We start from the raw sequence: 56,187 nt of genomic DNA on the forward strand, positions 1-56,187 counted from the left end.
TCGAGTAGGCGAGCCCCCAGGGCGAGCCGTATCGAGACCAGGTGACCGCGGATGGCTGGTCTCACGTCGTTCGCCCTACTCGACCGGCGACGGTGTCCTCGGTGGTCAGGTGCTGGGCCGTTTGACGGTCGGCGGCAGCGCGTTGTTAGTCTGCCCTAAGTTAAGCAAGGCTTACCTTCCTTTCACGCGCCCTGGAGACACCGTGCACCGTCGTTCCTACCTCACCCTCCTGTCCGCCGCGGCCGTCACGGCCCTCGCCGCCGGATGCTCGACGGGACCCACCGGCAGTGAGGAGAGCGCCGCGCCGGCGGCGGCCTCCAGCGCCGCGAACGCCGACGCCGGCGCCTATCCGGTGACGATCAAGCACGCACTGGGTACGACGACCGTCAAGGGCACGCCGAAGCGCATCGCCACCGTCGGCTGGTCCGACGCCGACGTCGCGCTCTCCCTGGGCGTCGTCCCGGTGGCCGCGACGGCGATCGACTGGGGTGGCAACAAGAACCGTTCGACCGACTGGTTCGACAAGAAGCTCGCCCAGCTCGGCGGCCAGCAGCCGGTCCGCTACAGCGACGCGGACGGCGCCCCGATCGACGAGGTCAACAAGGCGCGCCCCGACCTGATCCTCGCCACCAACTCCGGCCTGACCAAGGACGAGTACGCCAAGCTGTCCCGCATCGCGCCGGTCGTCGCCTACCCGGGCGCCCCGTACGGCACGTCGTGGCAGCAGTCGGTCGATCTGATCGGCAAGGCGGTCGGCCGGGCAAACGAGGCCAAGGCGGTCACGGCGAGCACCGAGAGCAGCATCAAGAACGCGGTGGCGAAGTACCCGCAGCTGAAGGGCAAGACGGCCGCGTGGATCTGGTTCACGCCGACCGACCTGAGCAAGTTCGGCGCGTACACGCCGCTGGACAACCGGCCGCGGATGCTGGAGAGCTTCGGGCTGAAGACCGCGCCCGCCGTGACCAAGGCCGCCGGCACGACCAACAGCTTCAGCGTCGACATCTCGGCGGAGAAGGCGAGCACCGTCGACGCCGACGTCGCGATCTTCGACGAGGAGAAGCCGGGGCAGGACGCCACCATCCGGAAGAACCCGCTACTGGGCAAGATGCCGGCGCTCGCCTCGGGTGCCTACTTCGCCAACGCCGACCAGCCGGCGACGCTGACGATGTCCAGCCCGACCCCGCTGTCCATCCCGGTCGGCCTGCAGACGTTCCTGCCGAAGCTGGCCGAGGCCGCGAGCAAGGCGAAGTGACAAGCACTGCCACTGAGCCCCGTCCTGCCGCAACCGCGGCGGGGCGGGGCTCGACCCCGCGCCTGCGCTCCCGGACGACGATCGTCGCGGTCGGCGTGCTCGCGATCGCCGTCGCCGTCCTCCTCTCGCTCACCGTCGGCGCGGTGATGCTGTCGCCGGGCCAGGCGTTCTCCCATCTGCTGGACACGCGCAGCTCCAGCCAGGAGGCGGCGATCGTCGGTTCGCGGGTGGACCGCGTCCTGGTCGGGCTGCTGGTCGGCGCGGCCGTCGCGGTCGCCGGGGCCGTGCTGCAGGGCGTGACGCGCAACCCGCTCGCCGACCCGAGCATCCTCGGCATCAACTCGGGAGCCGCGCTCGCCGTCATCCTGGGCATCTACTGGTTCGACGTCACCTCGATGCCGGTCTACCTCTGGCTCGGTCTGATCGGCGCGGGCGTCGCCGCCGCCCTGGTGTACGGCATCGCGAGCCTCGGTCCGCGCGGCCCGCAACCGGTGACGATGGCCCTCGCCGGCGCGGCCTTCACCGCAGGGGCGAGCAGCGTCGTCTCCGGGATCATGGTCAGCAGCAGCGAGACGCTCGAGGTCTTCCGCTTCTGGCAGGTCGGCAGCATCAGTGGCCGGGACATGGATGCGCTCCCGGCCGTCCTCCCCGTGTTCGCCGTCGGTTTCGTGCTCTGCCTCGCGGTCGGGGGAGTGCTGAACGCGCTCGCCCTCGGTGACGACCTGGCGCGCGCGCTCGGCCAGCGGATCCTGCTCGGACGCGGGCTCGCCTGGCTCGGCGCGGTCGTCCTGTGCGCGGCGGCCACCGCAGTCGCCGGGCCGATCGCGTTCGTCGGCCTCGTCGTCCCGCACGTCGTCCGCCTGCTCGTCGGCCCGGACCACCGTCGCATCCTGCTCGGCTCCCTGCTCGGCGGACCCGTCCTCGTGATCCTCGCCGACACCCTCGGCCGGGTCGTCACGCCGCCGTCCGAGGTGTCCGTCGGCATCATGACCGCGGTGATCGGCGCGCCCGTCCTCGTCCTGCTGGTCCGCCGCATGGGAGCCCGCTGATGGCGCTCGACACCCGTCCCGGGACCCCCTCGAACTCCGCAGCGCCGGACGCCACTCGCCTCGTCCGCGACGTGCGCCGGTCCCTACGGCGTCGGTACGTGCTCGTGCTCGCGGCGGTCGTCGTGGTGTGGCTCGGCGTCTTCGCCGCCCGGGTGCTGCTGGGTGACGTCACCGTGACGATCCCCGACTTCGTCCGCATCGTCCTGGGGGCGGACATCCCGGTCGCGTCGTTCGAGGTGATGGAGTCCAAGCTGCCGCGCGCGGTCGCCGGGACCCTCGCCGGGCTGGCGTTCGGCGCGGCGGGCGCGGTGTTCCAGTCGATGCTGCGCAACCCTCTCGCGAGCCCGGACGTCGTCGGCGTCACGATGGGTTCGTCCGCCGCCGCGGTGGTGGGCATGACGGCCTTCGGCCTGGACGGGATCCCCCTGGCCGTCGCCGCGGTCGTCGGCGGGCTCGTGGTGGCGGTGGCCGTGCTGTTCCTGTCCGGAAGCAAGGGTGTCGCCACGTACCGGATGATCCTCGTCGGTATCGGCCTGGCGGCCACGCTGCAGGCGGTCATCCAGTGGGTGTTCACCACCACCGACGTCTACAAGGCGCAGGACGCGATGGTGTGGCTGACCGGCAGCCTCAACTCGGTCACCTGGGGCGAGATCCTGCGCATGACGGTGACCGTCGCGCTGCTGCTGCCGGTCGTCGCGGCTCTGGCGCCGCGGCTGCAGCTGCTGGAGCTCGGTGACGACGCAGCGGCCGGCCTCGGCCTCCGGGCCGCGCCGACCCGCGCCTGGCTGATGGGGACGACGGTGGTGCTGACCGCGGTCACCACGTCCGTGGTCGGTCCGATCGCGTTCGTGTCACTGCTGGCGGGCCCGATCACCAGGCGTATCAACGGCGGCCGCCCGTCCATTCCGATTGCCGCCCTGATCGGTGCGGCGATCGTCGTGGCGGCCGACTACATCGGCGCCTACCTCGTCGGCACCACCAACATGCCGGTCGGCGTCGTGACCGGCATCGCGGGGGCGCCGTTCCTGCTCTGGCTGCTGCTCGCCTCGTCTCGTACGCTCAAGGACGGATGACCCATGACTGCAACGGAATTCGTACCCCCTGCCGTGGATGATGACGCGGCACAGGTGAGCCGCCTCGTCGCGCAGGACGTGTCGCTGGCGTACGGCGACCGTACGGTGCTCGACGGCCTGTCCGTCCAGGTGCCGCCCGGCAAGGTCACGGCGATCGTCGGCGCCAACGGATGTGGAAAGTCCACCCTGCTGCGCGGTCTGGCCCGGTTGCTGAAGCCGACGTCCGGCTCGATCCTGCTGGACGGCAGAGACATTCACGAGCAGTCGACCCGGGACGTGGCGCGGGAGGTCGGGCTGCTGCCGCAGTCGCCGCTGGCCCCCGAGGGCATCACCGTGACCGAGCTCGTGGGCCGCGGGCGCCACCCGTACCACGGCCTTTTCAAGCAGTGGTCGAAGGCGGACGACGACGCGGTGGCGCACGCGCTGGAGCTCACCGACACGCTCGACCTCGCGCACCGGCCGGTCGATGAGCTGTCCGGCGGGCAGCGGCAGCGGGTGTGGATCGCCATGGTGCTCGCGCAGGAGACGGGTCTGCTACTGCTGGACGAGCCGACGTCGTTCCTCGACATCGCCCACGCGGTCGAGGTGCTGGACCTGGTCACCGACCTGAACCAGCGCGGGACGACGGTCGTGATGGTGCTGCACGACCTCAACCTGGCCGCCCGGTACGCCGACCACCTGATCGCCATGTGCGGCGGTGAGGTGCTGTGCGAGGGCGACGCCGCGTCGGTCGTGACGGCGGCCAACGTCGAGCGCGTCTTCGGGGTCCGTTGCCAGATCGTGCCGGACCCGGTCTCGGCCACCCCGCTCGTCGTCCCGCTCGGCCGCCACCACGTCTGAGGGGCGCCCTCTGGCGAGGCGGTATCCGGGCCATCTGGCGCGATGTCGCGGAACGTGGCCCCGGTGAGAGGCGGGAACGGGGCCACACGGCGCGATGTCGCGGGAAGTGGCACCGAGGGATGGGGCGTCGCGACTCGCTGCGTCGTGACGGCGGTCACGTTACGGTTTCTACAGAAGTAGTGACCGCTCGCCGAAGGACTGATCGTGACCGCAGCGCCCACCTCCGTCCCCGCACTCGGCCGCGCCCGGACCGCCGGGTCGTGGTTGATCGACCACGGTCTGACCCGGCTCGCGCTGCGTGTCGGCCACCGGCGCAGTCCCTCCGACCCGTTCCTGCGGCTGCAGCTGGACCCGCAGGTCCGCGCCGACCCGTACGCCACGTACGACCAGCTGCGCGAGATGGGCGCGCTCGTCCACGCGTCCGGGATGAGCGCGGCCACGACCCATGCCGCGGCCACGCAGGTGCTGCGCAGTCCCTCCTTCGGCACCGCCCAGGGTCGCGGTGGGCTGCCCGAGCCGCTGGTCCGGCTGTCCCTGGCGGTGTTCGACCCGGCCGCGCCCGGGCCGGCCGACCCGCCGGCGCTCCTGGCGCTCGACCCGCCGCGGCACACGAGGTTCCGTCGGTTGATCACGCGTGAGTTCGCCGCGCGGTCGGTCAGCCGGATGGAGGACCGCGTCCGCGAGATCGCCGACGAGGTCCTCGCCGAGGTGCCGGACGAGCCACGCTTCGACCTGGTGGAGCACTTCTCCTCGCAGGTGCCGCTGCGGGTGATCGCCGACCTGCTCGGGGTGCCGCCCGAGATGCGTCCGTCGCTGCTGGAGTGGGGCAACCAGGGCGCCAAGCTGCTCGACGCCGGCCTCCCGTACCGCGACTACCGCGACGCGCGCGGTGCGACCCGGGCGCTGCGGACCTGGTTCGACGCGCACATCGCCCGGCTGCGGCGTACGCCGGGTGAGGACCTGCTCAGCCGACTCGCCACCCTCACCGGCGAGGACGCGCTGACCGACACCGAGATCGCGTTCACCGGCCTGCTCGTGCTCGGCGCCGGGTTCGAGACGACGGTGAACCTGATCAGCAACGCCGTCGTGCAGCTGTCCGACCACCCCGACCAGCGCGACGTCCTGCGCGAGCGGCCCGAGCTCTGGACGAACGCGACCGAGGAGACGCTGCGGTACGACTCGCCGGTGCAGCTGACGTTCCGGCGGGCGCTGGAGGACGTCGAGATCGCCGGGCAGCCGGTGTCCGCCGGGACCGGCGTGCTGGTGATGCTGGCCGGCGCCAACCGCGACCCCGACGTGTTCACCGACCCCCACCGGTACGACGTGACGCGGGCCAACGCACCCGAGCACCTGGCCCTGTCGTCCGGGGTGCACTACTGCGTCGGCGCCGGCCTCGCTCGGCTGGAGACCGCGATCGCGCTGGAGATGCTGTACGACCGGTACCCCGACCTGCACGTCGACGGCGCGGGCGTACGGCGGCCGACCCGGGTGCTGCGCGGGTACGAGTCGCTGCCCGTCGCCATCACGGCCTCCGCTGCGCGAGTGGTGCGATAGGAGGCGACTGGCGCCCGGACTGCCCTGGTGCGGATAGCGTTCCGCTCATGGGGGACAGCGACAAGCCGGTTCCGGAGCGGACGTGGCGTGACTGGCGCATCCTGGTGGCGGCGATGGCACCTCTGGGCGTGATCACCACGGGTGTCATGATCGCGGCGCTCCACCGCACGGTGACCTCGGGACCCCTGGCCTCGTCCTGGATCTGGCTCGCCCCAGGCTTCTGGATCCTGCTGGGAGGGGTGGGCTACACCCGGCTGTACCGCGAGGTGCCGCCGGAGGGAAAGCCGTACCGGGACGAGACCGGTATGTGGCGCGAGGCACCTCCCATCCGCTACAAGGCACCGACGTGGTCGGTCGTGGTCGTGGTGGTGTTCTGGTTCGGCGGCGCACGCCTCTTCGGGCTCCTGCCCGCGGCGGTCGGTATCCCGGCCGCGGCCGTTCTGACGAGCGCGCTCGGGTGGTGGCTCGCTACCACTTACCTGCCGCAGCACTTCATGGCCCTGCACCGGCAGCGCCTGGAGTGGGCTGCGATCAACCGCTCGTGACGGAGCGGCCGGGGGCGCATCGCCCGGGCACCCGGTCAGAATGACGCCCATGACCGACCCCGTCGTGCGCTACGTCACCTCGTCCGACCTCGAGCTGTGGAAGGACGTGCGGCTGCGCAGCCTGGCCGAGAGCCCGGACGCGTTCGGGTCCACGCTTGCGCGGGAGGAGGCGTTCGGCGAGGCGGACTGGCTCGACCGGCTCGCGCCGCCGGCCGTACTCGTCCTGGCGGACGATGCGCCGGTCGGGCTGGGCGGCGGGTTCGAGGTCGAGCCCGGGACGATGATCGTCGTCGCGATGTGGCTGGAGCCGGCCTGGCGAGGTCGCGGGCTGTCGCGCCGGATCCTCGACCTCGTCGTCGCCTGGGCGCGCGAGCGCGGCTTGCGCGTCGAGCTGGACGTCACCGAGGGCAACGAACCGGCGCGCGCGGCCTACCTGGCGTACGGGTTCGTACCGACCGGGCACGTCGAGCCGCTGCGCGAGGGGTCACCCCTGCGCGTGGAGCGGATGGAGCTCCCCGCCTGAAGAGCACGAAGGCTCCCGTCCGCGTCGGACGGGAGCCTCGTCTTCAGGCGCTGCAGCCTCAGGCCACGTGGACGTCCTGCTGGCGCTGCATCGCGGCGATCAGGTCGGAGCGCATGCCCGGGCTGGACGCGTTGGCGATGGCCTCGGCGATGGCGCGGCGGTTGCGGGTGGTCTCACGGTGGCTGCGGATGGCCTTCGCGAGGGTGGTCATGACGTTGCTCCTTCGGATCAGAACTCTGCGGATACGAACACTTCGATATCAAAACAAGAGTACGACCGACAGTGTTCCCGCCACGAACCCGATCGACGTGAGATCCACCACGCTGGTCTCAGGGAGCGGAACCGCCCGGCTTCTCGGCCAGGGCGCGCTGCACCGTGACCTGGTCCGGCGACATGTGGACTGTGGTGCACGCCTCGCGCCAGTCGAACCATCCGTGGTGACCGCAGCTCTGTCCCGCGCCGCCGAGCCGCGCCGCGACCTCCGCGGCGGTCATGTGGTCGGGGCCTGAGATGGTCCAGGTGCGCCAGCACCCCGCTCCGGCGCACTCCAGGTCACTGCTGGATGCGACGAGGCCCGCGGGCAGGTCGGGCAGCTCGTCCTCTGCCGGATAGGGGCTGCCGAAGATCGAGCAGATCACGACGGTGACCACCGCCGCCATCGTCAGGCTGAGCAGGACGCACGTCATCGCGATGACCCGCTTGAACCAGATTGCGCTCGTCTCATGGGGCCCCATGGTCGTCAGTATCCGTCCACATCCCGATGCCTGGCGGCGGGTTCTCCACACGCGCGGACACCTCCCACCGGGTGTCGGGGCCTCGGTCTACCGTCGCTGCTGTGAGTGAGGGTTACGACGTCGCGGCCGCCGAGTGGGTGCGCCGCGTCACCGACGCCGGAGTCGCGCGCATCTGCGGCGACTTCGCCCTCGAGCGCGGCCTGGGCTACGTCGACGCCGAGCGGGTCACCTCGATCACGACCGGCGACCGCGGCCGGCTGCTGCTGGCCGTCGTGTCCGGCAGCCGCGCCCAGCCGTACTCCACGATGGTGACCGCGACCGGCGCCGACCTCGACGGCGAGCCGGACTGGTTCGGTCGGTGCAGCTGCCCGGTCCAGGTCAGCTGCAAGCACGTGGTCGCCGCCGTGCTCACCGCGCGGGAGGTGCTGACCGCGACCGACGCCGGTGAGGAGGTCCCGGCACCGTCGGCGTGGCGTACGGCGCTCGCGCGGCTGGTCGATGACGAGCCCGAGCCGTCCGCCGCGCCCCGCACCCCGCTCGGCATCTTCGTGGCCGTACGCCGTCGCGCGAGCTCGGTGCGCGACTCGACCCCACGGATGCACATCGAGGTGAGCCCCACGCGGCGGACCCGGACGGGGCGGTGGTCGCGGTCCGCCGGCTGGGCCGACTTCGTCTACCGGCACACCGATCGCACGACCGAGCCGCGACAGCTGCAGGTGATCCGCGAGCTCTACGCGATGGTCGAGGCGGACAAGGTGTGGCGGGTGGCGACCGGCGGTCCGACCGTCTCGCTGCACGACCTGTCGCCGAAGGTGTGGACCCTGCTGCAGCGTGCCGTGGACGCCGGCGTGGCCCTCGTGCCTGCGCCGGGCAGCGAGCACGAGGAGGTCGTCCTCGCCGAGCAGCCGGCCGAGATGACCCTCGTCGTCGGCCGTGACGACGAGGGCATCAGCGTCACCGCCGAGCTCGACCACGAGCTGCTGCTGGACGCCGACCCGGCGCGACCCGGGCTGCGGCTGGTCGGCGCGGACGAGCCGCGAGCGACCCGACACCTGATCGGGCTCCCCGCCCACGGCGTGGCCGTGCTCGACGGCACCCGCCTGACGTTGGTGCCGCTCGCCGAGCGCCCGGACGAGATCACGTCCGACCTCCTGGACCAGCCGCCGTTGCGGGTGCCCGCGGCGGACGCCGAGGAGTTCACGGCCCTCTACCTGCCGCGGCTGCGCGAGCGCGCGTCGGTCCGAGCGGTGGGTGAGCAGCTGGACGACTCGCTCGACCGGCTCCGGCTGCACGTGCGCGTGGGGTCCGGCGGCGGCAACCAGGTGGCTGTCGAGCAGTCGTTCCTCTACGGCGACAGCCACCGCGTGCCGGTCGGGCTCGGCTCGGCCCGGCGCGGACGTCGCCGCTCCGACGAGCGCCGCCTCGTCGAGCAGCTGACCGAGACGTTGCAGGACCTCGGTCTGACCGAGTCGGTCGGCGGCCTCGGGCTGTGGCCGGTCGCCCGCACGACCGTCACCGGGATGGCGGCGGTCCGGCTCATCGACGCGCTGGACGAGCTCGGCTCCCACGAGGACGTCGTGGTCGACGTCGTGGACGACCTGCCCGCGTACGAGCAGGCGACCGCCGAGCCGCTGATCCAGGTGAGCACGGCCGACGTCGGCGACAGCGACTGGTTCGACCTCAGCGTCACCGTGACCATCGACCAGGAGCGGGTGCCGTTCGAGCCGCTCTTCCAGGCGCTGCACCGCGGCGATGACCACCTGGTGCTGGAGTCCGGGACGTGGTTCCGTCTCGACCATCCCGCGCTGCTGCGGCTGCGGGACCTGATCGCCGAGGCCCGAGGCATGGCGGACCCGACGTCGACGTCGAGCTCGTTGCAGCTCAACCGGTTCCAGGTCGGCCTCTGGGAGGAGCTGGTCTCCCTCGGCGTGATCGGTGAGCAGGCGGGTGCTTGGGAGAGCAGCGTCGACCGGCTCCGCCAGCTCGACAAGCTCGTGGCGCCCGAGGTGCCGGCGGCCTTCCGCGCCCAGCTCCGCCCGTACCAGGAGGACGGGTACGCCTGGCTGGCCACGCTGTGGGACGCCGGGCTGGGCGGGGTGCTCGCCGACGACATGGGCCTCGGCAAGACCGTGCAGACCCTCGCTCTGCTCGCCCGGGCCAAGGAGGCCGACGAGATCGGCGGCGCGCACGGGCCGGTGCTCGTGGTCGCGCCGACGTCGGTGGTCGGCGCCTGGGCGACGGAGGCTGCGGCGTTCTCGCCCGACCTGCGCGTGGTCGCAGTGACCGAGACGTCCAAGAAGCGGGCCGCCTCGCTCGCCGAGGTCGCCGCCGTCGCGGACGTCGTCGTGACCTCGTACGCCGTGCTGCGGCTGGACGCCGACGCGTTCCACGCCCAGCGCTGGCGCGGGCTCGTGCTCGACGAGGCGCAGATGGTGAAGAACCACCAGAGCAAGACGTACCAGGCGACGCGGCGCATCGGGGCGCCCTTCACGCTGGCCATCTCCGGCACGCCGCTGGAGAACTCGCTGATGGACCTGTGGTCGCTGCTGTCCCTGACCGCGCCCGGGCTCTACCCGCAGCCGGACGTGTTCAGCGAGACGTACCGCCGACCCATCGAGTCGGGCGGCCACCCCGAGCTGCTGGACCAGCTGCGCCGGCGGATCCGCCCACTCATGCTGCGCCGGACCAAGGCCGCCGTCGCCGCGGACCTGCCGGAGAAGCAGGTCCAGGTGCTGTCGGTCCCGCCGCACCCGGTGCACGCGCGCATCTACGACCAGCACCTCACCCGCGAGCGGCAGCGCATCCTGGGCCTGCTCGACGACCCGGACGCCAACCGCGTCGCGATCCTCGCCTCGCTCACCCGCCTGCGCCAGCTCGCCCTCGACCCGGCGCTGGTCGACGAGACGTACGCCGGAGCCGCGACCTCCGCCAAGGTCGCCGGTCTCATCGAACAGCTGCGTGAGATCAGCCAGGAGGGTCACCGGGCGCTGGTGTTCAGCCAGTTCACGACGTACCTGCGGATGGTGGAGCAGGCGCTGGCGAAGGCCGGGCTGGGCACCTGCTACCTCGACGGTTCGATGACCGCGAGTGCGCGGACGGCGCAGATCGACCAGTTCCGCACCGGCGACGCCGACGCGTTCCTGATCTCGCTCAAGGCCGGCGGCACCGGGCTGACGCTCACCGAGGCCGACTACGTCTTCGTGCTCGACCCGTGGTGGAACCCGGCGGCCGAGGCGCAGGCGATCGACCGCACCCACCGCATCGGCCAGGACAAGCCGGTGATGGTCTACCGGATGGTGTCGCGCGGCACGATCGAGGAGAAGGTCGTCGCGCTGCAGGACAAGAAGCGTGAGCTGTTCGACCGTGTCGTCGACGAGGGCGGAGCGCTGTCCGGTCGCATCACCGCTGACGACATTCGCGCTCTGCTCGACTGAGGGTCGGCGGCGCCGGCGAGGACGAGTGTCGAGCAGGAGCGTCTGCCTCGACGCCCCGGATCCGCGCTCGAGGTACCGGCTCGGCAACGTTTCGTGTCCGTCCCTGGCGGTGCCGGAGACGGGGATCGGACACTCAGTCATGAGCGCTGACCGCATGGCCGAGCCAATGACGCGACGTCGGGCGCTCGTGCTGCTCGCCGTGACCGCGGTGGGCGTCGCCGGTTGCTCGGCCGGCGGCGGGACCGTCGTCGAACCGATGATCACGGCGGTGCCGCCGAGCACGCAGGCGATCGAGAGCTACTGGGTCGAGCCCGGGGGTCGCATCCTGGTGCTCGCGACGATGGGAGGACTCGGCGACCGGATCACGGTGCACTGCACGGAGGGCGAGGACCAGGTCACGGTGTGGGCCACCGTGACCAGTCCGCCTGGCAGCGGGGCTCGGCCGGCCATCGGTCTGAGGCTGTACGACCGCGTCACGCTCGGCCGAGCGCTCGGCCCTCGCCCCGTCGTGACGCTGAACGGCGCGCGCGTCCGGGGCGGTTCGGGCGCGCCGCCGCCGGGACGGGCTCCGGCCGCGCCGGACGACCTCGGGTCACCCGTTCCGACCTCGCCCACCTAAGGGGACGTCGCCGCCAGGGCGGTGATCAGGCGGGTGCGCATGACCTCGACCAGCGTGGCCGCGTACGTCGCGGTGATGTGGTTGCCGGACCGGTAGACCAGCACGTTGCCGATGACCGGCGGGCAGCTCGCCTGCGGGCACACCCAGTCGTTGACCGAGAACAGTGGCACCCTGGTGCGCCGGGCGGCGGCGGTCAGGGCCGGCGTACCCATGCCGGCGTTGCGAGGGAAAGCGCATCGGTAGTCCGGTGCCGACCGGTACCGCGAGACGCAGTCGACGACGTGCGCCGGCGGAGTTGGGACATCCGCCAGCGCGACCACGCGGATCCCCTTGCTCTGCAACCGCTTCCACTGGGTGACGTAGCCGTCGACCATCTGCGCTGCACCCGGCCGGCCCGCGCCGTCGTACGCGCGCACCTCCTGCCCGGACACCAGGACGGCGCTCGGCCGGTGCAGACCCGTCAGCTCGCCCATGACCTTCGCCGTCCACGTCGTGCACGAGCCGTACGCCGCGGAACCTCGCTGGATCGGAGCAGCGCTGAACGCGCAGCCCGCCTTGGTGTAGGCATCGAGCCGGATCTGGTGCCGCCGCGCGATCTGGTCGAAGAGGTCGATCCACTGGTCGACCTTGGAGTCGCCGACCACGGCCAGCGTGAGCCGCCCCGACCGGTCGCCGAGCTCGCAGCGCCGGACCCGCGTCGAGTCCTGGTCGACGAGGCACGTCTCCTTGGGCCGGTCGTCCACGGCCTTCACCGGATCGGGCGTGATGGACGTGGGAGTGAGGTCGAGCAGACCCGTCCGTGGCGGACCGGCGAGCACCGGGTTGACCGCGGGACCGAACCGCCACGGCGACGAACGCCGAGGTGGCGGGGGGTGAGGTGGCGAGGGCTGAGTCCGCGTCGGTGGCGTGGTCGGCGAGGCGGCGGCGCCCGGCCGGCCGCCGCTCGCGCCCGCTCCGCCTGACGCCGTGGGGATGCTTCCGGGATGCGTGAGGTCCGGTGTCGCGGGCGCGGCGATCGCGGCCGCCGCGCCACGGGCCTCGCCGGCCGGCGCAGCGCGGACCTGCGTCTGCGCGAACCCGCCGAGCCCGAGCCCGACGCCGACACCGACCGCGGTACAGGCGGCGCCGACCATGAGCGCGACGCGCGGCGCTCGGGAGAGCAGCGCGGACCGCCGTACGGGGTCCTCGAGCAGGACATAGGTCAGCCAGGCCGGTCCGGCCGACGCCGCGACCAGTGCCAGCCGCACCGGCCAGGACGGCTCACCCCACCGCGCCGAGGCGATCGCGACGAGCGGCCAGTGCCACAGGTAGAGGCTGTACGACAGGGCGCCGATGCGCTGGAGAACGCGGGTGCCGAGCACGCGCAACGGGCCCGCCTCGCGCGCCCGGAACCCGCCCACGATCACCGCCGCGGTCGCGAGCGCGGGCATGAGCGCGTTCGAGCTCGGCCAGGCGACGTCCTGGGTGATCGTGAGGGCGCTCAGCAGCAGCGTGGCCAGCCCGCCCCACGCGAGCATCGTCGCCGCACCGCGGGTCGAGCGCAGCCAGAACGGCACGAACAGCGCGATCAGCGCGCCGATGCCGAGCTCCCACAGGCGGGTCGGCGTGGCGAAGTACGCGGGCTCGGGGGAGGTCGCCGTGTCGTGGATCGACCACAGCAGCGAGGGCACGATCACCAGGAGGATGCCGGCGACCAACGTCGTCCGCAGCCGTAGGCTCAGCTGCCGCGCGACCTCGGCGCACAGCAGGATGAGCAGCGGCCACAGCAGGTAGAACTGCTCCTCGACCGCCAGCGACCAGTAGTGCTGCACCGGCGAGGACGCGGCGGTGTCCGCCTGCAGGTAGGCGACCGACTGATGGGCGAAGCGCCAGTTCACGACGTACAGGGCCGCCGCGACGATGTCGCCGCCGATGGTCGACCAGCGTGGGCTCGGGACGAGCAGAACGGTGAGGACGGCCGTCGCCAGCAGCACCGTCGCGGACGCGGGAAGCAGCCGTTTCGCGCGCCGTGCCCAGAACCGGCGCAGCGAGATCCGCCGCGTGTCGTCGACCTCGCGCACCAGCAGCCCCGTGATCAGAAACCCCGAGATGACGAAGAACACGTCCACGCCGATGAAGCCGCCGCTGAGACCGGGAACGCCCGCGTGGCAGAGCATGACCAGCAGGACCGCGACCGCGCGCAGCCCCTCGATGTCGGCGCGGAACCCGCCGCTGCCCTGACCCTCCCCGGCAAGAGGTGGGGCTGGGCACATGCATGCGTGTGCGTGCGAGCAGCTTTTGCCGGGGAGGGGCGACTCCTCGGCAAAAGGTGGGGCCGGGCACATGCATGCGTGTGCGTGCGAGCAACTTTTGCCGGAGGGGGTGGAAGGGGGCAGCGGCGGCGGCGGCGCGGTGGCGGGGCCGTCGCCGGTGGGAACCGGCGTCACGGGGACGCCGCTCGGGGGCCGGGCACCGCCTCGACCAGCGGCGCGAGTCGGGCGCCGAGCGGGGCGGTGAGGGTCCGCACGTACGTCCGCGTGACGTGCGAGCCCTGGCGGTAGACCAGGACGTTCCCGATCACTGGCGGGCACGCCGGGACGGGACAGATCCAGTCGTTCATCGTGGCGACGGTCGTTCCGGGCACCTGCCCCGCCGCCCGGACGAGCGCGGGCGTCCCGGACCCGTCGTTGCGGGCGTAGGAGCAGCGGCCGACGTCGTCACGGTGGTCGGCCACGCAGCCGTACACGTTCAGCCCCGGGGAGGGCGTGTCCTTGAGGATGATCACGCGAACTCCTCTGGCAGACAACGCTTTCCAGTACGCCGAGTATCCCGCGATCAGGGTGTCGGAGCCGGTACGCCCCGCCGAGGGAACCGCGTCGTTCTTGACGCCCGAGACGATGACGACGTCCGGCCGGGACGGCCCGGTCAGCGTCGCGAGAAGCGACCGGCTCCAGGTGCGGCAGGCCTGCTGGGCACCGGGCGTACCCGAGGCGATCGCCGCGTCCGCCCACGGGCAGCTCGCCTTGAGATACGTCTGCAGTCGCCAACCGCGTTGACGCGCCACCGGATCCAGGGCGTCGGCCCACTGGGCTGCCTTGGAGTCGCCGACCAGCGCGACGGTGAGCCGCCCGGTCGGCGAGCCGAGGTCACAGCGCCGTACGGCCGTACCGAGCAGCGTCACCTGGCACCCCCGCGCGTAGATCGCGGGGACGTCGAGGGTCGCCCGCAGCGGGTCGGGCGAGATCGACTCGGGGTCCAGGTCGAGCGCAGCGACGTTCGGGCCGGCTGCGGCGGGGTTCGGCGCCGCAGCGCCGGGCGTCGGGGCGGTGCGAGTCGCCGGGCCAGGAGTGGCGGTCGTACGCAGGGTGGCCGTCGGGGACGGCGGCCCTACTGAGCCCGTCGGCGTGCTGGGAACCGGCGTCGGCACGCCCAGCGCCGCCGCTCCCTGGGCCGCGCCCGGCGGGACGTCCCTCACCTGTGCGGCGGCCAGGCTCTGCAGGCCCAGACCGGCGGCCAGGCTCACCGCGGTGCACGCGGCACCCACGGCGAGCGCCGCCCGCGGCACCCGGGAGAGCAGCGACGACCGACGGACCGGGTCCTCCAGCAGCGTGTACGTCAGCCAGGCGGGCACCACCGACGCCGCCACCGCGAGCAGTCCCTGCCACCACCTCAGCGGGCCCCACTGGTCGGCCGCGACGAGGAGGACCGGCCAGTGCCACAGGTAGAGCGAGTACGACAGCGCGCCGACCCGCTGCATCGGCGGCAGGGCGAGCACGACCCCCGCGCCGAAGCCGCCCAAGCCGCCGCGTCCGCCACAGCCGCCGGACCCACCGCAGCCGCCCGCGATCACCGCCGCAGCGCCGAGGGTCGGGACGAGCGCCGCGTACCCCGGCCACGCGGTCGAGGTGTCGATGACCGCGGCACCTCCGATGACGACGGCGAGCCCGGAGCACGCCAGCGCGCGCCCGGCCATCGGGGTCAGGCTGCGCCACCACCCGACGCTCAGCGCGACGAGCCCGCCCACGCCGAGCTCCCACAGCCGCGTCGGAGTCACGAAGTACGCCTGCGCCGCGGACGTCGAGGTGAGCCACATCGACCAGGCCAGGGACGGGACGACGATCAGCGTGAGCGCGACGGCCAGCGCCCGGCGTACCGGCACCCGTAGCCGCCGCGCCGCCCACACCGCCGCGAGGATCAGCAGCGGCCACAGGACGTAGAACTGCTCCTCGACCGACAGCGACCAGTAGTGCTGGACCACCGACGGTGCGGAGTCCTCGGCGAGGTAGTCGACCGAGCGGCTCGCGAGGTGCCAGTTCACGACGTACGCGGCGGCCGCCACGACGTCGCCGCCCGCCTCGTCCCAGCGCAACGTCGGCAGGAACGCCCAGGTCAGCAGCACGGTGACGGCCAGCACGGTCGCCGACGCGGGCAGCAGCCGCTTGGCCCGGCGCGCCCAGAACCGCAGCAGCGACACCCGGCCGGTCGCGCTCACCTCGCGGGCCAGCAGGCCGGTGATGAGGAAGCCGGAGATCACGAAGAACACGTCCACTCCGACGAACCCGCCGGCGAGCCCGGGGATCCCCGCGTGCGCGAGCAGCACGAGACCGACGGCGACCGCGCGCAGACCCTCGATGTCGGGCCGGTACGCGCGGTCGCCGTCACGCTCGGTGTCCTGCCGGCGCCCGTACGACGCCCGAGTGGTTGGCGCGCTCATCCCGCCAGCGACGCTAGCGGGTCCGGGGCCGGGGACCGGGTCACTGCAGCAGCGAGATCTTCTGCCAGATCTTGCGCGACATGCCCGTCGTCAGCTGCTCGATGGTGCTGACGGTGTCCAGGACGACGCCGTCGGTCGTGTCCTCGGCGCACAGGGCGGCCGCCTTGCCGACCAGGCTGAGCATCTCCGAGCAGTAGTCGAGGTAGGCGACGAGGGCGGCCGCGTCCATGTCGACCTCGACCGACTCGTCCGTCGGCCGGAAGTCCGACCGCAGCCGCTCGGGGTCCTTGGTCAGCTGGTGCATGTCGATCACGTGCGCGAGCGAGCGCAGCCGGTGCAGCTGCTCCAGGATCGCCCCGCGCTCGATCCGGGCGGGCGTCGCGCTGAGGAAGAAGACCGCCACACCGGCGAACACCAGGTCGTTGATGGTGCTCTCGATGAGCGGCAGCCACTCCCAGGAGCGCTGCGGGCTCTGGTCGACCGTCCCTCGCAGCGCGAGGAAGAGCGCGACCGCCGTCCCCATCACCACCACGGCCATCGCGACCCGGCACACCCGGCGTACGGCGTCGACGCGTCGGCGGCTCTGCACCGACCCGGCCGCCACACGATCGACCACCTCGACGAGCTCGCCGGCGACGTTGCGCAGGTTGCGGTCGGGGAACCGGGCCACGATGCGGGCCTGCAGCCGCAGGACGGTGGCGCGCACCGCCTCCGCCTGCAACCGGTCGTAGTCGTCCTGGGCGGGCGCCGCGCTCCTGGGCATGGCCCGCAGCGTAGGCGCCGGTCCACGACATCGTCCGGCCGGTCCGCGGGCGGAGGTTACGGACGAGTAGGTAACGTGGGTCACATGCCGAAGAACCCGCTGTCCCGCAAGCAGCCCGAGTCGTACGCCGGCAAGCGCGCCATCGTCACCGGAGGGACCTCCGGCTTCGGGCAGGCCCTGGTCGAGCAGCTCGTCGCCGACGGGGCGACCGTGCTCGCGATCGACGTCCACGAGCAGGCGCCCGAGGGTGCGCTGCCCGCCGGCGTGCTGTACCGGCGGCTCGACGTCCGCGACGAGAAGGGCTGGGACGAGCTGCGCAACTGGGTCGAGGCCACCTGGGGCGGGCTGGACCTGCTGATCAGCAACGCCGGCATCGCGGTCGGCGGCCGCATCGACGTGACGTCGCTGGACGACTGGGACCGCATCGTCGAGATCAACCTGATGGGCGTGGTCAAGGGCATCCGCGCGTTCGTCCCGATGATGAAGGAGCAGGGCTCCGGCCACATCGTGTCGACCGCGTCGCTGGCCGGGCTCGTCCACGCGCCGGGGATGGCCGCGTACAACGTCGTGAAGGCCGGCGTCGTCGCGCTGTCGGAGACGCTGCGGTACGAGCTCGCGCCCTGGAACATCGACGTGTCGGTGATCTGCCCGTCGTTCTTCCGGACCAACCTCGCCGAGTCCCTGGGCGGCAAGGACGTCGAGATGGAGGAGACCGCCGTCCGGCTCATCACCCAGGCGCCCCGGTCGGCGCAGGAGGTCGCCGCGAAGGCGTACGACGCGATGCAGCGCCGGCGCTTCATCATCCTGACCGACCAGGACGGGGTGGCCGCGTACAACGGGAAGCGGTTCAGCCGCCCGGTGTACGACCGGATGATGCTGCAGGCCGGGCGCGACGGCCGCGACGGGACCGGCAACGACCGGTTGGAGAAGCTCGCCGCGTTGCAGAAGAAGCTGAAGCGCCGCCGCGCGACCCGCCCCTGACCGGCCCACCGCCGGTCGAGTAGTGCGAACGACGTGAGGCGCGTATCGAGACCAGGTGGGCGCGGTCACCGGGTCTCGATACGGCTCGCCCCTGGGGGCTCGCCTACTCGACCGGCGAGGGGCGTCAGCCGCAGTGCTCGAAGGGGCTGGCGTACTTCTGGGCGCCGACCGAGCCGCCCCACTTGACGCACTTGCCGGCGGCCGCCTTGCTGATCGGGCCCGCGTAGTAGGAGTAGCTGCCCGAGTCGGTGGTCCGGCGGGCGCCCTTCACCTCCAGGAAGGTCGACACCGCCGACTTCTTCCCGAGCGAGGTCGCCTTGAGCGTCGTGACGCAGTTGCGGCCGTTGCCCTTGTTGTAGAGCAGGTACGCACGCCCGGCCTTGCCGATGGCCTGCGAGTCGATGACCGTGTACCCCTTGCCGCACACCTCGACCGCCGTGTACGGGTTGCCGGACGAGCCGCCGCTGCCCGGCCAGAGCGCGTCCAGGATGACGCCCGCGGCACCCTGCTCCTTGCCGTACTCCGCGGGGTAGGCGGACCGCTGCACGCTCTGGGCGATGGCACCCATGTCGCCGCGCTTCCACGAGCCGTTCGGGTGGAACTGCTGCATCACCGACAGGAACTTCTTGGTCGAGTAGTCCGGGTTCATGACCTGGGCGACGGTGCCCCAGCCCTGGCTCGGACGCTGCTGGAACAGGCCGTAGCTGTCCCGGTCGCCGCCCTTGAGGTTGCGCAGGCTCGTCTCCGCCTGGGCGGTCATCAGCGCGATCTGCGCGGCGCGTCCGTTCAGGCCCTTGCTCTTGGTCGCGCTCACGATGCGGCGGGCGCAGGCGACCTGCTCGGCGTTGATGCCGTTCAGGTTGTCGCTGTGCACGCGCCCGCTGATCCTGCTGGCGACCGTACGGTCCTTCGCCGTCACGCCGCAGCTGCGCGCGGGGAGGCCCGCCATGGTCCGCATCCGCTCGGAGGTGAGGCTGTGTCCGGCAGGCCCCGGGACGGCGCGGTCGGGTACCGGCTTCGGGTCGTCGCTGCCGAGCCCGTTCGCCAGCGAGGCGGTGGCGGGTCCGGCGATGCAGATCGCTGCCGCGACGATCGCGGCGGTCTTCGTACGGGTCGAGATGGACATGGTGGTTCCCCTTCAGCGTGTCGATGGCCCCGAGGCACTCACGCTGACGGGCCCGACCTGGTGTCCGACCCCCCTGACGCGTTGTCAGCCCCTGTCAGCCCCGTCGTCGCGACGATCTGACACCGCCCGACGGCCAACCCGGCACGGCCTGCCAAAAAACGCAGGGAGGTGGTCGACCCCCGGTAGCCTTCGCGCGGGGCCCGTGGGGCCGGGAAGGTGCGGGGAGGCATGACCAAGGGGACGGTCCTGTTCGTCGACACCGGACGCTGGACGTGCTTCGACCAGTTCGGGGCGGCGCTGCGGCGCGCCGGCCACCGCACCGTGCGCATCACCGTCGAGAGCTCGCGGCTGTCGCGCTTCATCAGCCGGATGGCGTACAGCGAGTGCATCGTGGTCCCGCACGAGGAGGCGATCGGTGAGCTCGCGTCGCTGGTCGACCTCGCCGAGGTCGTCGACGTCCAGTGCACCGAGGCCGTGCTCGCCACCGTGTGTGACGCCGTCGCCGGCACCGCGATCCCGGCCGAGGTGCGGGAGCACCTCGAGTGGCGGTTGCAGCACCTGGACAAGCTGCGGGTCGCCCAGCGACTCGCGGCGGCAGGCGTCCCGGTCCCGCGGTCGATGGCCGGTGTGTCGTCGCAGGAGGCGTGCAGCGTGCTCGGTCTCCCGATGGTCCTCAAGACCCGGTCGGGCTTCGGCGGCGCGGGCGTGCGCGTGACCCGTACGGTCGAGGAGGCCGTCGCCGCGTACTCCGAGCTGGCGGCGCAGGACGTGTTCTTCGAGGAGTACTTCCCCGGAGAGATCATGCGGTACGTCGCGTGCCGGACCGAGCAGGTCACTCTGCAGGAGGCGGTGCTCGTCGCCCATCGTGCCGACGCCGGGTCGCTCGGACCGGCGACGGCGGTCGAGCTCGTCGACGACGCCGAGATGATCCGGATCGGCCGTGCCGTGCTCGCCGCTCTCGGTGGGCGCGGACTGGCGAACATCGAGGCCGTGCGTACGGTCGACGGGCGGTACGCCGTGATCGACGTCAACCTGCGCACCTGGGGCTCGGCCCTCGCGCTGCGCTCCGGTGGCCCGGACTTCGTCCATGCGTACCTGAGCACGCTCGCGCCGACGGCGCCGACGACCCTTCCGGCGCTGCCGGCCGCGGGCGGGGCCGTCGCGGTCGGCGGTGTGTTCGAGGTGTTCCCGGACGCAGCAGTGGCGGCCGTGGACGGCGGATCCGTGCTGGCAGCGGCCGCGTTGGTCGTCGGCGCGAGCTGGCGCTACGCGCGGTGGACCGGACCGCGGTACGTCGTGGGCGCGTCCGCCCTGGTCGCCGCCTCGCTGGTCCGGCGCGGGCGGCGCTGACCGAGAACCCGGCGAGGCGGGTGAGGTTCAGGCCCGCGCGCCGAGGTCGGTCGTCGTCCCGGACGCGGGGTCCCAGCAGCGGACCGACACGGGCGTGAGCGACGCCGGCCGGTGCGGGCGCAGCGCGTCCAGCGCGTCCTCCACCCGGCCGGCCGGCAGCCGACGCGCGACCGTCACGTGGCCGACCCAGGGCCGTTCGTCACCCGGCACCACCTCTCGGCGCACGACGTCGACGGCGGCGCGGAGCTCGACGTCCAGCGGCACCAGCCAGGCGAGCACGTACGGGCCGCCGCCGAGCAGCACCGTCCCGACGACCACCTGCGGACGCGGCAGCACCGGCGCCAGCACCTCGCGGACGGCCTCGAACGCGGTGCGCGGGATCCTGTCGGCGGCGGCGATCGTCAGGTGCGGCGCGTTGGTGGCGCCCCGGTGGTCGGCCTGCGACCGGATGCCGCGCTCGCTCACCGCCGCCCAGCCGCGCCGGACCAGGGCGTCGTCCGCACGGTCGAAGGTCAGCTCGAGCGCGGCCTGCGGCACGGCTCAGCCGATCCAGCGGTAGGCGCGGCGGACGTGCGCGGACTTCTTGCCGGGCGCGAGCCCGTCCCACAGCCGGGCCATCATCTGCGAGCGGTTGTTGCCGGCGAGCACGTCGTGGTGGTCGCGCACGAACGTCCAGTAGAGCGCGTCCCAGTCGTCGGTCCAGTCGCCCTTCGGCAGGTCGGACATCCGCCGCAGGTACGCGCTGCCCGAGACGTACGGCTTGGTCGTGATGGCCTCGCCCGCCGCGAACTGGCTCATGGCGTACACGTTCGGCACCATCACCCAGTCGTACGCGTCGACGTACATCGCCATGAACCACTCGTACACGTCGGTCGGGTCGGTCCGCAGGAGGCACATGGCGTTGCCGAGCACCATGAGGCGCTCGATGTGGTGGGACCAGCCGCGTTCGAGCACGCCGTCGAGGACGTGGTCGACGGGGTCCAGGCCCGTCTGCGCCGTCCACCAGCCCTCGTCGAGCGGGCGGGTGTGGCCGAGCCGGTTGGAGGTCCGCATCCGCCGGCCGAACACCCGGTACGTCGCCCGCATGTACTCGCGCCACCCGATGACCTGCCGCACGAACCCCTCGACCGACGCCAGCGGCGCGTTCGCGTCGTCGGCCGCGTCCAGCGCCTGGTGGACGACGTCGAGCGGATCGAGCAGCCCGATGTTGAGGCCGGGCGTCATCGCCGCGTGGAAGACGAACGGGTGCTCGCGGGCGATCGCGTCCTCGTACGGCCCGAACTGCGCGAACCGCTCGTCGAGGAACTGCCGGTACGCCGCCTGCGCCTCCTCGTGCGTCGTCGGCCACGCGAACGCGTCCGCACGGCCGGGTGCGCCCGGGAAGGCCTTGCCCACCCAGGCGATCGCCTCGGTCACCTCCTCGGACCGATCCGGCCACGTCGGCGCCGGGACCGGGTGTCCGCGGGGCAACTTCTTGCGGTTCTCCGTGTCGTACGACCACCGCCCGCCGGCCGGGTGGTCACCGTCCATCAGCACGTCCAGCCGCCGGCGCTGCCACTCGTAGAAGCGGGCCATGCGGGCCGGGTGCTCGCCGAACCACGCGTCGATCTGCGGGCGGGTGGTGACGAAGCCCGGCGTCTCCAGCACGTCGTCGCGGCTCAGGTCGTACCCGGCCGCGCCCACCGCGGCGAGGCAGTCCCGCGCGAGCCAGTCGTCCACGACGTCGTACACGGTCACCCGCTGCGGCCGCAGCCGCCGCAGCAGGGTGGTGAGCCGTTCGCCGGTGGGCTCGTCCGCGTCGGTCTCGACCGCGTGGACCTCCAGGCCGGCGTCCCGCAGCCGGGCGGCGAACCGGCGCATGCTCGCCCGGTGCAGCACGAGCTTCTGGGCGTGGAAGGCATACTGCCGGAAGAAGAGGTCGTCCTGGACCAGCACCACGTGCGCGCCGGCCCCGAGGTCCAGCTGCTCGACGAACAGCTGGTGCGGGTAGACCAGCCGGACCTCGGGGACGCTCACGCTCCTACCTCAGCACCTCCAGCTCGGCCAGGGAAGGCGTCGCCGTGGTGCTGGCCGTGGCGACCAGGCGGAACCGCGTGTACGAGCCGGGCTTCGCGATCTTGAACGGCCGGGTCTGACCGCGCCAGGTGAACGTCTGGCCCGTCCGCTGGTCCAGGGTCGTCCACGTCGTCCCGTCGGTCGACCCCTCCAGCCGCCAGGCGCTGAGGTCACCCGGCTTCGACCCGGAGGTCAGGGTGTACCAGCCGACGGAGTTCGCGGCGCCGGACAGGGTGTACGAGACGGTCGGCGTCGCCGAGTCGAACGTCGCCTCGGTGGCCGAGGTGTCGTCGAACACCGCCGCCGCCGAACCCGTCCCGCGACCCGGGCCCGTGACGTCCGCGAGCGGCGTCGGCTTCTGCCCGGCCGGCGTCGGACCCTGCGGCGCGTCCTGCGGACGCGTGCCGAAGGACGACGGCGACCCGCCCATGGTGAAGTCGATGCGGCTCGCCTTCGTCAGGGCCGACTGGCTGATCGACAGGCTCTGCTGCGGGACGCCGTTGACCGTCAGGCTCTGGACGTAGACGTTGCGGTCCGAGTTGCCCTTGGCCGTGACGACCAGGTTGCCGCCGGGCCGCCGTACGGTCATCTGCGCGAACGTCGGCGAGCCGACCGTCCAGCGGTCCGACCCCACCTGCAGCGGGTAGATGCCCAGCGAGCTGAGGACGTACCAGGCCGACATCTCGCCGTTGTCCTCATCGCCCGGGTAGCCCTGGCCGATGTCCTCACCGACGTACAGCCGGCGGGTGATCTCCCGGACCTTCTCGGCCGTCTTCGCCGGAGCGCCCGCGTAGTTGTACATGTACGGGATGTGGTGGGACACCTGGTTGCTCTGCCCCAGCTGGCCCATCCGGACGTCGCGAGCCTCGAGCATCTCGTGGATCGTGCCGCCGTACGCGCCGGGCTTGTCCGCCTTCTCCGGCGTGCTGAAGAAGGTGTCGAGCCTGGTGCGCAGCGCCGACTGCCCGCCGAGGAGCGCGGCCAGTCCGTTGCCGTCGTGCGGCGCGTGGAAGGCGAAGTTCCAGCCGTCGGTCTCGGTGTAGGGGTTGCCCCACACCTGCGGGTCGAACGTCGCGGGGAACGCGCCCGCGGGCGTCCGGCTCTGGAAGAAGCCGGTCGCGGGGTTGAACACGGTGGCGTAGCCGGTGGAGCGACGCTGGAAGTACTGCGCCTCCTCCGTCAGCTGCCCACGCCGCGCGGCCGGGGTGGCCGGGTCCTTCGCGAGCGCGGCGGCCATGTCACCGACGCCTGCGTCGTTGATGAACCCCTCCAGGCCCCAGGACACGCTCTCCCCGGTCGAGGTGTCGGTGTAGCCCTTGAACGTGGAGGTCGTGATGCCCTTGCGGCCCACGGCGGAGCTCGGCGGCCGGACGGTCGCGTTGCGCAGCGCGGCGTCGTACGTGCTCATCGGGTCGTGCAGCCGCACCCCCTTGAGGTAGGCGTCGGCGAACGCGGCGTCCGAGCTGGTCCCCGTCATCAGGTCCGCGTAGCCGGGGGAGGACCACCGAGCCACCCAGCCGCCGTCGCGGTACTGCTGGACGAAGCCGTCGACCAGCTGGGCCGCCACGTCCGGGTAGAGCAGCGAGTACGCGGGCCACACCGTCCGGTAGGTGTCCCAGAACCCGTTGTTGACGTAGATCTTCCCGTCCTTGATCGCCGCGTTGGTCTGGGTCGGCGTCGGCGAACCGGTCCGGGCCGCAACGGGACTCGCGTACTGGTAACGCGGCCGTACGGCGGTTCCGGTGTTCTCGAACTGGCTGTTCGGGTAGAGGTTGAGCCGGTAGAGGTTGGAGTAGAGCGTGGTCTCGTCGGACTCGCGCGCACCCTTGACCCGGACCACGCCGAGCCGCTGGTTCCACGCGGTGTTCGCCGCCTTGCGGACGGTGTCGAACGAGCGCCCGAACAGCTCTTGGATGTGGTTCTTCCTTGCCTGGTCGAGCGAGATGAACGACGTCGCCAGCCGTAGCACGACCTGCTTGCTCGACGAGGTGTCGAAGGTCGCGTACCGGGTGCCGGTGTGGCTGCCCGGCGCGGTACCGGCGGCCGTCGGCGCGCGGTCCAGCTCGCCGTAGACGAACATCCGGCTGCGGCCGGCGGACAGCCCGCTGCCGTCGTCCACCCAGCCGGTGACGACCTTCGACCCGGGCGTGACGGTGAACGACCCCTGGTCGCTCACGGTGTCCAGGACCAGGGACCCCGTCCGGGCGGAGGAGGGGAAGGTGAAGCGCATGATCCCGCCGTGGTCACCCGGAGCGGTCTCCGCGCGGATGCCGCCCTCCAGGTCGGCCTTGTAGTAGTCCGGCCGGGCGACCTCGGTGGCGTGGTCGAACGCCAGGCCGCGCTGCGCCGGCGCCCCGGACGGCACGCCCGACGCCGGCGACGGCATCACCGACAGCTGGTTGCGGTCACCCATCCACGGGCTCGGCTCGTGCGAGACGGCCAGGCCCTGCAGGACGGGCTTGTTCTGGGCGTTGTTCTGCGACTGGTAGCTGTACTCCCACGAGCTGGAGTCGGCGTCGGTGACCGGGGTGAAGAAGGTGAACCCGTTGGGCACGGCCGAGATCGGCAGGTTGTTGCCGCGCGAGAACGAGCCCGAGGAGTTGGTGCCGCGTCGCACGTCCACGAAGGTGGTCAGGTCGTTGCCGTTGATCGCGGCGGGCTTGCCCTGGACGGTCAGGTCGTCCAGCCACCCGGCGAACCGCGTGCCGTCCGAGGCCTTGGCGTTGTCGTACCCGACGAGGATCCGGTCGATGGTCTTCCCGGCGGCGACCCTGCCGATGTCGACCCGTACGGAGTTCCACTGGTTCGCGTACAGCTTCTTGGCCGCGCCCTGTCCGCTCGGCGAGGCGGCCATGCCGTGGTCGTCGACCGGGTTCAGGTCCGACAGGTAGGTGCCGTCGGTGAAGCGCAGGTCGACCGCCGAGTTCGTCGACGGGTACGTCAGGTCGTCGCTGATCATGTCCGCGAAGATCTTGTACGTCAGCCGGGACTTCGGGCCGACCGGGATCTTCACGTCGTACAGCCGGTTCCAGGCGTAGCCGCGCCCGGCCGCGGTGTGGCTGCCGCCGAAGCGCAGCGCCTTGGTGCCGGTCCAGCCGACGCCGGGCTTGATGTTGTAGCCGGAGATCGGCCCGTTGCCGACCTTGCTGACCATCGGGCTGTCGGAGGGCTGGGTGGTCGAGCCGTCCGACAGCGTCCAGTCCGCGAGCTGGAGGAGGGACGCCCCGGCGGTGGCGGTGACGTTCAGCCGGTAGTGCTGGTACGCGGCCGGTGTCGCGATCGTGAGCTTCTTGGTCGCGAACCGCGCGGGGAAGGTGAACCCGGCCTGGGTGTCCAGGTCGACCCAGGTCTTCCCGTCGGTCGAGCCCTGCAGCGCGAAGTCCTTCGGGTCGCGGGTGGGGGCGTCGTTGGCCGAGGTCAGGCTGTAGGTGACGGCCTTGACCGGCGTGGTCATGTCGTACTGGACCCACGCCTTGGTGGTGAACGCGAGCCACTTGGTGTTGGCGTCGCCGTCGGTGAGGTTGCCGCCCACCTCGTCGGGGGTGTTCTCCTCGCTCGCGGTGACCTTGTCGACGTCACCCATCAGGCTGCCCGGCGGGTAGAGCGCGCCGATGACGTTCGCCTGGCGCGGCTTGCCGTCGGCGCCGATCTCGGCGGTCGAGACCGCGGGTTGGGGCTGCCCGGTCTCGAACGACGTCGAGAAGTCGCCGGGAGGGGCGGCGTACGCGGGGGCGGACCCCAGCGTCAGCCCGGCGGCGACCATGGCCGTCGCCGTCACCGCTCCGATCGTTGCTGACAGCGTGCGCCTGGCTCGTCCGCGCATGGGTGTCCACCTCGATGTGGTCTCGATGCTTCCAACGATGTAACCGAAGTCCTCAGCGTGGCCGACGACGAGTCCGTACGGGGGACTACGACCCGACGATCTGTTCCGCCACCGGAACGCCGACGTGGCCCGGGCCCTGCGTGCCGGCGGAGCCCGGGCGCTGCCTCACGGCGCGGGCACGGTCGTCCGGGACACGCCCTGGTCGGTGCCGCAGGTCCGGCCCGAGCGCGCCTGGTCGACGATCGCCCGACCGTTGACGACGTTCAGGCTGTCGTACGCCGGCCGCCCCTCGACGACGCTGCGGAAGGAGTAGCGGGTGAGGTTGATCAGCGAGCACGACCGGCCGTACACCGCGATGTCGAAGAAGTAGGAGGCGGTGACGCGCTCGGCGTCCTCGCGGGTGCCCTCGGAGATGCGCTCGCCGAAGATACCGCCGGCGGTGAAGGTGCCCACCGTCACGCGGTTGCCGTCGAGGGCCGGCGTGTGGACGTGGCCGTCCACCAGCAGGCCCTTGCTCCTGATGCCCTCGACCGCGGCCGGCTCGTGGCTCACGACGACGTCGGGCAGCTCGCGCCCCGCGTACGCCGACGCGTACGCCTTCTGCCGCGGCTTCTGCTTCTCGTCGTTCTTGCGGTCCTCGTCGCCGTAGTAGCGCGGGTCGTTGAAGCCGCCGACGGTGACGCCGCCGACCGAGACCTGTTGGTAACGGCCAGGACTCGGCTCCAGCAGCACGACGTTCGGGACGCGGGAGAGCCGGGCGAGGAGGGCCTGGTCGTCGGCGCTCGTCGCGTCGTGGTTGCCGCGGACGAACAGGTACGGCACGCCCAGGTCCTGGATCGAGGTGAAGAACCCGGCGGCCTCCGCCTCCTGGACGGTGCCGAAGTTGACCAGGTCGCCGGAGTCGACGACCGCGTCGATCTTCTCGTCGGCGATGAGGCGCTTGATGATGGGGTACTGGTTCGCACCGTGGATGTCGCTCACCAGCAGCAGCCGGACCGCCGGCGCCTGGTTGAGCTCCTGCGGCACGAGCGAGTCCTGCAGCGACTGCGACAGCGCGAGCACGTTCGTGACGTACCGGGAGACCTGCTGCGCCCGCGTACGGACGTCGGTCAGCAGCCCCGCGTTCGAGCGGACGGTGCCGAGCAGGCTGGTCGCCCGGATCGTCGCCACCCGGTCGCCGCGGTAGGTCTGCCACCCGGCGAGCGTCGGGACGAGCACGCCGATGACCGCCGCGACGGCGACGACCCGGATCTGGCGACCACTCGGTCGGCGGTGGTGACGCCGGCCCAGCGCCAGCAGCGTCAGCATCGCCGCCTCCGCGAGCAGCAACCCGGCGCCGAACCGTACGGCGACGCCGACGAGCGCCGACCGGGCCGCGTCCCGGATCTCCGCGTCCGACGGGCGGAACGTGTCGACCGACAGCGACTCGCGCGCGAACAGGTCGGTGACGTCCCGCTTGACCTGCGGATCGACCTGGATGCCCGGGGCCGGGACGGGGCTGTCGAAGTGCACGTCCACGTCCCCGAACACGGTCGAGGCCTTCAGGGTGGACGACGGCCAGGCGTGCAGGACGACGTCCGCGCGGTAGTACGTCGTCTGCACCTGCGTCGGCAGCACGGTGGTGGTGGCGATGCCGGCGAGGTAGCCGACCAGCGCCAGCACCAGGACCCCGACGAGGATCAGCAGCCGCCGCATCCACGGGCGCAGGCGTGCCACAGCGGGTACCGGCACCGCCGTCGCGCCACTCTCGGTCACACCGCTCTCCGTCCGCATCGAGGACGCTCCCACCCTAGGGACCGGTCCGGCGCGGGAGGTACGGCTCGTCGGTCTCCGCCGTCCACCTGCGAACGCGCCTACAGTGGGAGAACAGCACCCTGTAGCACACCCGGAGCCACCCTTTCGGGTGAACCCGCATCACCCGCCGAGCAAGGCAGGTTGGGGCCCGTGAGCCAGAGCGAACCGTTGCGCATCTCGGTCGTCACCGAGTACAGCGCGATCGTGCGCGGCCTGCACGCCATGCTCCACCGGCACGAGTCACGGGTGATGATCGTGGACCAGGACCTGGACGGGGACAACCCACGACAGGTCGACATCGCCCTCTACGACACCTTCGCCCAGGACCAGGGTGGCACCGGTGAGGTTGCGCGGCTCGCCCGCCACCCCCGGGTCGGCAGGGTCGCCGTCCTGACCTGGAACTTCGACGAGGAGCTGGTGCAGCAGGCGCTGTCCCGCGGAGCCAGCGGGTACCTCGCCCGGTCGCTGCCCGCCGCCGCTCTCGTCGACGCACTCGAACGCGTCCACCGCGGCGAGACGGTGGTGTCCACGCCGACCGGCCACGGTCAGGTCGCCGGGGAGTGGCCCGGGCGCGAGGAGGCGCTCGCGCCGCGCGAGGCCGAGGTGCTGGCGCTGATCACCCAGGGCCTGCCCAACACGGTGATCGCCGCGCAGACCCACCTGTCCATCAACTCGGTGAAGTCCTACATCCGCACGGCGTACCGCAAGATCGGCGTGACCAGCCGGAGCCAGGCGGTGCTGTGGGGGGTCCGGCACGGGTTCGAGCCGGACCGCCGGCGCCACCGCCCCGTCGGCGGCGCGACGATCGCCTCCCTCTGACGGCCCGCCGCCACCGCGCCCCCACCCCCCAGCCAGACAACTGAGTCATTCACATCTGACCGCCTTGCGTGTGCGTCAGATTCGAGTGACTCAGTTACCTGGCCGGGCGGGGCGCACGGGGCGGGCGGTGCCGGGCGGACGGGGCGCGCGCTCAGGCGTCCTCGGCAGGTGGCGGCTCGGCGCCCTGCGCCTCGTCCCGCTCGGCCCACTCCAGCAGCGTGTCCAGCCGGTACGCGGTCGCGTCGATGTCAGCGTGCAGGTCGCCCAGGTCGGCGTACCGGGCGGGCACCGTCGCGATGGTCAGCTCGCGCGGCTCGACGTCGTCCACCTCGTCCCAGCGGATCGGGGTGGAGACGGTCGCCTCGGGGTTGCCGCGCACGGAGTACGCGCTCGCGATGGTGTGGTCCCGGGTGTTCTGGTTGTAGTCGACGAACACCGTCGTCGGGTCGCGGTCCTTGCGCCACCAGGTGGTGGTGACGTCCTCCGGGGCCCGTCGCTCGACCTCGCGCGCGAACGCGAACGCAGCCCGGCGCACGTCCTGGAAGCCCCACTCCGGCTCGATCCGGACGTACACGTGCAGCCCGGATCCGCCCGACGTCTTCGGAAAGCCTTGCACACCAAGGTCGTTCAGCACCTCGTGCGCAACGTGCGCAACCCGCCGTACGCGGTCGAACGGGCAGTCCGGCATCGGGTCCAGGTCGATGCGCCACTCGTCCGGGCGCTCGGTGTCGGCGCGCCGGGAGTTCCACGGGTGGAACTCGACCGTCGACATCTGCACCGCCCAGATCACGCTGGCGAGCTCGGTGACGCACAGCTCGTCGGCGGTGCGTCCCCACCTCGGGAAGTGCAGCTCGACGGTCTCGACCCAGTCGGGCGCGCCGCGGGGGAGCCGCTTCTGGTGGACCTTCTCGCCGGTGACGCCGGTGGGGTAGCGGTGCAGCATGCAGGGCCGCTCGCGCAGTGCGTTGACGATGCCGTCGCCGACGGAGAGGTAGTAGCTCGCGAGGTCCAGCTTGGTCTCACCGCGCGCCGGGAAGTACACGCGGTCGGGGTTGGAGATGCGCACGGTGCGCTCGCCGACGGTCAGCTCGGTGGCGGGTGAGCCGCCCTTGCTCGCCATGCACCGACCCTACGGGTGGTCGGCCCGGGCGCGCAGCGCGTCGATCAGGGTGCGGATCGCCGGTCGCCGCGACGACGCGCGCCGGCACACCGTGAACACCCGCCGTACGGGCCGCTCACCGCGCAGGGGGACCGTCCGGACCGTGCTCGGCAGGTCCGGACGGCCGAGTCGCGGCAGCGTGCTCACCCCGAGTCCGGCCGCGACGACCGCGATCTGCGAGGGGTACTCGTCGACTCGGTGGACGATGTCAGGGATCCGGCCGCGCGCAGCCATCTGGGAGCGCAGCCACTGGCTGCAGATGCTCCCGTCGTTGGTGTCGATGATCCACGGCGCGTCGAGCAGGTCGTCGATGAGGACGTCGTCGCGGCCGGCGAGCGGATGCTCGGCGGGCAGCAGGACGTCGACGGGGTCCTCCATCAGCGGCGCCTGGCTCAGATGCGCGGGGAGGTCGATCGGCGAGTCCACCCAGTCGTGCGCGATCGCGAGGTCGGCGTGCCCGGCCTCGATGCGTTCGGTGGTGCGGATCCAGGTCTCTTCCATCAGCACGGTGAGGTCCGGTGTGGTACGCCGCAGCTCGCCGAGCGCCGGACCGACCAGACCGCGAATCGCGGTGGGAAAGCACAGGACTCGCAAAGTCCCGGCCACCCCTGACCGCAGCTCTTCGAGGTCCGCGCTCGCCTGCTCGGTGGTGGTGAGGATGCTGTCCGTCGCGTCGGCGAGCACGAGGCCGGCGTCGGTCAGGATGACGCCGCGGCCGGCGCGTTCGAGCAGGGGCGAGCGGACCTCGCGCTCGAGCTTGCCGATCTGCTGGCTGACCGCCGACGGCGTGAAGCCCAGGGCGTCCGCCGCGGCGGCCACGGAGCCGTGCTGCCGGACCGCGTGCAGGGCCCTCAGACGCTGGAGATCGAACATGAAGCAATGCTAACGGGTACACCTCAAGAATGCGCGCTGGTGCTAAACGGTCATCGGGCCCAACCTGGACTCCGGACGCCTTCGGACGGAGGCTTCGGATCAGGAGGAAAGACCATGGCTGCACTGTTCGTCATCGCCCTGGTCGCCGGGATCGTCGCGGCGATCGAGCACACCCAGCGGCGGGTGCGCGCCGCCGGTCCGCCGCCCCAGCCGGGCACGCGGGACGGCGACCGGGTCCGCGCCGACCTCGCCGCCCTGGAGGCCACTCCGGCGCGGCCCGTCCAGCACCGTCCGACCGGGCGGGTGCACCTGCGTCCCGCGGGGTTCCGGTGATGGCCGCCCTGGCGATGCTGCCCGTGATCGGGGTCGTCCTGAGCATGATCGTCGGGTCGCTGGCCGCGATCGGGCGCATCGCGACGCCGGCGGCCGAGCGCGCGCCGCTGCGACGCTGGCGGCTGCGTGAGGTGGCGGCCAACGCCTCCATCGGCCGGCGCGAGTGGGCGCTCGCCCTCGACACCGCGTACCGCCGCAACCCCTCCAGCACCGCTGGCTGAGGCCGACTCACCCGCACACCCCCTTCGGCCGAGTGCGCGTGTCCTGTGCGATTCCGTGCGAATAAGCAGCAGGACACGCGCACTCGGTCAGGAAAGGGGAGAGGGTCAGTGCGAGAAGCGGACCTTCGGCAGGACGCGCGCCAACCAGGCCGGCGTGTGCCACGCGGCGCGGCCGGTCACCCGCAGCACCACCGGCAGCAGCACGAGCCGGATGCACAGGGCGTCCAGGAACACGGCGACGGCCAGGATGATGCCCATCTCCTTGGGTGCGAGCGGGCCGGACAGCGCGAACGTCAGGAACACCGCGACCATCACGCCGGCGGCGGCCACGACGACGCGCCCGGACGTTCGCAGCGCCTCGCGCATCGCGTGCTGCGGGTCGCCGGAGCTGTCGTAGTGCTCGCGGGCCGCGGACAGCAGGAACAGGGTGTAGTCCATCGCGACGCCGGTCAGCATCGCGCCGAAGAACAGCGGCCCCCAGGCGTCGACGAAGCCCTGCGGCTCGAAGCTCAGCGGCCCGGACAGGTGGCCGTCCCCGAAGATCAGCTTCGCGACACCGAACGCCGCCGCGATGGAGGCGAGGTTGGTGATCGTCCCGACGGCGGCCACCAGCGGGCTGCCGAGCGCGACGAGCAGCAGCAGGAACCCGAGCCCGACGAGCAGCCCGAAGACCAGCGGCGTCCGCGAGGACAGCACCTTCTCCAGGTCGTGGTTCTCGGCGGCGGCCCCGCCGACGAGGGCTCCCGGCGGCAGCTCGGACCGGATGCGGTCGATGGTCGCGCCGGTCGCGGGTGCGGACGCGTCGGTGGTCGGGATCGCCATGGTCATGGACCAGCCGCCGCTCTCCCCGACGGGCTGGGTCGCCGCGATGCCGGAGTCCTTCGCCAGAGCCGCGCGGGCGCGGTCGGTCTCCGAGGTCGGGGTCAGGACCTGCAGTGTGCCGGGAGCGCCGGGCCCGAACGCCTCGGTGACCTGCGCGTATCCCGCGCGAGCCGACTGGTCTGCCGGGATGATCGAGATCGACGGCATGCCCGTACGCAGACCGAGGGCCGGCGCCGCGAGCGCGGCGAGGGCGATCAGGACGACCGCACCCGCGGTCCACGGCCGGCGGTGCAGCAGCGCGCCCCACCGGTCCATCAGCCGGTCCATGCCGCGCGGAGCGGACGGTGCGGTGACCTCGGTGCCGGTCCCACGGCCGCGGCGACGCAGCCGACCGGGGAGGCGTACGCGGCCGGCGTCGATCCGGGTACCGAGCCTGCCCAGGACGGCCGGCAGCAGGGTGAGGGTTGCCGCGAGGACCGCGACGACCGCCAGCATGATGCCGAGCGCCATCGAGCGGAACGCCGGGCTGGGGACGAGCAGGACCGTGGAGAGGGAGACGAGCACGGTGGCGCCGGAGAAGGCGACCGCCTTGCCGGCGGTGCCCATCGTCTCCGCGACGGCGTCGACCGCGGCGGCGCGGTCACCGGGCACGGCACCACGACGGGCGAGCGCGGCGCGGAACCGCACGACCAGGAAGAGCGCGTAGTCGATCCCGAGTGCGAGCGCGAACATCATCGCGAAGTTGAGCGCCCAGACGCTGACCGGCGCGACGTGGGTCGCGATGACCAGGGCGCCGGCCGCGGTGAGCAGACCGACGATGGTGAGCATCAGCGGAAGCCCGGCGGCGACGAGGCCGCCGAACGCGATGACCAGGACGACCAGGGTCACCGGCCAGGACAGGACCTCCGACCGGATCATCGCGGTGTGGTTGACCTCGTTGAAGTTCGACCACAGGGCGCTACTGCCGGTGAGGTTCACCGACACGCCGGGCGTCGCCAGGTCTGCCAGCGGCTTCCCGAGGTCGTCCGCGGCGCGGACCATCGTGTTCGGGTCGGCGGCGGCGCCGGCCTGGACGATCGCCGTACGGCCGTCGCGGGACAGGCTCGAGCCCGGTTGCGGCCCGGTCACCGTGCTGACCCGGGGGTCGCCCTTCAGCAGCTGCTCGACCTGAGCGATGACGTGCTGCGCCTCGCGGTCGTTCGCGATCGGTCCGTCCGCGCGGCGCACCACCACCTGCAGTGCGGTCGAGCCGTTGCCCTGGAAGTGCTGCTGGACGACGTCGCGCGCCTGGACCGACTGGCTGCCGCTGTCCTGCCAGCCCGCGCCGGCGAGCGCGGTCTCGACCTTCGGGGCGAAGGCGCCGAAGACCACCAGGACGAGCACCCAGAGCGCGAGGACGCGACCGAGGTGGGAGGCGGACCACGCGCCGAGGCGGGCGAGTCCGCGCGGCGAGGTGTCGTTCGGGGGAGCGCCGGTCTCGGGCGGTGCCGGCGGATCGATGACGGTCTGATGGCGCGTCGAGGTCAACGGGATCTCCATGGTGGGCGGGGTCGTCGATACGGCCTGGGGTATGAAGTCGCCCCGACGCTAGTACCCCAGGGGGTATCTGTGTCAACTCGGCGAACCATCGTGCGGTCCGCGAGTGACATACCCCACAGGGCATAGTGCGCGGTGCGGGAATGACTCGCCGTGGACCAGCGCTACATACCCCAGCAGGTATATGATCAACGGACGCAAGGAGCACTGTCATGAGCACGCAGAACCTCACCCGAGCCGACTTCGAGCCCACCGTCACCGGGGGCGGCATCGTCCTCGTCGACTTCTGGGCGTCCTGGTGCGGCCCGTGCCGCCAGTTCGCGCCCGTGTACGAAGCGGCGTCGGAGCAGCACCCCGACATCGTGTTCGGCAAGGTCGACACCGAGGCCGAGCAGGAGCTCGCGGCCGCCGCCGACATCACGTCCATCCCGACCCTGATGGCGTTCCGCGACGGCGTCCTCGTCTTCGCCCAGCCCGGAGCGCTCCCCGCGAGCGCCCTGAACGACGTCATCCGGGCCGTGCGCGACCTGGACATGGACGACGTCCGCGCCCAGCTCGCCACCGCCTGACCTGACCGAGCCGACCGACGTGACCGCCACGACCGAGGAGAACGCATGACCTACGCCCTGAGCACCACCGTCAGCACGCCGTTCGCCGACACTCTGCAGGCCACCTGGTCGGCGCTCGCCGACCAGGGCTTCGGCGTCCTCACCGAGATCGACCTGGCGGCGACCCTCGCGGCCAAGGTCGGCGCCGACCTGCCGCCCCAGGTGATCCTGGGAGCGTGCCGACCGCCGCTGGCGCTGGCGGCCGTGCAGGCCGAGCCGTCCATCGGCGTCCTGCTGCCGTGCAACGTGGTCGTTCGCGCGGTCGACGAGCGCACCACCGTGGTCGAGGCGATGGACCCGCAGGCGATGGTCTCCGTCACCGGCAACGACCGCCTGGCCGACGTCGCGGCGGACGCCCGCGACCGCATCACCGCGGCCCTGAACGCACTGACCGCCTGACACGACGGAGGATGGTCCCCATGGTCACTCTGAACACCGACGACATGACGCCCGTCATCAACCGGCTGCGCCGCGCCCAGGGCCAGCTCGGCGGCGTCATCCGCCTCATCGAGGAGGGTCGCGACTGCAAGGACGTCGTCACCCAGCTCGCTGCGGTCAACCGCGCCCTGGACCGCGCGGGTTTCGCGATCGTCTCCTCCGGCCTGCGCGAGTGCCTGACCTCGGCGGACGGGATCAGCGAGGAGGACCAGGCCACGATGGAGAAGCTCTTCCTCACCCTCGCCTGATCCGCGCCGACCGCTGGGCGAGGGCCTGACCGGCCGGTGCGCTCAGAGGAAGCGGTGCATCACGTGCAGGCCGACGAGCCCGTCCGTGGGGTGCCGGAACGCCTGCGGCACGGTGCCGATGACCGAGAACCCGAGCGACTCGTACAGCCCGACCGCCCCGACGTTGCTCGCGGCGACCGCGTTGAACTGGATGGCGCTGAACCCCGCAGCCCGCGCCCAGTCGAGGCTGTGCTCGACCAGCGCCCGGCCGACCCCGCGTCCGCGCGCCCCGCGGCTCACCATGTAGCTCGCGGTCGCGACGTGGTCGTGCGGACGCGGCCGGTTGGCGCCCATCTTGGCGGTGCCGAGGTAGGTGTCGCCGTCGGTCGCGACCACGGTGAGTCCCGGCGGCTGCTCGATCCAGATGCTCCTCAGCGTCTCGACCGAGGTGTCCGGGTCGTACGGGAACGTGTCGGCCGAGCGGACGACGTCCAGGACGATGGGTGCGACGCCTGCCCAGTCGGCGTCGGCGTACGGCCTGATCTGCATGGGTCCACTGGACCAGAGAGGTTCTGGGCCTGCGGCGCCGGGTCCGCCGGCCCGGAAACCGGGTGCCGCGGCGGTGGGTGCCGCCCTACCGTGCACAGATGGTGTCGCGACTGGAGGCAGTGACCTTCGACGTGCCGGACGCGTCCGTGTCGGCGACCTTCTGGGCCGGCGTGCTCGGACGGGACGTGGTCCCGGAGTCGGCCGGAGCCCTCGTTCCCGGCGACGAGACCCGGGTCGGGCTGAGGTTCGTGACCTCCGATGCGCCGCGCGTCGGGCCGGACCGGCTGCACCTGCACCTGACCAGCACGACGGCGGAGGACCAGCAGCGCACGGTCGACACGATCCTGTCGCTCGGCGGTCGGCACGCCGACGTGGGCCAGGACCCCGAGGACGAGTTCGTCGTCTTCGCCGACCCCGGCGGCCACGCGCACTGCGTGATCGAGCCGCGCAACGGGTTCCTGAGCGGCACCGGGTTCCTCGGCGAGGTGACCTGCGACGGGACCCGGGACGTCGGCCTGTTCTGGCGGGACGCACTCGGCTGGTCGTTGGTGTGGGACGAGAACGGTGAGACGGCCGTCCAGTCGCCGCGCGGTGGCACCAAGGTCTCGTGGGGCGGCGAGCCCGTCGAACCCCGGCACGGACGCAACCGCCAGCGGTTCGACCTGCGCGCCGCCGACCCCGACCGCGAGGCGGACCGGCTGGTCGCGCTCGGCGCCACCCGGCTGGAGGAGATGGCGGACGGCATCGAGCTGGCGGACGTGGACGGCAACGAGTTCACCCTCCGAGCCGACTGAGGCCTGGCCGCTCGAGAGACGGGTGGCAGCAGGCGCCGGAGCTCAACGTCCACCCTCGTGGATCAGCACATCGCACGCCCGGCCCGCCGCGATACTTCACGACATCACCGCCACCGCGTTTCGGATCTGTGAGAGGCCCATGACCATGACCAGCAGCGATGCGTCCCTCGGCACAGCGGACTACGACGAGCTGGCGGCGGTGTACGCCGAAGCGAACGACAACGGCCTGTTCAACGCGTGGTACGGGCGACCGGAGATGCTTCGGCTGGGAGGCGACGTCGCCGGTATGCGCGTCCTCGACGCCGGCTGCGGCCACGGGCCGCTGGCAGCAGCCCTGCACGACCGCGGTGCCACGGTGTCGGGTTTCGACCTCAGCCCGGCCCTCGTCGCCCTGGCCGAGGAACGCCTCGACGCCGAGATCGACCTCCGGGTGGCCGACCTCGCCGCGCCCCTGCCGTACGGCGACGACGAGTTCGACCTCGTCATGTGCTCGCTCGCGCTGCACTACGTGAAGGACTGGGCTCCCACGCTCGCCGAGATGCGTCGCGTGCTCAAGCCCGGAGGACGGCTGATCGTGTCGATCATCCATCCGTTCGTCTACGCGTTCTGCTACCAGGACGCCGACTACTTCGCTCTCACCCAGTACTCCGAGGACTACGACTTCGACGGCACGACGTTCGTCATGACCTACTGGCACCGCCCCCTGCAGGACGTCCTGAACGCGTTCGTCGACGCCGGTCTGGTCATCACGACCGTGACCGAGCCCTCCGCCCTGCCCGACACGCCCGTCGAGCTGCTGCCTCCCGAGGGCCGCCGCTTCCTCTGCTTTCTCTTCTTCTCCCTTGAATCGCCCTGATCGCACGGGTCGGCTCATCGTGCCGGCACCCGAGTGAGACCTCAGGCGTCGACGCGCTCGCGCTCGCGCCGGCCCGACTCGGGCGCCGGCTGACCGCGGTAGCGGCTCGCGACCCGGTCCGCGCCGAGGCCGATGGTCAGGGCGATGGCGATCCCGACGGCCGCGGCGAGCAACGGGTTGTCCCCGAGCAGATGCCCGGCGACGGCTCCGACGACGACCGACCACCCGGACCACGCCGCGCACCCGATCGTGGCGTACGCGAGGAACCGCCTGGCCCGCATGCCGGTCGCACCGGCGGCCAGCATCACCGCGATGCGTCCCACCGGGATGTAGCGAGCGGTGAAGATCAGCATCCCGCCCCGCCGGTCGAGCTCCCGCCCCGCGCGATCGATGGCCGAGGTGATCTTCGGCCCGCGCTGCCAGGCGAACCGGTCGGTGCCGACGCGGCGCCCGATGACGTACGCGGCCGTGTCGCCGATCAACGCACCGAGCGCGCCGACGACGGCCAGCAGCCAGAGGTTCACGCCGCCGGCATGGCCCAGTGCGGCCAGCGCGACGATCGCCGACTCGCTCGGCAGTGGCGGGATGAACGCGTCGAGCGCGCCGAGAGCGCCGACGGCCGCGTACACCCACGGCTGGCCGGCCAGATCGAGGATGAACGTGTTGACGGTGTCGAGCACTGCGGCCCCCCTGGGCGGATCGGATCTCCTTCGCTCAACGGTAGGAAGCCGCGTCCTGTTTCCCATCGCCCTGACGGAGGAGTCCGGGTACGACCGAGGGAGGAGTCAGGGGAGACCCCGAGGGAGGAGTCAGGGGAGACCCCGAGGCGGACGACCCAGATGCAACCAGGAAGTTGCACGTCATGATGTTATGTGCAACCTTTGAGTTGCACCGAGACGGCCGACGGAAGGATGACCGACATGAGCACTCCCGACACGATCGAGCGCGAGATCCGGATCGACGCACCTGTGGAGCGGGTCTGGGCGCTGGTCAGCGAGCCCGGCTGGTGGATCAACGAGGGCACCGTCCGGCCGCATCGCATCGAGCAGCGCGACGGCGTGAGCGTCGTGACCGACGAGAAGTGGGGCGAGTTCCCCATCGAGACGACCGAGGTCGTCGATCAGCGGACCATCTCCTTCCGCTGGCTGGTGAACGGCGACGCGGACACCAACCGGCAGGACGCGCCCGAGTCGAGCCTGCTGCCGACCGTCGTGACCTTCACCCTCGAGCCGGCCGACGGCGGCACGCTGGTGCGCGTCGTGGAGCGCGGGTTCTCCGAAGGTGACGTCGCCGACGAGGTCCGGCAGAAGGCGTACGAGGACAACGCCGAGGGTTGGGAGACCGAGCTCACCGCGGCGAAGCAGCACGTCGAGGGCTCGTGAGCGCGGACTCGGTGAGGACGCCCGGGTCGGTCGCGGCGGTGTTCGCCGCGCTGGCCGACCCGCGGCGGCGCGAGGTCGTCGACGTGATCGCTCGGACGGGCCAGGCCAGCGCCACCGCGATCGCCGCCGACCTCACCGTGACCCGGCAGGCCGTGGCCAAGCACCTGGTCGTCCTCGCCGAGGCCGGGCTGGTCACCTCCCACCGCAGTGGCCGGGAGGTGATGTACGAGCTGCGCCCGGCTCCGCTGGACGCGGCGGCGCGGTGGCTGACGAGTGCGGCCGCGGTCTGGGATCGACGCCTGGCCGCGCTGAAGGTCGCGGCCGAGCGCAAGTCCTAGACCCGTGCCCGATATCGGGCAGGTATTTGGCGTTCCTCCTCCCGAAGGGCACAGTTCTGTCGTGGCCGAACGCGATCTCGTCGACCGGGTGGCCGCCTCCACCGGGCTCAGCCCTGCCGAGGCGGCCCGTGTCGTCGACGACGTCCTCGCGTTCTACGGCGAGACGGTCGAGCAGTTCGTCCGTCGCCGGCACGCCCACCTGCAGACGTACGGCGCGCGCAACGCGGAGATCTTCGCGACGCTCGCCGAGGAGCTGGAGGACCGGCGGGTGGCCGCACCGCGGCTGAGCGAACGCCAGCTGCGCCGGATCGTCTACGGCTGACCGTCACCGGTCGGGCGGGGCAGACCAAGGAGCCTGAACATGTGCGGAATCGTGGGGTACGTCGGTCGGCAGCATGCCGCGCCACTGCTGGTGGAGGGCCTGTCACGGCTGGAGTACCGGGGTTACGACTCCGCCGGCGTGGCCGTGCTCACCTCCGGAAAGCCCCGGGCCGTACGGACCGTCGGGCGGGTCCGCGACCTGGAGGCCGCGATGCCGAAGCGTCTCGCCGGCACGGTCGGCATCGGGCACACCCGGTGGGCGACCCACGGCCCGGCCACTGAGGCGAACGCCCACCCGCACGCCAGCGAGGACGGCCGAGTCCTGGTGGTGCACAACGGAATCCTCGACAACGCGGCCGCGCTGCGCGAGCGCCTGGCCGCTGACGGCGTGACCCTTGCGTCCGACACCGACACCGAGGTGCTCGCTCACCTGGTGTCGCGCTCGGACGCGACGTCGTTGGAGGACAAGGTGATCGACGCGCTGCGGCAGGTGACCGGCACGTACGCGATCGCCGTGCTCGACGCGGACCATCCCGACCGCGTCGTCGTCGCCCGCAACGGCTCGCCGCTGGTGCTCGGTCTGGGGGAGCGCGAGATGTTCATCGCCAGCGACGTCGCCGCGCTCGTCCGGCACACCAGCCAGGTCGTCCACCTCGAGGACGGCGAGCTCGCGACGGTGACGGCGTCCGGGTTCCACACCTTCACCGCTGACGCGGCGTCCGTCGCGAAAACCCCTGAGACGCTGGAGCTCTCGGCGGAGGAGCTGGAGATCGGCGGCCACCAGCACTTCATGCACAAGGAGATGCACGAGCAGCCCGAGACCGTACGCCGGATGCTCACCGGACGTCTCGACGACCGGTTCGCGACCGCGCGCCTGGACGGCCTGCAGCTGGAGCCGCGCGAGCTGCGGGCCTTCCGGCGGGTGAAGATCCTCGGCTGCGGGTCGGCGTACTACGTCGGTCAGATGGGCGCCTCGATGATCGAGGACCTCGCCCGCATCCCGGCGGACTCGGAGGCGGCGTCGGAGTTCCGCTACCGCAACCCGATCATCGAGCCCGACACGCTGTACGTCGCGGTCAGCCAGTCCGGCGAGACCGCCGACACGCTGTTCGCCGTACGGGAGATCCAGCGCAAGGGCGGCCGGGTCGTCGGGCTCGTCAACGTCGTCGGCTCGTCCATCGCCCGCGAGTGCGACGGCGGCGTCTACCTGCACGCCGGCCCGGAGGTCGCGGTCGCCTCGACGAAGGCGCTGACGCACATGGCGGTCGGGTTCGCGATGCTGGCCGTGGCGCTCGGCCGCGTCCGGGACCTCTCGTTCGCCGACGGTCAGCGGATCATCAATGGCCTCAAGCAGATTCCCGACCAGGTGGCTGCTGTGCTCGAGCAGGAGGACACCATCGCGGAGGTGGCCAAGAAGGTCGCCGCCGCGCCGAGCCTGTTCTTCATCGGACGGGTGCGCGGGTTCCCCGTCGCGCGCGAGGGTGCGCAGAAGTTCAAGGAGATCTCCTACCGGCACGCGGAGGCGTACCAGACCAGCGAGCTCAAGCACGGCCCGCTGGCCCTGATCTCCGAGGAGCTGCCGACGGTCGCGATCGTGCCGCGCGACGACCTGCTGGAGCGCAACATCGGTGCCGCGCACGAGATCGCCGCCCGGCGTGGGCCGCTGCTGGTGGTCACCCACGACGGGGTCGACCTCGGTGAGCTGGACGCCGCCCGCATCGTCGTCCCGAAGAACGAGGACGAGCTCGACGCGATCCTGCTGACGATCCCGCTGCAGCTGCTCGCGTACCACGCGGCGCTGTCCCTCGGCCACGACATCGACCGCCCCCGCAACCTCGCCAAGTCCGTCACCGTCGAGTAGCCGCCACCCGGAGAGCCGTCGCCCCTCGGCAAAGGTTGGCCGCCGGCACACGCATGGCTGTGCCGGCGGCCAACTTCTGCCGGTGAGGCGCGGCCGTCGGCGACGCGTATCGCCGACGAAACCGGTTACAGGTCAGACGCTGGTCGAGCCGGTCCGAGGCGCTGGCCGAGGGCCGTGTCGAAACCTGGCGACGTGCGGGGAGACCGGCCGTCCGCGGCGGCGGTGGTTTCGACTCGGGCTCGCGCTGGGCGCTCGCCCGGCTCAACCAGCGGTGGGTGTGCACGCTCGCCCGGCTCAACCAGCGGTGGGTGTGCGCGCTCACCCGGCTCGACGGGCGAGGGTGAGTCGCCGTACCGGCGGTCTGAGGTGGGGTGATGGCGGGCCTAAGGCGGTCTGCAGTGGCGAAGATGAGACAGGTGCCTCATGTGGCGGGGTACCTCAGCCGACGAATCTCAGTGGTGTCAGCACACACGAACCACCACAGGAGAAGACGATGACCGGCTACTACGGCCCCCACATCGACGCCGAGATCGCTTACCGGCAGCAGAAGATCGCTCACGACCACGCCGTCGCGCACGGCTGGGACCTGGCGCTGCGCCGGCTGGCACGTCGCACGCTTCAGCCGCTGGGCTTCCACGACTCGGGATCCCAGCGGGCGCACCGCGCGGCCGCCCACTGACGGGCATGACGGAACGTGACGACGCACCTGTCGGGGGAGCGCGTCAGAATGAGGGGGTGCCGCCCCTGCCTGAGTCCGATCGCCCGCTCGTCGGCCGTACCGACGAGCTCGCCGACCTGACGACTCGGGCGGTGGAGTCCGGCACCCCCTCCCTCACGCTGCTGGGCGGCGACGCCGGCGTCGGCAAGACGCGCCTGCTCACGGCCCTCACCGGGCGGGCCCAGGACGCGGGCGCTCGGGTGCTGCTGGGTCACTGCCTCGACCTGGGCGACAGCAGCGCGCCCTACCTGCCGGTCGCCGAGATGTTCGCCCGGCTCGCGCAGGACGACCACCAGCTCGCGCAGCGGATCGTCGCCGACCGTCCGCTGCTGGGCTCGGTACTGCCCGAGTTCTACCGGCGGGACGTGCCGGCCGACCTGCCCCGCGACCGCGGCTCGTTCTTCGACGCGGTCCACATGGTCCTGGAGGAGCTGGCCGAGACGACGCCCGTGGTCGCGGTCATCGAGGACGCGCACTGGGCGGACCGCTCGACCCGCGAGCTGCTGACGTTCCTGTTCACCAGGCGGTTCAAGGGGCCCGTCTCGCTCGTCGTCTCCTACCGCAGCGACGACCTGCACCGCCGCCACCCGCTGCGTCCCAAGCTGGCGGAGTGGTCGCGCCTGCCCGGCATGCACCGCCTCATGCTCGACCCGCTGACCGACGCCGAGGTCCGTGACCTGCTGCACCAGCTGCGCCCGAGTACGTCCACCGAGGACGCCACGACCATCGTCGAGCGCGCCGGCGGCAACCCCTTCTTCGCCGAGGAGCTGCTCGCCGCGTCCGAGATCGGCGGCCATCGGCTGTCCGAGGAGCTCGCCGACCTGCTCCTCGTCCGCATCGACGCCTTGGACGACGACGCGCGCAGCGTCGTCCGCGCCGCCTCCGTCGCCGGCCGCGCGGTCGACCACGTCCTGCTCGCGCAGGTGGTCGCCCTGTCCGGCCGTGACCTGGACCGGGCGCTGCGAGCCGTCGTCGACAGCCACGTCTTCGAGGTGACCACCACCGGCAAGTACGCGTTCCGGCACGCCCTGCTCGCCGAGGCGGTGTACGACGACCTGCTCCCGGGCGAGCGCGTCCAGCTGCACTGGGACTTCGCCGACGCGCTGCGCGAGCGGACCGGTGCGAGCGCGTCCGCCGCGCTGGCCCGACACGCGCGCGCCGCCGGCAACCACGAGCTGGCGGTGCAGGCCTCCGTCCGGGCGGGCGATGAGGCGATGGCCTCTGCGGGGCCGGCCGACGCCGCCCGCCACTACGAGGACGCGCTGTCCATGCTGGCCGAGCACCCCGCTGTCGTGCCGCCCGAGCCCGCCGCCGCGCTCGTGGTCAAGGCGTCCCGGGCCCTGGTCGCCGCGGGCAACCCGCACCGCGCGGCCGACCTGGCCGGCGAGGCGTACGAGCGGCACACCGGCGACCTGCGCGAGCGGGCCGAGCTGGTGGTGGCCCTGGTCCGGGCGCGGGTGCTGGCGGACGTCCCCGACGTCGGGACGCCGCTGGTCCGCGAGGCGATCTCCTGGGTGGAGGCGGGTGAGCCCGTCCCCGTCCTGGCCGCGCTCTACGCCGTCCTCGCCCGGGCGCTCATCTGCGACGACGAGTTCGACGGCGCGGTGCTCGCGGCGACCGAGGCCGCTTCCCTGGCCCGCGACCTCGACCTCCCCGGGCTGGTGACCGACGCGCTGACCTCGCTCGCCCGGCTCGACGACTTCACCGGCGACCCGGCGCGGGCCGAGGAGGCGCTGATCGACGTCGTGCAGCGGGCGCGGGACGCCCAGGACGCCTCGGCCGAGCTGCGCGCGCTGCACCAGCTGGCCCGCGTCCAGGCCCGGCTGGACCGGTTCCGCGACGCCTACCTCACCCACGTGCGGGGGTACGAACGCGCCCGGGAGACCGGCCACGTCACCGACCCGTTCGGCATTGAGACACGCGTGTTCGGAGCGTTGTACGCGCTGATGGTCGGCGAGTGGGACGCGGCCGACCGGCTGCTGGCGGCCGAGAAGGGTGACCGGCTCCCGCCCCTGGTGGAGGCGACCGCCAACGCCGTCCGCATGGTCCGGGACGCGGGGCGCGGTGAGCCCAGGGTGCTCGACGCCCTCCCGGCGCTGCGTCCGCTGTGGCAGCGCGACATGTTCGTCTGCGTGCACACCTCGGCCGTGGCCGTCGACGTATACGGCGCGAACGGCGACCTCGACAGCATGCTGCAGGTCTACGACGACACCGTCGACACCTTCACCTCCGTGTGGTGCCTGCCGTCGTTCGACGCGCGGATCCGGTTGTCAGCGTTGGCGATCGGGCACATCACGACCGCGGTGGTCCAGGGTCGCGTCAAGGCTCGTGCGTACGCGGAGCGGGTCGGTGCACTGGCCGCCGCCGTGGAGGACGTCGTCGCCAAGCGTCGTACGGAGGACGCGCTCGGGCTGGAGTCCCGCGCCTGGGTCAGCCGGGCGCGTGCCGAGCTGGCGCGGTTCGAGTGGGCGGGCCGCGGCGCCGTACCCGACGAGCTCGTCACGCACTGGGAGGACGTCGTCCGCGTCTTCGACGAGGCGGACCACCCGTTCGAGGTGGCCGTGGCGCGGCTGCGGCTGGCCGAGGTGCTGGCGGCCGCCGACCGTCGGCCCGAGGCGCGCGCGCTGCTGGACCAGGTGCGCGAGACCGCCGAGAGGCTCGGTGCGCGAGGGCTGCTCGCCGCGGCGGCCCGCGGGCGCCGGACCTCGCAGCCCACGGACGACGCCCAGGTCGCCCTCACGCCGCGGGAGCGCGAGGTGCTCACCCTGGTGGCGGAAGGGCGGACGAACGGCGAGATCGCGACGGCGCTGTTCATCAGCGCCAAGACCGCCAGCGTGCACGTCTCGAACATCCTGGCCAAGGTCGGCGCGGCGACCCGCACCGAGGCCGCCGCCATCGCTCGCCGGGACGCGCTGATCTAGCGCGGATCCTCCGCGGCTCCGGATCGGTTCGCGGCCGGCGGCAGCGACCGGAGGGCCATCGTCGTCAGCCGCTCCGCTGCGGCGCGGTGGTCGCGGCTGAGCAGGTCGAAGGCGTCGAAGCTCGTGAGCACCCACAGCACGTCGAGCGCCTCGTCGGCGGCGTCCCCGGAGTGTCCGAGCCGCGCGACGACCTGCTGCAGCAGCGTCCGCCGCCCGGCGTCGTGGTCACGCAGCACGGACGCCGTGGCCGGGTCGGCGGTGGCGACGGCCAGGATCATCCGGCACAGGTCGGGATCGGTCGCCCAGTACCGGCAGCCGGCGGTCACGACCTCCGCCACCAGCCGGTCCGGCGGAGCCGTGGCGACCAGCTCGGCGAGCCCGGCCAGGCCGGCGCGGCCCTCCAGGTCGACGAGTACGGCCTCGAGCAGCCCGGCCTTCGACCCGAAGCGCTGGTAGACGGTCGCCCGGGCCACGTCGGCCCGAGCGGCGACCGCGTCCACCGACATCCGGTGGAAGCCCTCCTCGACGAGCAGGTCCCGGGCGGCGTGGACCACCCGGTCGCGCGTCGCCTCGGCGGCCTCGGCGCGCGCGCCCATCCGGTACGTCCTCGGCACTTGACCTCCTGCGGTGAGGCTCGCATCATTCAATCAGACGGACAGTCCGTCTGAAGTGGAGCATCTCATGGCTGCCATCACCCGCCTGTCCCACCATCCCGCCGCCGTCGTCGATCGCGTCGCTCGCGCCGGGCTGTGGCTGCTCCCGGCGTACGGGCTGCTGCTCGCTCTCGGCACCCTCACCCACCAGCCCGACTACGCCGCTGACTTCGACGGCTACGCCCGCTACGTGACCACCGGCGGCTTCCTCGCCGGTCACCTGCTGGCCAGCATCGGCGGCGCCGGCCTCGGAGTGCTGGGCGCGACGGCGGCGTGCGCCTATCTCGTCCGTGGCCCGGCACCGCGCCTCGCCCTCGCCGGGCTGACGGGCACGGTGATGGGCAACGTGGTGACCGCGTCGGTGTTCGGCGCGGCGGCGTTCGCCCAGCCGGCGATCGGCCGGGCCTACCTCGACGGCGCCGCGGGGGTCGTCCCTCTCAACGACGACGTCTACGGCACGCCGCTGGTGCTGACGGCGGTCGTCGGTCTGCTGCTGCTGGCCGCCGGCGCGGTACTGCTGGGGATGTCGTTGCGCCGCAGCGGGCTGCGTGGGCCGGGCCTGGCCTACGCGGTGCTGCTGCCGCTGTTCGCGGTGGCCGGGTTCACCGTCGAGGTGGCGCAGCCGGTTGCCGCGGTCGGCCTGGCCGTCGCCGCGGTGCTCATCGCGCGCCGGCTGCCCGCGGCCGTGACCGGCGAGTGACCGCCCCGGGGGAGCCCCGGGGCCGCCCGGAGGCGCCCGGAGGCCCGACGCCGCCCGCCCGCTCAGAGGAAGGCGAGCAGCGCCTCGTTGAACCGGTCGGTGTGCGAGGCGTTCAGGCCGTGCGGTCCGCCGGCGATGACCGTCAGCTCGCTGCCCTCCACGGTTGCGGCCGTGCGCTTCCCGGACACCTCGAAGGGCACGATCGCGTCGGCGTCGCCGTGGATGACCAGCGTCGGGACGTCCACGGCCTCGAGGTCCCGGCGGAAGTCGGTGCGGCTGAACTGGTCGATGCACGCGAGGGCGGCGTCCAGGTCGGCCTGGGCGGCCTGCGCGAGCGCGGTCTGCACGACCTCCTCTCCGACGGCGACCGTGCCGTCGGCCGTGAAGAAGGTGGTGAGGAAGTCCTGCAGGAAGCCTTCGCGGTCCTTCGCCAGGCCGTCCTTCATCCCGGTGACGTCGTCCTCGCCGAGGCCGCCGTCGGGGTTGTCGTCGGTCTTGAGCAGGTACGGCGGGACGGCCGCCGCGAAGACGACGCTGCGCAGGCGGTCGGTGCCGTACCGGCCGACGTAGCGAGCCACCTCGCCGCCGCCCATCGAGAACCCGACGAGGGTGACGTCGCGCAGGTCGAGTGCGGTCATAAGCGCGTCCAGGTCCTGGGCGAACGTGTCGTAGTCGTACCCCGACCCGGGCTTGGCGGACTGCCCGAAGCCGCGACGGTCGTACGTGACGACCTGGAAGCCCGCGTCGACGAGCGGTCGGCGCTGGGGTTCCCAGGAGTCGCCGTTCAGCGGCCAGCCGTGGATGAGCACGACCGGGCGGCCCGCGCCGGCGGTCTCGTAGTGGATCTCGTTACCCGTCGCTCCGGTGATGGTCGTCATCGAACCTCTCCTCAGGTGTCGTCCAGGTGGATCGTGCAGTGGTTCGTCGCGAACCCCGTGCCGGATGCGTACCCGCGAAAGGCCCTTCCGTCACCCCTGCGAGGGGCCGGATCCGGACGAGCGCGCGGCCCTGTCGAGCAGGAAGCGCTGCTCGGGAATGCTCGTGGTCAGGTCCGCGGCCCGCTCGTACGCCGTCCGCGCGCCGGCCGGATCGCCGGCCATCTCCAGCAGGTGGGCTCGTACGGCGACGAACCGGTGATGCTCGATCACTCGGTCGTCCTCCACCGCGTCGAGCGCCGCCAGCCCGGCCTTCGGGCCGTCGGTCATCGCGACCGCGACCGCGCGGTTCAGCTCGACGACCGGCCCCGGCTGGACCACCCGCAGCACGTCGTACAGCGCCAGGATCTGCGGCCAGTCGGTCTCCCGGGCGGTCGGCGACTCGTCGTGGACCGCGGCGATGGCGGCCTGCACCTGGTACGGGCCGAGCGGGAAGCGCCGCAGCGCATCGGTGACCAGGCCGACCCCCTCGGCGACGGCGGCGCGGTCCCACCGCGTGCGGTCCTGCTCGTCCAGCGGGACCAGCCGGCCGTCCTCGGTCTCCCGGGCGGGACGGCGGGCGTCGGTCAGCAGCAGCAGCGCGAGCAGCCCGGCCGCCTCGCCGTCCATCGGCCGGGCCCGGTGCAGCAGCCGAGCGAGCCGGATCGCCTCGCGGGTGAGGTCGCCGCGCTGCAGGGCCTCGCCGGAGGAGACGGCGTACCCCTCGTTGAACACCAGGTAGATGACCCGCTTCACCGCGTCGAGCCGCTCGTCCATCTCCTCGCGGCCGGGCAGCTCGAACGTGGTGCCCGCATCGCGGATCTTCTTCTTGGCCCGGCTGATCCGCTGCGCCATCGTCGCCTCGGGCGTGAGGAACGCCTGCCCGATCTCCCGGGTGCTCAGGCCGCCGACCGCGCGCAGGGTGAGCGCGACCTGGGAGGCCTGGGACAGCGCAGGGTGGCAGCACAGCAGCAGCAGGGTGAGCGTGTCGTCGCCGCCGGACACGTCCGGCGGCGACCCGGCGAGGACGGCGACGGACTCCTCCCGCTGCCGGCGGGCGCCCTCGCTGCGCAGCAGGTCGGTCGTCCGGCGAGCGGCCACCGAGATCAGCCAGGCGCGCGGGTCGTTGGGCAGCCCGTCGCGCGGCCACTGGGTGGACGCGGCGAGCAGCGCCTCCTGCACCGCCTCCTCGGCCAGCTCGAAGTGGCCGTACCGCCGGACGACCGCCGCGAGTACCTGAGGGGTCAGCTCGCGCCACAGCTCGTCGTACGCCTGCGCGCTCACATCTCCGCGCCGGAGGCGAACATGACCGGCCGCAGCTCGATCGGACCGAACCGGCTGGAGGGGAACCGTCCCGCGATCTCCTCGGCCCGTTCCCACGACGCGCAGTCGAGCACCATGTACCCCGCCAGCTGCTCCTTGGCCTCGGCGAGCGGGCCGTCGACGACCGTTATCTCCTCGTCGACGACCCGGACCGTACGGCTGCGGGCCGGGTCCGCGAGCGGCAGCCCGCTCACGTACTCGCCCGAGTCGTTCAGCTCGGCCAGCAGGTCGTCGAGCTCCTGCTGCCAGCGCGCGATGTCCTCCGGCGGCGACCCGTGCTGGGCGAACGTGGGGTGCTCCCACCGGCGCGGGTTGTCGTGGATCAGCATCAGGAAGCGCATCGCTGCCGATCCTGTCACTGCAGCTGCAGGACGGACAGGATGTTGCCGGCCGGGTCGGTGAACCACGCGATCGGCGGCCCCTCGTCGCCACGGGCGATGCCCCTGTCGTCCTGGCCGAAGCCGTCGTAACGGATCATCTCGACGCCGGCCTCGGTCAGGCTGTCGACGGCGTCGTCGATGTCGTCGACCGGGACGTTGAGGATGGTGTGCTGCGCCGGCACGTGCCCCGGCTTCGGGTAGACGAGCACGCTCTCGGCGGGGCTCAGCCAGATCGCGAGCATGTCGTTCTGCTCGCTGACGTCCAGGCCGAGCGTGTCCCGGTAGAACGCCTGCGCGGCGGGGATGTCGTCCACCGCGAACCCGACGAACGGGTGCGTCGGCGTGAAGTCGCGACGCATCTCGGCGAGCATCTCCCGCTCCATCTCGGGCTTCATCTGGATGACCTGGACGTAGTTGCCGTCCGGGTCGGTGAACGTCGCGAACCAGCCCGGCTCGCGCTCCTCCAGGGGCACGACCCAGGTCGTACCGGCCTTCTCGATGCGCTCGACGGCGGCCTTGGCGTCCGGGACGTCGAGGTTCAGGATGACCCGGCCGGGCTCGGCGGAGGCCTCGGCGACGTCGTCCCGCGGGTCGGCCATGACGCCGGTCGGCCCGAGCTCGACGAACCCCCACCGGTCGGCCTCGACGCCGAACGCCTCGGCGTACCAGGCGCGCAGCCGGTCGGGGTTCGTCGAGCCCAGCAGCAGGCTGTTCAGCCGGGGCGTGGTGTCGGCGGTGCGGTGGCGGATGGTCATGGCTCCTCCTGCGACGGTGGTTCCTGCGATGACACGGGTACGTCGGAGCCGGCCGCGCGATCTCGACATCGGTGCGGTGGTCGGTCAGGGTGGGGCGGGTGAAGTACATGCTGCTGATCCGGAGCTCGGCGCAACGCTGGGCGCAGCTGACCGACGAGGAGCGCGGCGCCATCGGCGAGGGCACCATGGCCCTCGGCGAGCAGCTGCACGCCGACGGCCGGTACGTCGACGGAGCCGGTCTCGCCGACCCCTCCCGGAGCCGGGTGGTCCGGCGCGGCGAGGACGACGAGCCGTACGTCACCGACGGACCGCTCGCCGAGGCCAAGGAGCACCTCGCGGGCTTCATGGTCGTGGAGTGCGACTCCGAGGAGGACGCCCTGGCCGTCGCGGCCCGGCTGCCCGACGCGGCGTACGGCGGTGTCGACGTTCGCGAGTGCGCCCCACCGCTGCGGCCCGCCGCGCCGTGACGATTCGACCGGGCGGTGCTGGGCTGAGGCGTCCTGAGGTCGAGGGCGCTCGGCGTCAGGACGGTGCGGACCCGGCGGAATTCTGGGAGCACTACCTCTCCCCGCTCGCCAGTAGCGCCACGGAGTTCATCTCGGTGCGCGAGGCGGGCGACGAGGCCGTGCTGGAGTGGCAGTCCACGGGCGAGCTCGCCACCGGCCGGCCCATCGAGTACGCCGGGGTCTCGCTGCTCACCTTCGACGACCAGGACAAGATTGCCCGCTTCGCCACCTACTTCGACACGGCGGCGTTCGTCGCGCCGAGCGACATCACGTGAGTGATCGGGGGACGCGCTCAGCACGCTGACCCTCTTCGGCACGAACGACCCCGCACGTGCAGGGTCGTTCGCACCGAGGAGGGTCGTCTGCTCGTCCGGGTGGCCGGGACGGCTACGGCATCGCCAGGTGCGAACCCTCCCAGCGACGCCGCAGCCACCGGTCGTGGCTGGCGATCACCACGGTCGCCGGGGTGGCTCCGAGGGCGTCCTCCAGGTCGTCGACCAGCGCCAGCGACAGGTGGTTCGTCGGCTCGTCGAGCAGCAGGAGGTCCGGCCGTCGTGCGATCAGGACGGCCAGCGCGAGCCGCCGCTGCTGGCCCTGGCTGAGGTCGCCGACCGGGCGGTTCACGTCCCGCGGGTGGATGAGCCCGAGGTCCGACAGCGGACGAGCCGGTGCGGCGTCGTCGTACACCTCCCGTGACGTACGCCTCGGGTCGGGGAACGCGACGTCCTGCTCGAGCAGGCCGACGCGGCTCGCCTGGACGACGAGGTCGCCCTCGGTGGCGAGCCGCCCGGCCAGAACGGCGAGCAGCGTGGACTTGCCGCAACCGTTCGGACCGGTGACCAGCAGGTGCTCACCGGCGGCGACGTCCAGCCGCGCGAGCGCCACCCGTCCGGGAACCTGCAGCGACCGGGCGCGGATGCTCCCGGCGCGGTCCGCCGAGAACGAACCCGAGAACTCCAGCGGCGCAGGAGGTTTCGGCACCAGCTCGCGCTCGATGGCCGCGATCCGCTGCTCGGCGTCCCGGATGCGGCGACGGATCGTCGTCTGCACGTTCTGCCCCTTGAACCCGTAGATGAACTTGTCGTTGTCGCGCGGTGGGCGGTTGTGCGCGATGTCGAGGTTCGTCGTCCGCGTCCTCACCCGCAGTGCGTTGAGCTCGTCGCGCTGGGCCTCGAACGCCTCCTCCCACCGGCGCCGCGAGTCCCGCTTGTGGGTGAGGTAGGTCGTGTACGAGCCGGTGAACCGGCGGCCGCCCTCGCCGTCGGTGCCGAGGTGCGCCGGGTCGAGGTCGACGACCGCCGTGCAGACCCGGTCGAGGAAGACTCGGTCGTGGCTCGCGACCAGCACGACACCGGGCAGCGAGACCAGCTGCGACTCCAGGAAGTCCAGCGCGTCGTCGTCGAGGTGGTTGGTCGGCTCGTCCAGCACCAGGCACTCCGGCCGACGCGTCAGCAGCGCCGCCAGCGCGAGCCGGGTGCGCTGGCCGCCGGACAGCTCGCCGACCGGTCGATCACGCTCGACCGCGGCGAGGCCGAGCCGACGTGCGGCCACCTCGGCCCGCCGGTCGGCGTCCCAGGCGTCGTGCAGCTGAGCCCAGGTGAGCAGCGCGTCGTACTCCTCGGCCGCACCCGCGGCGGTGAGGTCGACAGCCAGCTCCTCCATCCGGCGTACGGCGCCGTGCAGCGGGGCGAGCGCGTCGGTGAGTACCTCCCCGACGGTGGAGGACGTGTCGAGCCCGCTGTCCTGCGCGAGGTGGCCCAGGTCCGGCGGGGTGGTCACCTCACCGCCGTCGGGCCGCTCGAGGCCGGCCACGATGCGGATGAGGGTGGACTTACCGGCGCCGTTCTCGCCGATCAGCCCGACACGCTGGCCGGGGGAGACGACGAGGTCGATGCCGTCCAGGACGAGACGGGTGTCGTAGGACTTGCTGAGGTCGCGGACGACGAGGGAGATGGACATGAAGGACTCCTGCGGCACGGCACCGGACGTCGTACGCCGGTCGGCGAGGTGGTGAGGGCGCTCGCCGGGCGTCGGCCGCGGACGCGAGCAGGTGAGGAGTCAGTGCTTCATGGTGAGCGCCACCGTACGGAGGCGCCCCGAGACCACGCAACCGCATATGCGCCGAGCCCGACCAGCAGACCCGGCCAGACAACTGAGTCACCCGAGTCTGACCGACGTGCATGTGGGTCGGATTCGAGTGACTCAGTTACCCCCCTGCGCCGCGCGAGGCGGGCCCGGCGGTCGGGCCTGTTCAGCAGGTCAGGCGGTCAGGGGCAGGCGGCGGACGCCGCGGATGACTCGCGAGGTCCGCATGGGGACCCGGCCCGCCAGGCGCAGGCCGGGCATCCGCTCGGCCAGGACCCGTAGCGCGACCTCGGCCTCGAGCCGGGCCAGCGGGGCGCCGACGCAGTAGTGGACACCGGCGGAGAAGGCGAGGTGGTCCGACCCGTCGGTGCGGGTGATGTCGAACTCGTCGGGCCGCGCGAACGCCTCGGGGTCGCGGTTCGCGCCACCGATCACCGTGATCAGCCACTCACCACTCCGGAACGGGTGACCACCGATCTCGTTGTCCTGCAATGCAACTCGTGAGGTGAACTGGACCGGCGGGTCGTACCGCAGCGTCTCCTCGACGACCCGCGGCGCCAGTGACGGGTCGTCGGCCAACATCCGCCACTGCTCGGGGTGGCGCATCAGCTGGTGGACGGCGTTGCCGATCAGGTTGACGGTCGTCTCGAAGCCGGCGACCAGTAGCAGCTGGCACAGCGGCAGCATCTCCTCGGGCCGGATGCCACTGCCCTTCTCGCCCGCGAGCATGGTCAGGAGATCGTCGCGCGGGTCGGCCTCGCGCTCGGCCAGCAGCCGGGTGAACATCTGTTCCAGCGCCTGCTTCGCCCCGAACGCCTGATGGGCGTGCCGCATCGAGCCGATGCCGTCCAGCGCCTTGCCGAGGGCGGTGCCGTACGTCATGAAGGTGTCGCTGTCGGCGTCCGGGATGCCGAGCAGCTCGCTGATGACCATGATCGGCAGCGGCGCGGCGAGCGTCCGCTGCAGGTCGAACCGCCCCTGCCGCGCGGCGGAGTCGAGGTAGGTGTGCACCTGCTTCTCGATGCTCGGCTCGTACGACGCCATCCGGCGCGGCGTGAAGGCCGGCGCGGCGACCCGGCGCAGGCGGGTGTGGTCGGGCGGGTTCAGCTCCAGCAGCGACAGGTCGAACTCGCCCGAGGACCGGCCCGGCTGCTCGCGGGCGCTCGTCCCCCACTCGCGACTGCGCAGCACGTCCTTGCACACCGCGTGCGTGGCGCTGGCGAAGGTGCCGGGAAACCGGCCGGGGGAGACGGGTCCACGAGCGCGGACGGTCTCGTACAACGGGTACGGGTCGCGGTGCCACGGGCGCAGCCCGACGCGCGCGAGCGGGTCACGCTGGATGCGCCCGGCGTACTGGGTCTGCAGCTTGGCCCGGTACAGCTCGGTGGCGAACGTCCGCGCCAGTCGCAGCTCGGCGAGGTCCATGGCCGCTCCTGTCTGGTCACTACTTCCGTAGTGACCAGCATCACACAGGTCGGCGCCCGACGGGGCCGGTCAGAGCGGCAGCTTCATTCCCTCGTGGCTGGCGACGAAGCCGAGCCGCTCGTAGAACGTCTTGGCCTGCGGCCTGCTCTTGTCGGTGGTGAGCTGGACGAGGGCGGCCCCGCGCTCGCGGGCGTACTCGATCGCCCACTCGAAGGCCGCCGAGCCGAGGCCCGACCCGCGCTGGGAGGCCGCGACGCGCACGCCCTCGATCTGGGCGCGCAGGGCGCCGCCGCGGGACAGGCCGGGAATGAAGGTGAGCTGCAGGGTGCCGACGACGGTCTCGTCGGCGAGCACGACGGCGAGCAGCTGGTTCGGGTCGGCGGCGATGGCCTCGAACGCCGCCGCGTACGCGGGGTCGTCGGCCGGGCGCTCGCGGGCGCTGCCGAGGTGGTCGTCGGTGAGCAGGTCGACGATCGCGGGGAGGTGGGACACCTCGGCGCGCACGACCTGCTGTCCGTCCCGCAGCTCTCCCACGACCTCGCTCATGGCGGTCATCCTGGCGGACCCGGTGTCGGGGGCGCCGGTCGGGGTGGGGCAGCGGTGGTGTCGCCCAGGCGCAGCGGCGCGTCCAGCTCGACGTCCTCCACCGACTCGCCCGCGAGCAGGTGGCGCAACGCCTCGCCGACGAGCCGGCCCTTCTCGGCGGGCCGCTGGTCGACGGTGGTGAGCCGGCGTCCGAGCCACGGCAGCTCGACGCCGTCGAAGCCGGACACCGACACGTCCTCGGGGACGCGCAGCCCACGCGCCTCGGCGGCCCTGACCGCTCCCACCGCGAGGAGGTCGCTCTGCGCCAGGATCGCGGTCGGGCGCGGGTCGAGCCCGAGCAGCAGGTCGGCGGCTGCGCGGCCTGCCTCGATGTCCGCCTCGGCGGCACTGACCATCGGGACGTCGCCGAACACGTCCCGGACGCCCTCGGCGCGCTCGCGCGTGATCGGCAGGGTCGCCTCCGCGACCTCGGCCCTCGTGACGCGGCGCGTGACCTGGTCGGGCTGCAGCGGCATGAGCACGTGCCCGACGTGCCGGTGGCCGAGCTCGTGGACGTGCCGCGCGAGGGCTGCCGTCGCTCTCCGGTCGTCGACGCGTACCTGGACGATGTGCGGGTCGACCGGCGATCCGGTGCCCACCATAGGGATGCCGCGACCGACGAGCTCGGGGACGAGCGGGTGCGCCTCCTCGCTCGAGAGCAGGAAGACGACCGCATCCACCGCGAGGTTCGACCCGGGCGGTGGCTCGCTGCCAGGGGCCGACTCCGGCATGAGCAACAGGCCGGTCCCGAGGTCGCCCAGCGTCTCGGCGAGACCGTCGAACATCGTCACGGCGTACGGGTCACGGAACGCGTGCAGCAGCCTGGACGGGACGACGGCGCCGATGACACCGGAGCGGCCCTGGCGCAACGAGGAGGCGATGGGGTCCGGGCCGTGGTAGCCCAGCTCGGTGGCGGCCTCACGGACCTTCTCCGCCGTGGCGGGGGCCACCGGCTTCTTCCCGCTGTAGACGAGCGAAGCGGTCGAGATGGCTACGCCGGCACGCAGTGCGACGTCCCGCAGCGTCGCCCGGGGCGTCCGGGCCGCGGGATCCTGGTCGGCCGGCACCGCGCCAGATTAGCCAGTCGGTCGGTCTGTGCCCGGCGACTCCTCGCCCGTGTCGTCGCCGACGGGCCCACCGACGACCAGCACCGACAACGTGCCGTGGCGCAGCAGCGAGTCGGTGACGGCGGTGGCGCGCCGCCCGGTGAGCAGGCGCCCGATCGCGGCGGACACCCCCTTCGCGTGGGTGTGCTGGCCCACGACGACGAGCCATGCGCCGGTCTCGGTCGCCGCCTCGAGCAGGGTCGGCCAGACCGGGCCCGTGCCCGAGCGGTACGTCCACCGGTCCGGCGGCAGGGGGACCAGGCCCGCCACGTGATCGGCGAGGTCGCGCCCGCGCAGCCGGACCTCCTCGCTCCACGTGATGGAGTCGGGGTCGATCGGCATGTCCTCGGTGTCGACGACGTGCACGACGTGCAGGGGCACGTCGAGGCGCTGAGCGAGCTCAACCGCGTGCTCGAGCGCGCGCCGGCTCGCCGGGTGGTCGTCGTACCCGACGACCAGGGGTCTGCTCAGGGATGACTCGGATGACACGGCATCGTCCATGGTCGGCCTCCGCTGCCCAGTCTGGCACCGTCGGCCCCGCTTGACGCGCCTGTGGGGCCGACGGACAATCGAACGTCATCGAATCGATTCGACGCCGCGGGTCGGCCGCAGCGTCGAGCCCCGGGAGGAGCAGCAGTGCGCACGGACGAGGGGACGCAGCAGCGTTCGGCCGCTGACCCGACGGACGTCGCCGTCACCTCTCGCGCGGTGTACGCGACGTTCGCGCTCAACGGTGCGGCGTTCGCCACCTGGGCCTCCCGCATCCCGGAC

Annotated in this window: 54 protein-coding genes (1 of these 54 only partly in view); 29 read left to right on the forward strand and 25 right to left on the reverse strand. The window is 72.4% G+C overall.

The window, feature by feature from the left end; all coding sequences use genetic code 11:
- Positions 1-202 precede the first annotated feature (202 nt).
- From P4R38_RS16810 to P4R38_RS16840, 7 genes are all read left to right on the forward strand, one after another.
- Positions 203-1,252, forward strand: a complete 1,050-nt coding sequence (locus P4R38_RS16810; RefSeq protein ID WP_277193172.1) for an ABC transporter substrate-binding protein — start codon at positions 203-205, stop codon at positions 1,250-1,252.
- Complete coding sequence (locus tag P4R38_RS16815) at positions 1,249-2,301, forward strand: FecCD family ABC transporter permease (protein WP_277193173.1); 1,053 nt, start codon at positions 1,249-1,251, stop codon at positions 2,299-2,301. The genes P4R38_RS16810 and P4R38_RS16815 overlap by 4 nt, the downstream gene beginning before the upstream one ends.
- Entirely contained in the window at positions 2,301-3,374 is a 1,074-nt protein-coding gene (locus P4R38_RS16820; RefSeq protein WP_277193174.1) for a FecCD family ABC transporter permease, read from the forward strand. The genes P4R38_RS16815 and P4R38_RS16820 overlap by 1 nt, the downstream gene beginning before the upstream one ends.
- A 3-nt stretch (positions 3,375-3,377) precedes the next feature.
- On the forward strand, positions 3,378-4,214 hold the full coding sequence (locus tag P4R38_RS16825; protein WP_277193175.1) for an ABC transporter ATP-binding protein: 837 nt from the start codon (positions 3,378-3,380) through the stop codon (positions 4,212-4,214).
- 204 nt (positions 4,215-4,418) lie between these two features.
- Positions 4,419-5,768, forward strand: coding sequence for a cytochrome P450 (locus P4R38_RS16830; protein ID WP_277193176.1), 1,350 nt, complete (start codon positions 4,419-4,421; stop codon positions 5,766-5,768).
- Positions 5,769-5,815: 47 nt separating this feature from the next.
- Positions 5,816-6,313: a hypothetical protein gene (locus tag P4R38_RS16835; RefSeq protein ID WP_277193177.1), complete on the forward strand. Its 498-nt coding sequence runs from the start codon at positions 5,816-5,818 to the stop codon at positions 6,311-6,313.
- Positions 6,314-6,362: 49 nt separating this feature from the next.
- Positions 6,363-6,836, forward strand: a complete 474-nt coding sequence (locus tag P4R38_RS16840) for a GNAT family N-acetyltransferase (protein ID WP_277193178.1) — start codon at positions 6,363-6,365, stop codon at positions 6,834-6,836.
- 58 nt (positions 6,837-6,894) lie between these two features.
- Here the strand turns inward: P4R38_RS16840 and P4R38_RS16845 are convergent, their stop codons facing one another.
- Both P4R38_RS16845 and P4R38_RS16850 read right to left on the reverse strand, forming a co-directional pair.
- On the reverse strand, positions 6,895-7,047 hold the full coding sequence (locus P4R38_RS16845; protein ID WP_277193179.1) for a hypothetical protein: 153 nt from the start codon (positions 7,045-7,047) through the stop codon (positions 6,895-6,897).
- Between the two features lie 118 nt (positions 7,048-7,165).
- Positions 7,166-7,570: a hypothetical protein gene (locus P4R38_RS16850; RefSeq protein WP_277193180.1), complete on the reverse strand. Its 405-nt coding sequence runs from the start codon at positions 7,568-7,570 to the stop codon at positions 7,166-7,168.
- A gap of 101 nt (positions 7,571-7,671) precedes the next feature.
- Between P4R38_RS16850 and P4R38_RS16855 the strand changes: the two genes are divergently transcribed.
- Positions 7,672-11,004: a DEAD/DEAH box helicase gene (locus P4R38_RS16855; protein ID WP_277193181.1), complete on the forward strand. Its 3,333-nt coding sequence runs from the start codon at positions 7,672-7,674 to the stop codon at positions 11,002-11,004.
- Between the two features lie 139 nt (positions 11,005-11,143).
- Positions 11,144-11,623 (forward strand): hypothetical protein, encoded by a 480-nt coding sequence (locus P4R38_RS16860; RefSeq protein ID WP_277193182.1) that lies wholly within the window; start codon positions 11,144-11,146, stop codon positions 11,621-11,623.
- Here P4R38_RS16860 and P4R38_RS16865 read toward each other — a convergent pair.
- The 3 genes from P4R38_RS16865 to P4R38_RS16875 all read right to left on the reverse strand — a co-directional run bounded on the left by P4R38_RS16865 (position 11,620) and on the right by P4R38_RS16875 (position 17,079).
- Entirely contained in the window at positions 11,620-13,875 is a 2,256-nt protein-coding gene (locus P4R38_RS16865; protein WP_277193183.1) for an acyltransferase family protein, read from the reverse strand. The two genes, P4R38_RS16860 and P4R38_RS16865, sit on opposite strands and share 4 nt — an antisense overlap.
- Positions 13,876-14,045: 170 nt before the next feature.
- Positions 14,046-16,316, reverse strand: coding sequence for an acyltransferase family protein (locus P4R38_RS16870; protein WP_277193184.1), 2,271 nt, complete (start codon positions 16,314-16,316; stop codon positions 14,046-14,048).
- 40 nt (positions 16,317-16,356) lie between these two features.
- On the reverse strand, positions 16,357-17,079 hold the full coding sequence (locus P4R38_RS16875) for a hypothetical protein (protein WP_277193185.1): 723 nt from the start codon (positions 17,077-17,079) through the stop codon (positions 16,357-16,359).
- Between the two features lie 84 nt (positions 17,080-17,163).
- Between P4R38_RS16875 and P4R38_RS16880 the strand changes: the two genes are divergently transcribed.
- Positions 17,164-18,060: an SDR family NAD(P)-dependent oxidoreductase gene (locus P4R38_RS16880; protein WP_277193186.1), complete on the forward strand. Its 897-nt coding sequence runs from the start codon at positions 17,164-17,166 to the stop codon at positions 18,058-18,060.
- A 124-nt stretch (positions 18,061-18,184) separates the two neighbouring features.
- Here P4R38_RS16880 and P4R38_RS16885 read toward each other — a convergent pair whose 3' ends face one another.
- The gene (locus P4R38_RS16885) at positions 18,185-19,186 is read right to left on the reverse strand and encodes a hypothetical protein (protein WP_277193187.1); all 1,002 of its coding nucleotides are present in this window, start codon (positions 19,184-19,186) and stop codon (positions 18,185-18,187) included.
- Between the two features lie 228 nt (positions 19,187-19,414).
- Between P4R38_RS16885 and P4R38_RS16890 the strand changes: the two genes are divergently transcribed.
- Positions 19,415-20,536, forward strand: coding sequence for an ATP-grasp domain-containing protein (locus tag P4R38_RS16890; protein WP_277193188.1), 1,122 nt, complete (start codon positions 19,415-19,417; stop codon positions 20,534-20,536).
- Positions 20,537-20,563: 27 nt separating this feature from the next.
- Here P4R38_RS16890 and P4R38_RS16895 read toward each other — a convergent pair whose 3' ends face one another.
- The 4 genes from P4R38_RS16895 to P4R38_RS16910 all read right to left on the reverse strand — a co-directional run bounded on the left by P4R38_RS16895 (position 20,564) and on the right by P4R38_RS16910 (position 28,169).
- Complete coding sequence (locus P4R38_RS16895; protein WP_277193189.1) at positions 20,564-21,073, reverse strand: 2'-5' RNA ligase family protein; 510 nt, start codon at positions 21,071-21,073, stop codon at positions 20,564-20,566.
- Between the two features lie 3 nt (positions 21,074-21,076).
- The gene (locus tag P4R38_RS16900; protein WP_277193190.1) at positions 21,077-22,552 is read right to left on the reverse strand and encodes a cryptochrome/photolyase family protein; all 1,476 of its coding nucleotides are present in this window, start codon (positions 22,550-22,552) and stop codon (positions 21,077-21,079) included.
- A 4-nt stretch (positions 22,553-22,556) separates the two neighbouring features.
- Complete coding sequence (locus tag P4R38_RS16905; RefSeq protein WP_277193191.1) at positions 22,557-26,369, reverse strand: GH92 family glycosyl hydrolase; 3,813 nt, start codon at positions 26,367-26,369, stop codon at positions 22,557-22,559.
- Positions 26,370-26,579: 210 nt separating this feature from the next.
- Positions 26,580-28,169 (reverse strand): metallophosphoesterase family protein, encoded by a 1,590-nt coding sequence (locus P4R38_RS16910; RefSeq protein WP_277193192.1) that lies wholly within the window; start codon positions 28,167-28,169, stop codon positions 26,580-26,582.
- Positions 28,170-28,358: 189 nt separating this feature from the next.
- Here P4R38_RS16910 and P4R38_RS16915 point away from each other — a divergent pair, with 189 nt between their 5' ends.
- Entirely contained in the window at positions 28,359-29,027 is a 669-nt protein-coding gene (locus P4R38_RS16915) for a response regulator transcription factor (RefSeq protein WP_277193193.1), read from the forward strand.
- Positions 29,028-29,178: 151 nt separating this feature from the next.
- On the opposite strand, the gene ligD is transcribed toward P4R38_RS16915, so the two are convergent.
- Entirely contained in the window at positions 29,179-30,147 is a 969-nt protein-coding gene (gene ligD / locus P4R38_RS16920) for a non-homologous end-joining DNA ligase (RefSeq protein WP_277193194.1), read from the reverse strand.
- A 9-nt stretch (positions 30,148-30,156) separates the two neighbouring features.
- A complete protein-coding gene (locus P4R38_RS16925; protein WP_277193195.1) occupies positions 30,157-31,059 on the reverse strand; it encodes a LysR family transcriptional regulator in 903 nt (300 codons plus the stop codon).
- A 114-nt stretch (positions 31,060-31,173) separates the two neighbouring features.
- Between P4R38_RS16925 and P4R38_RS16930 the strand changes: the two genes are divergently transcribed.
- Both P4R38_RS16930 and P4R38_RS16935 read left to right on the forward strand, forming a co-directional pair.
- The gene (locus P4R38_RS16930; RefSeq protein WP_277193196.1) at positions 31,174-31,392 is read left to right on the forward strand and encodes a hypothetical protein; all 219 of its coding nucleotides are present in this window, start codon (positions 31,174-31,176) and stop codon (positions 31,390-31,392) included.
- The gene (locus P4R38_RS16935; protein WP_277193197.1) at positions 31,392-31,613 is read left to right on the forward strand and encodes a hypothetical protein; all 222 of its coding nucleotides are present in this window, start codon (positions 31,392-31,394) and stop codon (positions 31,611-31,613) included. Before P4R38_RS16930 ends, P4R38_RS16935 begins: the two co-directional genes overlap by 1 nt.
- 105 nt (positions 31,614-31,718) lie before the next feature.
- Here P4R38_RS16935 and P4R38_RS16940 read toward each other — a convergent pair whose 3' ends face one another.
- Positions 31,719-33,962 carry an MMPL family transporter gene (locus P4R38_RS16940; RefSeq protein WP_277193198.1) on the reverse strand — a complete coding sequence of 748 codons (2,244 nt, stop codon included), beginning with the start codon at positions 33,960-33,962 and terminating at the stop codon, positions 31,719-31,721.
- Between the two features lie 221 nt (positions 33,963-34,183).
- Here P4R38_RS16940 and trxA point away from each other — a divergent pair, with 221 nt between their 5' ends.
- Genes trxA through P4R38_RS16955 form a run of 3 tightly spaced genes read left to right on the forward strand, consistent with a single transcriptional unit; the run spans position 34,184 to position 35,265 of the window.
- Positions 34,184-34,540: a thioredoxin gene (trxA, locus tag P4R38_RS16945; protein ID WP_277193199.1), complete on the forward strand. Its 357-nt coding sequence runs from the start codon at positions 34,184-34,186 to the stop codon at positions 34,538-34,540.
- A gap of 45 nt (positions 34,541-34,585) precedes the next feature.
- Complete coding sequence (locus tag P4R38_RS16950; protein WP_277193200.1) at positions 34,586-34,978, forward strand: DUF302 domain-containing protein; 393 nt, start codon at positions 34,586-34,588, stop codon at positions 34,976-34,978.
- 20 nt (positions 34,979-34,998) lie between these two features.
- Positions 34,999-35,265, forward strand: coding sequence for a metal-sensitive transcriptional regulator (locus P4R38_RS16955; RefSeq protein ID WP_275239246.1), 267 nt, complete (start codon positions 34,999-35,001; stop codon positions 35,263-35,265).
- Between the two features lie 42 nt (positions 35,266-35,307).
- On the opposite strand, the gene P4R38_RS16960 is transcribed toward P4R38_RS16955, so the two are convergent.
- Entirely contained in the window at positions 35,308-35,793 is a 486-nt protein-coding gene (locus P4R38_RS16960) for a GNAT family N-acetyltransferase (RefSeq protein ID WP_277193201.1), read from the reverse strand.
- 98 nt (positions 35,794-35,891) lie between these two features.
- On the opposite strand from P4R38_RS16960, the gene P4R38_RS16965 reads away from it, so the two are divergent.
- Together P4R38_RS16965 and P4R38_RS16970 are read left to right on the forward strand one after the other, a co-directional pair.
- Positions 35,892-36,587, forward strand: coding sequence for a VOC family protein (locus tag P4R38_RS16965; protein WP_277193202.1), 696 nt, complete (start codon positions 35,892-35,894; stop codon positions 36,585-36,587).
- Between the two features lie 145 nt (positions 36,588-36,732).
- Positions 36,733-37,443 carry a class I SAM-dependent methyltransferase gene (locus P4R38_RS16970; RefSeq protein WP_277193203.1) on the forward strand — a complete coding sequence of 237 codons (711 nt, stop codon included), beginning with the start codon at positions 36,733-36,735 and terminating at the stop codon, positions 37,441-37,443.
- Between the two features lie 41 nt (positions 37,444-37,484).
- Here the strand turns inward: P4R38_RS16970 and P4R38_RS16975 are convergent, their stop codons facing one another.
- Entirely contained in the window at positions 37,485-38,123 is a 639-nt protein-coding gene (locus P4R38_RS16975; protein ID WP_277193204.1) for a DedA family protein, read from the reverse strand.
- A 240-nt stretch (positions 38,124-38,363) separates the two neighbouring features.
- On the opposite strand from P4R38_RS16975, the gene P4R38_RS16980 reads away from it, so the two are divergent.
- The 6 genes from P4R38_RS16980 to P4R38_RS17005 all read left to right on the forward strand — a co-directional run bounded on the left by P4R38_RS16980 (position 38,364) and on the right by P4R38_RS17005 (position 44,984).
- The gene (locus P4R38_RS16980) at positions 38,364-38,825 is read left to right on the forward strand and encodes an SRPBCC domain-containing protein (RefSeq protein WP_277193205.1); all 462 of its coding nucleotides are present in this window, start codon (positions 38,364-38,366) and stop codon (positions 38,823-38,825) included.
- Entirely contained in the window at positions 38,822-39,163 is a 342-nt protein-coding gene (locus P4R38_RS16985; RefSeq protein ID WP_277193206.1) for an ArsR/SmtB family transcription factor, read from the forward strand. The genes P4R38_RS16980 and P4R38_RS16985 overlap by 4 nt, the downstream gene beginning before the upstream one ends.
- A gap of 61 nt (positions 39,164-39,224) precedes the next feature.
- Positions 39,225-39,485 carry an HU family DNA-binding protein gene (locus tag P4R38_RS16990; protein WP_275239255.1) on the forward strand — a complete coding sequence of 87 codons (261 nt, stop codon included), beginning with the start codon at positions 39,225-39,227 and terminating at the stop codon, positions 39,483-39,485.
- A gap of 39 nt (positions 39,486-39,524) precedes the next feature.
- A complete protein-coding gene (gene glmS / locus P4R38_RS16995; RefSeq protein ID WP_277193207.1) occupies positions 39,525-41,345 on the forward strand; it encodes a glutamine--fructose-6-phosphate transaminase (isomerizing) in 1,821 nt (606 codons plus the stop codon).
- Positions 41,346-41,838: 493 nt separating this feature from the next.
- Entirely contained in the window at positions 41,839-42,024 is a 186-nt protein-coding gene (locus tag P4R38_RS17000; RefSeq protein WP_277193208.1) for a hypothetical protein, read from the forward strand.
- A 56-nt stretch (positions 42,025-42,080) separates the two neighbouring features.
- Positions 42,081-44,984 (forward strand): helix-turn-helix transcriptional regulator, encoded by a 2,904-nt coding sequence (locus P4R38_RS17005; RefSeq protein WP_277193209.1) that lies wholly within the window; start codon positions 42,081-42,083, stop codon positions 44,982-44,984.
- Here P4R38_RS17005 and P4R38_RS17010 read toward each other — a convergent pair.
- Positions 44,981-45,598, reverse strand: coding sequence for a TetR/AcrR family transcriptional regulator (locus P4R38_RS17010; RefSeq protein WP_275239259.1), 618 nt, complete (start codon positions 45,596-45,598; stop codon positions 44,981-44,983). The genes P4R38_RS17005 and P4R38_RS17010 overlap by 4 nt on opposite strands.
- A gap of 67 nt (positions 45,599-45,665) precedes the next feature.
- Here P4R38_RS17010 and P4R38_RS17015 point away from each other — a divergent pair, with 67 nt between their 5' ends.
- Positions 45,666-46,337: a hypothetical protein gene (locus P4R38_RS17015; RefSeq protein WP_277193210.1), complete on the forward strand. Its 672-nt coding sequence runs from the start codon at positions 45,666-45,668 to the stop codon at positions 46,335-46,337.
- A gap of 62 nt (positions 46,338-46,399) precedes the next feature.
- Here P4R38_RS17015 and P4R38_RS17020 read toward each other — a convergent pair whose 3' ends face one another.
- The 4 genes from P4R38_RS17020 to P4R38_RS20070 all read right to left on the reverse strand — a co-directional run bounded on the left by P4R38_RS17020 (position 46,400) and on the right by P4R38_RS20070 (position 49,709).
- Entirely contained in the window at positions 46,400-47,215 is an 816-nt protein-coding gene (locus P4R38_RS17020) for an alpha/beta fold hydrolase (RefSeq protein ID WP_277193211.1), read from the reverse strand.
- A 90-nt stretch (positions 47,216-47,305) separates the two neighbouring features.
- Positions 47,306-48,535, reverse strand: coding sequence for an RNA polymerase sigma factor (locus P4R38_RS17025; RefSeq protein WP_277193212.1), 1,230 nt, complete (start codon positions 48,533-48,535; stop codon positions 47,306-47,308).
- Positions 48,532-48,915, reverse strand: coding sequence for a YciI family protein (locus P4R38_RS17030; RefSeq protein ID WP_277193213.1), 384 nt, complete (start codon positions 48,913-48,915; stop codon positions 48,532-48,534). The genes P4R38_RS17025 and P4R38_RS17030 overlap by 4 nt, the downstream gene beginning before the upstream one ends.
- A 14-nt stretch (positions 48,916-48,929) precedes the next feature.
- The gene (locus P4R38_RS20070; RefSeq protein WP_346770768.1) at positions 48,930-49,709 is read right to left on the reverse strand and encodes a VOC family protein; all 780 of its coding nucleotides are present in this window, start codon (positions 49,707-49,709) and stop codon (positions 48,930-48,932) included.
- 107 nt (positions 49,710-49,816) lie between these two features.
- On the opposite strand from P4R38_RS20070, the gene P4R38_RS17045 reads away from it, so the two are divergent.
- The gene (locus P4R38_RS17045) at positions 49,817-50,176 is read left to right on the forward strand and encodes a YciI family protein (protein WP_277193248.1); all 360 of its coding nucleotides are present in this window, start codon (positions 49,817-49,819) and stop codon (positions 50,174-50,176) included.
- The gene (locus P4R38_RS17050; RefSeq protein WP_277193214.1) at positions 50,173-50,490 is read left to right on the forward strand and encodes a nuclear transport factor 2 family protein; all 318 of its coding nucleotides are present in this window, start codon (positions 50,173-50,175) and stop codon (positions 50,488-50,490) included. Before P4R38_RS17045 ends, P4R38_RS17050 begins: the two co-directional genes overlap by 4 nt.
- 112 nt (positions 50,491-50,602) lie before the next feature.
- On the opposite strand, the gene P4R38_RS17055 is transcribed toward P4R38_RS17050, so the two are convergent.
- From P4R38_RS17055 to P4R38_RS17075, 5 genes are all read right to left on the reverse strand, one after another.
- Positions 50,603-52,174, reverse strand: coding sequence for an ABC-F family ATP-binding cassette domain-containing protein (locus P4R38_RS17055; protein WP_277193215.1), 1,572 nt, complete (start codon positions 52,172-52,174; stop codon positions 50,603-50,605).
- A gap of 300 nt (positions 52,175-52,474) precedes the next feature.
- Positions 52,475-53,725 carry a cytochrome P450 gene (locus tag P4R38_RS17060; RefSeq protein WP_277193216.1) on the reverse strand — a complete coding sequence of 417 codons (1,251 nt, stop codon included), beginning with the start codon at positions 53,723-53,725 and terminating at the stop codon, positions 52,475-52,477.
- A gap of 69 nt (positions 53,726-53,794) precedes the next feature.
- The gene (locus P4R38_RS17065; RefSeq protein ID WP_277193217.1) at positions 53,795-54,271 is read right to left on the reverse strand and encodes a GNAT family N-acetyltransferase; all 477 of its coding nucleotides are present in this window, start codon (positions 54,269-54,271) and stop codon (positions 53,795-53,797) included.
- A 5-nt stretch (positions 54,272-54,276) separates the two neighbouring features.
- Entirely contained in the window at positions 54,277-55,377 is a 1,101-nt protein-coding gene (locus tag P4R38_RS17070) for a LacI family DNA-binding transcriptional regulator (protein WP_277193218.1), read from the reverse strand.
- A gap of 9 nt (positions 55,378-55,386) precedes the next feature.
- Complete coding sequence (locus tag P4R38_RS17075) at positions 55,387-55,905, reverse strand: universal stress protein (RefSeq protein ID WP_275239273.1); 519 nt, start codon at positions 55,903-55,905, stop codon at positions 55,387-55,389.
- 147 nt (positions 55,906-56,052) lie between these two features.
- Here P4R38_RS17075 and P4R38_RS17080 point away from each other — a divergent pair, with 147 nt between their 5' ends.
- Positions 56,053-56,187, forward strand: the beginning of a protein-coding gene (locus P4R38_RS17080) for an MFS transporter (RefSeq protein WP_277193219.1). It continues 1,086 nt past the right edge of the window; 135 of the gene's 1,221 nt are visible here — the first part of the coding sequence; it begins with the start codon at positions 56,053-56,055; its stop codon lies off the right edge, out of view.

This window comes from Luteipulveratus flavus (genome assembly GCF_029439465.1).
GTDB classification, from domain to species: Bacteria; Actinomycetota; Actinomycetes; order Actinomycetales; family Dermatophilaceae; genus Luteipulveratus; species Luteipulveratus flavus.

Coding starts and splice junctions, on each gene's coding strand:
- P4R38_RS16820 (WP_277193174.1), top strand. CDS start 2,301: ATGGCGCTCGACACCCGTCCCGGGACCCCCTCGAACTCCGCAGCGCCG.
- P4R38_RS16825 (WP_277193175.1), top strand. CDS start 3,378: ATGACTGCAACGGAATTCGTACCCCCTGCCGTGGATGATGACGCGGCA.
- P4R38_RS16835 (WP_277193177.1), top strand. CDS start 5,816: ATGGGGGACAGCGACAAGCCGGTTCCGGAGCGGACGTGGCGTGACTGG.
- P4R38_RS16840 (WP_277193178.1), top strand. CDS start 6,363: ATGACCGACCCCGTCGTGCGCTACGTCACCTCGTCCGACCTCGAGCTG.
- P4R38_RS16845 (WP_277193179.1), bottom strand. CDS start 7,047: ATGACCACCCTCGCGAAGGCCATCCGCAGCCACCGTGAGACCACCCGC.
- P4R38_RS16850 (WP_277193180.1), bottom strand. CDS start 7,570: ATGGGGCCCCATGAGACGAGCGCAATCTGGTTCAAGCGGGTCATCGCG.
- P4R38_RS16860 (WP_277193182.1), top strand. CDS start 11,144: ATGAGCGCTGACCGCATGGCCGAGCCAATGACGCGACGTCGGGCGCTC.
- P4R38_RS16865 (WP_277193183.1), bottom strand. CDS start 13,875: ATGTGCCCAGCCCCACCTCTTGCCGGGGAGGGTCAGGGCAGCGGCGGG.
- P4R38_RS16870 (WP_277193184.1), bottom strand. CDS start 16,316: ATGAGCGCGCCAACCACTCGGGCGTCGTACGGGCGCCGGCAGGACACC.
- P4R38_RS16875 (WP_277193185.1), bottom strand. CDS start 17,079: ATGCCCAGGAGCGCGGCGCCCGCCCAGGACGACTACGACCGGTTGCAG.
- P4R38_RS16880 (WP_277193186.1), top strand. CDS start 17,164: ATGCCGAAGAACCCGCTGTCCCGCAAGCAGCCCGAGTCGTACGCCGGC.
- P4R38_RS16885 (WP_277193187.1), bottom strand. CDS start 19,186: ATGTCCATCTCGACCCGTACGAAGACCGCCGCGATCGTCGCGGCAGCG.
- P4R38_RS16890 (WP_277193188.1), top strand. CDS start 19,415: ATGACCAAGGGGACGGTCCTGTTCGTCGACACCGGACGCTGGACGTGC.
- ligD (WP_277193194.1), bottom strand. CDS start 30,147: ATGGCGAGCAAGGGCGGCTCACCCGCCACCGAGCTGACCGTCGGCGAG.
- P4R38_RS16925 (WP_277193195.1), bottom strand. CDS start 31,059: ATGTTCGATCTCCAGCGTCTGAGGGCCCTGCACGCGGTCCGGCAGCAC.
- P4R38_RS16930 (WP_277193196.1), top strand. CDS start 31,174: ATGGCTGCACTGTTCGTCATCGCCCTGGTCGCCGGGATCGTCGCGGCG.
- P4R38_RS16935 (WP_277193197.1), top strand. CDS start 31,392: ATGGCCGCCCTGGCGATGCTGCCCGTGATCGGGGTCGTCCTGAGCATG.
- trxA (WP_277193199.1), top strand. CDS start 34,184: ATGAGCACGCAGAACCTCACCCGAGCCGACTTCGAGCCCACCGTCACC.
- P4R38_RS16950 (WP_277193200.1), top strand. CDS start 34,586: ATGACCTACGCCCTGAGCACCACCGTCAGCACGCCGTTCGCCGACACT.
- P4R38_RS16955 (WP_275239246.1), top strand. CDS start 34,999: ATGGTCACTCTGAACACCGACGACATGACGCCCGTCATCAACCGGCTG.
- P4R38_RS16960 (WP_277193201.1), bottom strand. CDS start 35,793: ATGCAGATCAGGCCGTACGCCGACGCCGACTGGGCAGGCGTCGCACCC.
- P4R38_RS16965 (WP_277193202.1), top strand. CDS start 35,892: ATGGTGTCGCGACTGGAGGCAGTGACCTTCGACGTGCCGGACGCGTCC.
- P4R38_RS16970 (WP_277193203.1), top strand. CDS start 36,733: ATGACCAGCAGCGATGCGTCCCTCGGCACAGCGGACTACGACGAGCTG.
- P4R38_RS16980 (WP_277193205.1), top strand. CDS start 38,364: ATGAGCACTCCCGACACGATCGAGCGCGAGATCCGGATCGACGCACCT.
- glmS (WP_277193207.1), top strand. CDS start 39,525: ATGTGCGGAATCGTGGGGTACGTCGGTCGGCAGCATGCCGCGCCACTG.
- P4R38_RS17000 (WP_277193208.1), top strand. CDS start 41,839: ATGACCGGCTACTACGGCCCCCACATCGACGCCGAGATCGCTTACCGG.
- P4R38_RS17015 (WP_277193210.1), top strand. CDS start 45,666: ATGGCTGCCATCACCCGCCTGTCCCACCATCCCGCCGCCGTCGTCGAT.
- P4R38_RS17020 (WP_277193211.1), bottom strand. CDS start 47,215: ATGACGACCATCACCGGAGCGACGGGTAACGAGATCCACTACGAGACC.
- P4R38_RS17030 (WP_277193213.1), bottom strand. CDS start 48,915: ATGCGCTTCCTGATGCTGATCCACGACAACCCGCGCCGGTGGGAGCAC.
- P4R38_RS20070 (WP_346770768.1), bottom strand. CDS start 49,709: ATGACCATCCGCCACCGCACCGCCGACACCACGCCCCGGCTGAACAGC.
- P4R38_RS17045 (WP_277193248.1), top strand. CDS start 49,817: ATGCTGCTGATCCGGAGCTCGGCGCAACGCTGGGCGCAGCTGACCGAC.
- P4R38_RS17055 (WP_277193215.1), bottom strand. CDS start 52,174: ATGTCCATCTCCCTCGTCGTCCGCGACCTCAGCAAGTCCTACGACACC.
- P4R38_RS17060 (WP_277193216.1), bottom strand. CDS start 53,725: ATGGACCTCGCCGAGCTGCGACTGGCGCGGACGTTCGCCACCGAGCTG.
- P4R38_RS17065 (WP_277193217.1), bottom strand. CDS start 54,271: ATGAGCGAGGTCGTGGGAGAGCTGCGGGACGGACAGCAGGTCGTGCGC.